This is a genomic window from Hansschlegelia quercus (genome assembly GCF_004310425.1).
In the GTDB taxonomy this organism is placed as follows: Bacteria; Pseudomonadota; Alphaproteobacteria; order Rhizobiales; family Methylopilaceae; genus Methylopila; species Methylopila quercus.
Map to the genome: position 1 here is coordinate 1 of NZ_SIUB01000011.1, position 56,253 is coordinate 56,253.

The 56,253-nt window shown below is 66.3% G+C and carries 53 protein-coding genes and 1 riboswitch (1 of these 54 only partly in view); of the genes, 29 read left to right on the forward strand and 24 right to left on the reverse strand.

The annotated features are described in order from the left end of the window. Positions 1-411 precede the first annotated feature (411 nt). Entirely contained in the window at positions 412-1,212 is an 801-nt protein-coding gene (locus tag EYR15_RS16115) for a class I SAM-dependent methyltransferase (protein WP_131004604.1), read from the forward strand. Between the two features lie 250 nt (positions 1,213-1,462). Beyond that, a complete protein-coding gene (gene pqqA, locus EYR15_RS16120; RefSeq protein WP_205741668.1) occupies positions 1,463-1,555 on the forward strand; it encodes a pyrroloquinoline quinone precursor peptide PqqA in 93 nt (30 codons plus the stop codon). An 84-nt stretch (positions 1,556-1,639) separates the two neighbouring features. On the opposite strand, the gene metC is transcribed toward pqqA, so the two are convergent. After that, positions 1,640-2,818, reverse strand: coding sequence for a cystathionine beta-lyase (metC, locus tag EYR15_RS16125; RefSeq protein ID WP_131004605.1), 1,179 nt, complete (start codon positions 2,816-2,818; stop codon positions 1,640-1,642). Between the two features lie 125 nt (positions 2,819-2,943). Here metC and EYR15_RS16130 point away from each other — a divergent pair, with 125 nt between their 5' ends. Continuing rightward, positions 2,944-3,195 (forward strand): hypothetical protein, encoded by a 252-nt coding sequence (locus EYR15_RS16130; RefSeq protein WP_131004606.1) that lies wholly within the window; start codon positions 2,944-2,946, stop codon positions 3,193-3,195. A 21-nt stretch (positions 3,196-3,216) separates the two neighbouring features. Here the strand turns inward: EYR15_RS16130 and EYR15_RS16135 are convergent, their stop codons facing one another. The 5 genes from EYR15_RS16135 to EYR15_RS16155 form a co-directional block, all read right to left on the reverse strand. Then, the gene (locus EYR15_RS16135) at positions 3,217-3,834 is read right to left on the reverse strand and encodes a thiamine phosphate synthase (protein WP_131004607.1); all 618 of its coding nucleotides are present in this window, start codon (positions 3,832-3,834) and stop codon (positions 3,217-3,219) included. Next, positions 3,831-4,625, reverse strand: a complete 795-nt coding sequence (locus tag EYR15_RS16140) for a thiazole synthase (protein ID WP_131004608.1) — start codon at positions 4,623-4,625, stop codon at positions 3,831-3,833. The genes EYR15_RS16135 and EYR15_RS16140 overlap by 4 nt, the downstream gene beginning before the upstream one ends. Positions 4,626-4,627: 2 nt before the next feature. Continuing rightward, on the reverse strand, positions 4,628-4,825 hold the full coding sequence (gene thiS, locus EYR15_RS16145) for a sulfur carrier protein ThiS (protein WP_131004609.1): 198 nt from the start codon (positions 4,823-4,825) through the stop codon (positions 4,628-4,630). Then, entirely contained in the window at positions 4,794-5,795 is a 1,002-nt protein-coding gene (gene thiO / locus EYR15_RS16150) for a glycine oxidase ThiO (protein ID WP_131004610.1), read from the reverse strand. The genes thiS and thiO overlap by 32 nt, the downstream gene beginning before the upstream one ends. Positions 5,796-5,878: 83 nt before the next feature. After that, positions 5,879-5,981: riboswitch (TPP riboswitch) on the reverse strand. Between the two features lie 48 nt (positions 5,982-6,029). Continuing rightward, positions 6,030-6,524 (reverse strand): hypothetical protein, encoded by a 495-nt coding sequence (locus tag EYR15_RS16155; RefSeq protein WP_131004611.1) that lies wholly within the window; start codon positions 6,522-6,524, stop codon positions 6,030-6,032. Positions 6,525-6,720: 196 nt separating this feature from the next. On the opposite strand from EYR15_RS16155, the gene EYR15_RS16160 reads away from it, so the two are divergent. The 3 genes from EYR15_RS16160 to EYR15_RS16170 all read left to right on the forward strand — a co-directional run bounded on the left by EYR15_RS16160 (position 6,721) and on the right by EYR15_RS16170 (position 9,530). Further along, positions 6,721-7,788 (forward strand): siderophore-interacting protein, encoded by a 1,068-nt coding sequence (locus tag EYR15_RS16160; RefSeq protein WP_165455529.1) that lies wholly within the window; start codon positions 6,721-6,723, stop codon positions 7,786-7,788. A gap of 84 nt (positions 7,789-7,872) precedes the next feature. Continuing rightward, positions 7,873-8,517 (forward strand): DUF47 domain-containing protein, encoded by a 645-nt coding sequence (locus EYR15_RS16165; protein WP_131004613.1) that lies wholly within the window; start codon positions 7,873-7,875, stop codon positions 8,515-8,517. A 2-nt stretch (positions 8,518-8,519) separates the two neighbouring features. Next, the gene (locus tag EYR15_RS16170; RefSeq protein ID WP_131004614.1) at positions 8,520-9,530 is read left to right on the forward strand and encodes an inorganic phosphate transporter; all 1,011 of its coding nucleotides are present in this window, start codon (positions 8,520-8,522) and stop codon (positions 9,528-9,530) included. Positions 9,531-9,663: 133 nt separating this feature from the next. Here the strand turns inward: EYR15_RS16170 and EYR15_RS16175 are convergent, their stop codons facing one another. The 5 genes from EYR15_RS16175 to EYR15_RS16200 all read right to left on the reverse strand — a co-directional run bounded on the left by EYR15_RS16175 (position 9,664) and on the right by EYR15_RS16200 (position 14,709). Further along, positions 9,664-10,566, reverse strand: coding sequence for a proline iminopeptidase-family hydrolase (locus tag EYR15_RS16175; RefSeq protein WP_131004615.1), 903 nt, complete (start codon positions 10,564-10,566; stop codon positions 9,664-9,666). Between the two features lie 9 nt (positions 10,567-10,575). Continuing rightward, positions 10,576-11,385, reverse strand: a complete 810-nt coding sequence (locus EYR15_RS16180; protein ID WP_131004616.1) for an ABC transporter permease — start codon at positions 11,383-11,385, stop codon at positions 10,576-10,578. 4 nt (positions 11,386-11,389) lie between these two features. Further along, positions 11,390-12,316 (reverse strand): ABC transporter permease, encoded by a 927-nt coding sequence (locus tag EYR15_RS16185; protein ID WP_131004617.1) that lies wholly within the window; start codon positions 12,314-12,316, stop codon positions 11,390-11,392. Between the two features lie 4 nt (positions 12,317-12,320). After that, complete coding sequence (locus EYR15_RS16190; protein ID WP_131004618.1) at positions 12,321-13,409, reverse strand: ABC transporter ATP-binding protein; 1,089 nt, start codon at positions 13,407-13,409, stop codon at positions 12,321-12,323. Positions 13,410-13,572: 163 nt separating this feature from the next. Next, entirely contained in the window at positions 13,573-14,709 is a 1,137-nt protein-coding gene (locus EYR15_RS16200) for an ABC transporter substrate-binding protein (protein WP_131004620.1), read from the reverse strand. 145 nt (positions 14,710-14,854) lie between these two features. Here EYR15_RS16200 and fabG point away from each other — a divergent pair, with 145 nt between their 5' ends. Both fabG and EYR15_RS16210 read left to right on the forward strand, forming a co-directional pair. Further along, the gene (fabG, locus tag EYR15_RS16205) at positions 14,855-15,631 is read left to right on the forward strand and encodes a 3-oxoacyl-ACP reductase FabG (protein ID WP_131004621.1); all 777 of its coding nucleotides are present in this window, start codon (positions 14,855-14,857) and stop codon (positions 15,629-15,631) included. A 159-nt stretch (positions 15,632-15,790) separates the two neighbouring features. Continuing rightward, complete coding sequence (locus tag EYR15_RS16210; RefSeq protein WP_165455530.1) at positions 15,791-16,426, forward strand: class I SAM-dependent methyltransferase; 636 nt, start codon at positions 15,791-15,793, stop codon at positions 16,424-16,426. A 42-nt stretch (positions 16,427-16,468) separates the two neighbouring features. Here the strand turns inward: EYR15_RS16210 and EYR15_RS16215 are convergent, their stop codons facing one another. Genes EYR15_RS16215 through EYR15_RS16225 form a run of 3 tightly spaced genes read right to left on the reverse strand, consistent with a single transcriptional unit; the run spans position 16,469 to position 19,630 of the window. Then, positions 16,469-17,785, reverse strand: coding sequence for an aspartate aminotransferase family protein (locus EYR15_RS16215; protein ID WP_131004623.1), 1,317 nt, complete (start codon positions 17,783-17,785; stop codon positions 16,469-16,471). Positions 17,786-17,795: 10 nt separating this feature from the next. Continuing rightward, positions 17,796-18,779, reverse strand: a complete 984-nt coding sequence (locus EYR15_RS16220) for a phosphotransferase enzyme family protein (RefSeq protein WP_131004624.1) — start codon at positions 18,777-18,779, stop codon at positions 17,796-17,798. A 59-nt stretch (positions 18,780-18,838) separates the two neighbouring features. After that, positions 18,839-19,630 carry a DeoR/GlpR family DNA-binding transcription regulator gene (locus EYR15_RS16225; RefSeq protein WP_131004625.1) on the reverse strand — a complete coding sequence of 264 codons (792 nt, stop codon included), beginning with the start codon at positions 19,628-19,630 and terminating at the stop codon, positions 18,839-18,841. A gap of 38 nt (positions 19,631-19,668) precedes the next feature. Between EYR15_RS16225 and EYR15_RS16230 the strand changes: the two genes are divergently transcribed. Together EYR15_RS16230 and EYR15_RS16235 are read left to right on the forward strand one after the other, a co-directional pair. Beyond that, entirely contained in the window at positions 19,669-20,367 is a 699-nt protein-coding gene (locus EYR15_RS16230; protein WP_131004626.1) for an adenosylcobinamide amidohydrolase, read from the forward strand. 151 nt (positions 20,368-20,518) lie between these two features. Then, positions 20,519-21,727: a glycosyltransferase family 4 protein gene (locus tag EYR15_RS16235; protein WP_131004627.1), complete on the forward strand. Its 1,209-nt coding sequence runs from the start codon at positions 20,519-20,521 to the stop codon at positions 21,725-21,727. 169 nt (positions 21,728-21,896) lie between these two features. Here EYR15_RS16235 and EYR15_RS16240 read toward each other — a convergent pair whose 3' ends face one another. Beyond that, the gene (locus tag EYR15_RS16240) at positions 21,897-22,901 is read right to left on the reverse strand and encodes a glycosyltransferase family 2 protein (RefSeq protein ID WP_131004628.1); all 1,005 of its coding nucleotides are present in this window, start codon (positions 22,899-22,901) and stop codon (positions 21,897-21,899) included. A 260-nt stretch (positions 22,902-23,161) separates the two neighbouring features. Here EYR15_RS16240 and EYR15_RS16245 point away from each other — a divergent pair, with 260 nt between their 5' ends. The 19 genes from EYR15_RS16245 to EYR15_RS16335 all read left to right on the forward strand — a co-directional run bounded on the left by EYR15_RS16245 (position 23,162) and on the right by EYR15_RS16335 (position 44,014). Further along, positions 23,162-24,709: a lipopolysaccharide biosynthesis protein gene (locus EYR15_RS16245; protein ID WP_131004629.1), complete on the forward strand. Its 1,548-nt coding sequence runs from the start codon at positions 23,162-23,164 to the stop codon at positions 24,707-24,709. 73 nt (positions 24,710-24,782) lie between these two features. Next, the gene (locus EYR15_RS16250; RefSeq protein ID WP_131004630.1) at positions 24,783-25,841 is read left to right on the forward strand and encodes a class I SAM-dependent methyltransferase; all 1,059 of its coding nucleotides are present in this window, start codon (positions 24,783-24,785) and stop codon (positions 25,839-25,841) included. Further along, on the forward strand, positions 25,814-26,638 hold the full coding sequence (locus EYR15_RS16255; RefSeq protein WP_245498369.1) for a polysaccharide deacetylase family protein: 825 nt from the start codon (positions 25,814-25,816) through the stop codon (positions 26,636-26,638). The genes EYR15_RS16250 and EYR15_RS16255 overlap by 28 nt, the downstream gene beginning before the upstream one ends. Positions 26,639-26,909: 271 nt before the next feature. Next, on the forward strand, positions 26,910-28,577 hold the full coding sequence (locus EYR15_RS16260) for a lipopolysaccharide biosynthesis protein (protein ID WP_131004631.1): 1,668 nt from the start codon (positions 26,910-26,912) through the stop codon (positions 28,575-28,577). Positions 28,578-28,705: 128 nt separating this feature from the next. Further along, positions 28,706-29,845 carry an MraY family glycosyltransferase gene (locus tag EYR15_RS16265; protein ID WP_165455531.1) on the forward strand — a complete coding sequence of 380 codons (1,140 nt, stop codon included), beginning with the start codon at positions 28,706-28,708 and terminating at the stop codon, positions 29,843-29,845. Beyond that, positions 29,842-30,750, forward strand: a complete 909-nt coding sequence (locus EYR15_RS16270; protein WP_131004633.1) for a glycosyltransferase family 2 protein — start codon at positions 29,842-29,844, stop codon at positions 30,748-30,750. Before EYR15_RS16265 ends, EYR15_RS16270 begins: the two co-directional genes overlap by 4 nt. 93 nt (positions 30,751-30,843) lie before the next feature. Beyond that, on the forward strand, positions 30,844-31,377 hold the full coding sequence (locus EYR15_RS16275; RefSeq protein WP_165455532.1) for a YdcF family protein: 534 nt from the start codon (positions 30,844-30,846) through the stop codon (positions 31,375-31,377). After that, positions 31,374-32,630, forward strand: coding sequence for a hypothetical protein (locus EYR15_RS16280; protein ID WP_131004635.1), 1,257 nt, complete (start codon positions 31,374-31,376; stop codon positions 32,628-32,630). Before EYR15_RS16275 ends, EYR15_RS16280 begins: the two co-directional genes overlap by 4 nt. Continuing rightward, entirely contained in the window at positions 32,627-33,202 is a 576-nt protein-coding gene (locus EYR15_RS16285; protein WP_131004636.1) for an LbetaH domain-containing protein, read from the forward strand. Before EYR15_RS16280 ends, EYR15_RS16285 begins: the two co-directional genes overlap by 4 nt. Before the next feature lie 147 nt (positions 33,203-33,349). After that, positions 33,350-34,543: an acyltransferase family protein gene (locus tag EYR15_RS16290; protein ID WP_131004637.1), complete on the forward strand. Its 1,194-nt coding sequence runs from the start codon at positions 33,350-33,352 to the stop codon at positions 34,541-34,543. Between the two features lie 237 nt (positions 34,544-34,780). Further along, positions 34,781-35,308 (forward strand): acyltransferase, encoded by a 528-nt coding sequence (locus EYR15_RS16295; RefSeq protein WP_131004638.1) that lies wholly within the window; start codon positions 34,781-34,783, stop codon positions 35,306-35,308. After that, the gene (locus EYR15_RS16300; RefSeq protein WP_131004639.1) at positions 35,305-36,333 is read left to right on the forward strand and encodes a Gfo/Idh/MocA family protein; all 1,029 of its coding nucleotides are present in this window, start codon (positions 35,305-35,307) and stop codon (positions 36,331-36,333) included. The genes EYR15_RS16295 and EYR15_RS16300 overlap by 4 nt, the downstream gene beginning before the upstream one ends. Continuing rightward, positions 36,330-37,478: a DegT/DnrJ/EryC1/StrS family aminotransferase gene (locus tag EYR15_RS16305; protein WP_131004640.1), complete on the forward strand. Its 1,149-nt coding sequence runs from the start codon at positions 36,330-36,332 to the stop codon at positions 37,476-37,478. Before EYR15_RS16300 ends, EYR15_RS16305 begins: the two co-directional genes overlap by 4 nt. Beyond that, entirely contained in the window at positions 37,475-38,482 is a 1,008-nt protein-coding gene (locus EYR15_RS16310) for an NAD-dependent epimerase/dehydratase family protein (RefSeq protein WP_131004641.1), read from the forward strand. Before EYR15_RS16305 ends, EYR15_RS16310 begins: the two co-directional genes overlap by 4 nt. Then, entirely contained in the window at positions 38,479-39,705 is a 1,227-nt protein-coding gene (locus tag EYR15_RS16315; protein WP_131004642.1) for a DegT/DnrJ/EryC1/StrS family aminotransferase, read from the forward strand. The genes EYR15_RS16310 and EYR15_RS16315 overlap by 4 nt, the downstream gene beginning before the upstream one ends. A 19-nt stretch (positions 39,706-39,724) precedes the next feature. Continuing rightward, a complete protein-coding gene (locus EYR15_RS16320; protein ID WP_131004643.1) occupies positions 39,725-40,771 on the forward strand; it encodes a hypothetical protein in 1,047 nt (348 codons plus the stop codon). Positions 40,772-41,008: 237 nt separating this feature from the next. Next, complete coding sequence (locus EYR15_RS16325) at positions 41,009-41,749, forward strand: Crp/Fnr family transcriptional regulator (protein ID WP_131004644.1); 741 nt, start codon at positions 41,009-41,011, stop codon at positions 41,747-41,749. Positions 41,750-41,961: 212 nt separating this feature from the next. Then, on the forward strand, positions 41,962-43,032 hold the full coding sequence (gene gmd, locus EYR15_RS16330; protein WP_131004645.1) for a GDP-mannose 4,6-dehydratase: 1,071 nt from the start codon (positions 41,962-41,964) through the stop codon (positions 43,030-43,032). Continuing rightward, complete coding sequence (locus EYR15_RS16335) at positions 43,016-44,014, forward strand: GDP-L-fucose synthase family protein (protein ID WP_131004646.1); 999 nt, start codon at positions 43,016-43,018, stop codon at positions 44,012-44,014. Before gmd ends, EYR15_RS16335 begins: the two co-directional genes overlap by 17 nt. On the opposite strand, the gene EYR15_RS16340 is transcribed toward EYR15_RS16335, so the two are convergent. The 9 genes from EYR15_RS16340 to uca all read right to left on the reverse strand — a co-directional run. After that, positions 43,941-45,239: a polysaccharide biosynthesis/export family protein gene (locus tag EYR15_RS16340; protein WP_131004647.1), complete on the reverse strand. Its 1,299-nt coding sequence runs from the start codon at positions 45,237-45,239 to the stop codon at positions 43,941-43,943. The two genes, EYR15_RS16335 and EYR15_RS16340, sit on opposite strands and share 74 nt — an antisense overlap. Further along, a complete protein-coding gene (locus EYR15_RS16345) occupies positions 45,239-46,678 on the reverse strand; it encodes a GumC family protein (RefSeq protein ID WP_131004648.1) in 1,440 nt (479 codons plus the stop codon). The genes EYR15_RS16340 and EYR15_RS16345 overlap by 1 nt, the downstream gene beginning before the upstream one ends. Before the next feature lie 18 nt (positions 46,679-46,696). Next, positions 46,697-47,416 carry a LuxR C-terminal-related transcriptional regulator gene (locus EYR15_RS16350; RefSeq protein WP_131004649.1) on the reverse strand — a complete coding sequence of 240 codons (720 nt, stop codon included), beginning with the start codon at positions 47,414-47,416 and terminating at the stop codon, positions 46,697-46,699. 359 nt (positions 47,417-47,775) lie between these two features. Next, positions 47,776-48,423, reverse strand: a complete 648-nt coding sequence (locus tag EYR15_RS16355; protein WP_131004650.1) for a class I SAM-dependent methyltransferase — start codon at positions 48,421-48,423, stop codon at positions 47,776-47,778. Positions 48,424-48,478: 55 nt separating this feature from the next. After that, complete coding sequence (locus EYR15_RS16360) at positions 48,479-49,630, reverse strand: glycosyltransferase (protein WP_165455533.1); 1,152 nt, start codon at positions 49,628-49,630, stop codon at positions 48,479-48,481. 64 nt (positions 49,631-49,694) lie between these two features. After that, a complete protein-coding gene (locus EYR15_RS16365) occupies positions 49,695-50,963 on the reverse strand; it encodes a glycosyltransferase family 4 protein (protein WP_131004652.1) in 1,269 nt (422 codons plus the stop codon). Further along, on the reverse strand, positions 50,960-52,231 hold the full coding sequence (locus EYR15_RS16370; RefSeq protein ID WP_131004653.1) for a glycosyltransferase family 4 protein: 1,272 nt from the start codon (positions 52,229-52,231) through the stop codon (positions 50,960-50,962). The genes EYR15_RS16365 and EYR15_RS16370 overlap by 4 nt, the downstream gene beginning before the upstream one ends. A 98-nt stretch (positions 52,232-52,329) precedes the next feature. Then, positions 52,330-54,753 (reverse strand): glycosyl hydrolase family 28-related protein, encoded by a 2,424-nt coding sequence (locus EYR15_RS17090; RefSeq protein WP_280987356.1) that lies wholly within the window; start codon positions 54,751-54,753, stop codon positions 52,330-52,332. A 171-nt stretch (positions 54,754-54,924) separates the two neighbouring features. Beyond that, positions 54,925-56,253, reverse strand: partial view of an urea carboxylase gene (gene uca, locus EYR15_RS16380; protein WP_131004654.1) — the 3' portion only. Its footprint extends 2,199 nt past the window's final position; the window shows 1,329 of its 3,528 coding nt (coding positions 2,200-3,528); its start codon lies off the right edge, out of view; it ends in the stop codon at positions 54,925-54,927.

The following is a 56,253-nucleotide window of genomic DNA, read 5'->3' on the forward strand; positions in this document are numbered from 1 at the left end:
CAGCCATCGACGAATGCGGGGCGTCGAGCAACATGACGGTCGATGACAAAGCAACGCGCAAGCGGCTGACCGCACGCCGCTGGAGCGGCCCGGCTGGCGGCTGAGGACGACCTGTCGGCCGTTCGGATCGTCCTGCCGCAAAACCACCGAGCCCGTGCCGCTGGTGGGAACGCGGCGGGGCGTTTGTCGGCTGACCCTATCAGTCAAATGACGTCTAACGGACGGAGGTCGTAACGAAGCGCTGCTTAAATCTCTGCATTCAAGCAAGGATGTTGCCTTGAACAGTGCAGCGCCGCCTCCTAAGATGCTCTAGCGCGGACCTTATAGGCCGCCAATAAAAACAGACTGAAAACACGCGCTTTAAATGATCCAGTTGCTCCTGCGTTATTGATTTTTGATCCGAGGCGGAAAATGAAAGATGAATTCTCGGAGCTGTACCTCCGTGGTGGTTGGAAGCGCGGAGGAGGGGAAACGGCTTCAGGTGCCGGATCGACGCTTGCTTATACGCAGCAGATCCGCGCAGAATTGCCGAAGTTATTCGAGAAGCTCGGAATAAAGACTATTCTAGACGCTCCCTGCGGAGACTTCAATTGGTTCGCGCATGTGAAGCTCGATGGAGTCAACTATATTGGCATGGACATCGTCAGCGAGATGGTCGCTGAGAACCAGCGTCGGTATGGATCGTCGGAAAAGCGCTTTGTTCAGGGCGATGCTTCCTCTACGCCGCTGCCCAAAGTGGATCTCATGTTTTGCCGCGATCTGATGCGGCACATTAAGTTCGAGGCGTCGCTCAACGTTCTGAGGAATTTTCTGCGATCCGGCATTCCGTATTTGCTTGCTACCTCCTACGTTGTGCGGCGCAACCGCGAGATCGAGGGTAACTTCGGCTCACGGCCTATCAACTTGAGGCTCGACCCCTTCTACCTGCCAGAGCCTCAGGAACGTATTTACGACTCCATCGAGGGCTTCAAAGAGCGATACCTCTGCCTCTGGACACGAGTTGATGTGGAGCGAGCTTTGCAGACAGGTGCCGTCGCGGTCGATGAACGCGCGGCTTCAGGCGAGCGGACTCTGGATGATCTGAAAATTGAGATCGAGGCTCTGCGGTCCAAGCGAGTTGCCGACCTTAATGGCAACCGTGACGAGACATCCGTTATCCTTGATACCGTAAGTGCTTTAGTGAAGGCGATCGAGGGCGAACTAAAGGCCTGAGGAAATAGATAAAATCTCATTAGATGCCGGCGGCCAAACGAGCCGCTGGTCGCTATTTGACCGCGATGGAGCGGTAAAGCTGCGGGTCTCCGCCTTCTAGGGCGATAATCCTTTGCCTTCTTAATGCGAACCGCTCGAACATGACAAAACATTAACTGGCGGCCGCCCGCCGCGTAGGCCATCTTGTTCACCGAAGGACGCATGAGGCGTTCAGACGTGAGCGCGGCGCTTCTACCGCGCATGAACAGTGATGGAGGCCAACATGGCTATCTGGACCGCTCCGATCGTGAACGAGACCCCCGTCGGCCTCGAGGTCACCTCGTACAGCCCGGCCGAGCTCTGAGCGTCAGCTCAGTCCTCTAAGCGCTAAGAATTAAAAACCCCGTTGGATCCGTCCGGCGGGGTTTTTATATTTGCAGCGGGGCGCTCAACGCGCGGCGGAATAGCGGGCGAGGCCGGCTTCTAGGTCGGCGATAAGATCCTCGACGTCCTCAAGCCCGATATGGACGCGCAGCATCTGGCCCTCCGGCGCCCAGTGGGTCGCGGTGCGGACCGGGCGGGCGTCAAAGGGGATGGCGAGGCTCTCGAAGCCGCCCCAGGAATACCCCATTCCGAACAGCTCCAGCCCGTCGAGAAACGCCGCCAGCGCGTCTTCTCCCGCAGGCTGAAGCTCGACTGCGAACAGTCCGGAGGCGCCGGAGAAATCGCGTTTCCAAAGCGCATGGTTCGGATCGCTCTCGAGACCCGGGTGGAGGACGCGCAAAACCTCCGGCCGGCCTTCCAGCCAGCGGGCGACGATCAGTCCGGAGGCCTGGTGCTGCGCCAGTCGTACGCCGAGCGTGCGCATTCCCCTCAGGGCCGCGAACATGTCGTCCGGCCCGACGCAGAGGCCGAGCGCGCCATGCGTATCCTTAAGCCTGGCCGCGTAAGCGGTATTTGCCGAGACATACCCGACCATCAGATCGGCATGGCCGCCGAGATATTTGGTGCCGGCCGAGATCGAGAGGTCGACGCCGTGACGGTGCGCGTCGAAGAACAGAGGGGTGGCCCAGGTGTTGTCCATCAGCACCGCCGCGCCCCCTGCATGCGCGGCCTTCGCGATCGCCGGGGTATCCTGCACCTCGAAGGTGAGCGAGCCGGGGCTCTCCAGATAGACGGCCTTGGTGTTCGGCCTGATGTGCTGCGCAATGCCGGCGCCGAGCGCCGGGTCGTAATAGGTCGTCTCGACGCCGAGCCCCTTCAGCATGCCATCGCAGAATTTGCGAGTGGGCTCATAGACGCTGTCGACCATCAGGAGGTGATCGCCGGCGGTGACGACGCTGAGGATCGCAAGTGAGCAGGCGGACGCGCCGGAGGGGGTGAGAGCGATGGCGGCGCCGCCTTCGAAGCTGGCGAGCGCCGAGCAGAGAGCGTCGGAGGTCGGCGTTCCCCGCCGCCCATAGGTGTAGCGACCGCTCAGCGCTCGGAAGTCCGCGAGCGTCGGCCACAGCACGGTGGAGCCTCGCACGATCGGCGGGTTCACGAAGCCGAACTGCATGTCCTGGTCGCGGCCGCCCAAGACGAGCTCCGTCAGCCGTCCGAATTTGCGCTCGCTCTTGCGCGCCATGAGCTTCAGTCTCCTCGTCAGCGCCCAGAGCTTTGAAAGAGCGGGCAAAGGCGCGTCAAGCGGTTCTGGAACTTCGGCGCTGCGTCGCGCGCTTGGCTTGAGCATTCAGCGCGAAGGAGAAAGCCATGCCCGGGTTCGACAAGCCGAAGAACACCTTGCCCGGAGCAGGCGAATCCGAGGCCGACGCCGCGCATGAGGTCCAGTTTGAGAAGAGCTCCGGCGCGGGTCCCGAGGGCGGCTCGTCTAAAGGCGATGCGCCGGACGCCGCGGAGGCGGGCGGGACCAAGCGCAAGAGCGGTGAGGAGAAGGAGAAGGCGCCGCCCGGCGCGACGTCGCCAGCCGATCTGACGACCGAGAACGATGACGGGGCGTCGTGATCGCGTCCTGCGCGGATCGTCTTATTGGTCGGGCCGCGGCCGGGTCGCCGAGATCCATTCTTTCGCGCGCGCCTCCGGATTGGGGGCGCCCAGCACGTCGTTGACGACAGCGGTTACGTCCGCGCCCGCGTCGAGGCAGGCGCGAGCGCGTTCGGGATTGAGCCCGCCGATCGCTATCAGCGGGCGGTCGCCGATCGAGCCCTTCCATTCGCCGATTCGCCCAAGGCCCTGGGGCGCGAACGGCATCTGCTTGAGGATGGTCGGCCAGATCGGCCCCAACGCGATGGCGTCCGGATTGATCGTGAGCGCGCGGTCGAGCTCGTCATAGCTGTGCGTACTGACATGGATGGCGAGGCCCGCAGCGCGGATCGCCTTCACGTCGGCGACGTCGAGATCCTCCTGGCCGAGATGAACGGCCGGCGCGCCTTCGTCGATCGCGATCTCCCAGTAATCGTTCAGCACGAGCGTCGCGTTTTCAGCCGCGCAGATCGCAAGCGCGGCGCGCGCCTGCTCGCGAACGTCTGCCGCGGACTGGTCCTTGATGCGGAGCTGGATGAGCTTCGCGCCAACGCCGACCAGACGGCGCACCCATTCCGCGCTGTCGACGACGGGATAGAACGGATCAAGGGGGCGGATCATGCGAGGCTCGCACGGCCAAAAACGGGCGTAGAGGGCGCCGCCATGTCGCGCGGCTCGATGGGGCCTGCGAGATATCCTGCGCGACCCGCCTCGATCGCCTGCGCGAAGGCTTTCGCCATCGCCACCGGGTCGCCGGCTTTCGAGACGGCGGTGTTCAGCAGCACGGCGTCATAGCCGAGCTCCATCGCGGCGGCGGCGTGGCTGGGCTTCCCAACGCCGGCGTCCACAACCAAAGGTACGTCGGGGAAATGCGCGCGCATCGACCGCAGCGCGTAAGTGTCATTGAGGCCAAGTCCCGTCCCGATCGGCGCGCCCCAGGGCATCAGCACCTTGCAGCCGGCGCCGAGAAGCCGTTCCGCCACGCCAAGGTCTGCGGTGGTGTAGGGAAAAACCTCGAAGCCGTCCGCGCTTAAGGTTCGCGCCGCCTCTACGAGGCCGAAGACCTCGGGATGCAGCGTGTCGGCGTCGCCGATCACCTCGAGCTTGATCCACGGCGTGCCGAACACTTCACGCGCCATCTGCGCGGTGGTCACCGCCTCTTTCACGGAGTGGCAGCCGGCGGTGTTCGGCAGCACGCGGACCCCCAAATCGCGGATCAGGCCCCAGAAATCCTGGCCCTCGCGGAGATGACCGGACTCGCGGCGGAGCGAGGCCGTTACGATGGCGCAGCCGGACGCCCGCACGGCGTCGGCGAGGACCGCGGGGGAGGGGTACTGCGCGGTGCCGAGCATCAGGCGCGACGCCACGCGCACGCCGTAGAATTCGACCTCTTCGCTAACGCCAAGTGTCATTGTCAACCTCCCTGCCGCGGCGAGACGATCTCGATGCGGTCGCCGTCGGCGAGGACGCGGGATGCGCGCGCGGCCGCAGGCACGAAGGCGCCGTTCACCGCCGTCGCGACCTTTGCGTCCCCATAATCGAGCGCCGCCAGCGCCGCGGCGAGATCGCCGGCGTCCACCTCAAGAGGCGAGCCGTTCACGACCAGCTTCATCGTCAGTCTCCGAAAGTCCGAAAGCTTCCTCGGCCGCCGCGCGGGCAAGCGAAGGGGAGAGAAGAAATCCGTGGCGGTAGAGCCCGTTCAGCCGCAGCACGCGGCCGTTCCGGGTCACGCGCGGAAGGTTGTCGGGCAGCGAGGGACGCACATCCGCTCGGGTCTCGACGATCTCCGCTTCGCCGAATGCGGGATGCAGCGCATAGGCGCCGTTGAGAAGCTCGACGGCGGAGCGGGCGGTGACGCCGCGGGCCGAGGAGCTCTCGACCATCGTCGCGCCCACCATGAACAGGCCGTCGGCCCGGGGGACGACATAAAGCGGGATGCGGGGATGCAGCAGGCGTACGGGCCGCGACAGCGACACCTCCGTCGTCCGCAGGACGAGCATTTCGCCGCGAACGCCGCGCAAGCTCGGCACCGCGTCGCGAGCGGAGAAGCCGCGGCAATCCAGCACGACATCGCCGTCGGCTTCTTCGGGCTCGATCTCGATGCCGAAGCGGATGCGAACGCCCAGTCTGTCGAGCGTCTCGCCCAAGGCGCGCAGCGTGGCGCGCGGGTCGAGATGGGCCTCTTCGGGAAAGAACAGACCCTCTTCGAAGCGGCCTTCGAGGTCGGGCTCGAGCGTGGCGATCCCGGCGCCGTCGATCCGCTCGAAGCGCTCGGTGCGGCGGGCGAAACGGCCAAGCTCCGAAAGGTCGCGACGTTGGGCCACGACAAGCGTGCCGTTGCGCACGACGCCGCCGACATGGGCGGGCCACCAGTCGAGCGCCATCGCGCCTTTCTCGACGACCTCGGGCTCGGCGCTTTCCCGCTCGCACCAGGGCGCGAGCATGCCGCCGGCGGCCCAGGAGCAAGCGCGATCGCCGATCGCCGAAGCGCGTTCGACGATCTCGACCTCGGCGCCGCGCTCGGCGAATTCCACTGCTGCGACGAGCCCGGCGACGCCGGCCCCGACGATGGTGACGCGCATGTCCAATCTCCCTCGGGCCAAAGGCGCCGCGAGCGACCCGGACGAACGCGCGGTCTCAGAAACAGGAGAGCGGCGGCCTGACGCCGCCGCAAAAGCCCCGTTCCTTCGCCGGCACGACCCGGATCAGGTTCAAAGGGTTCGGCGAAGCCGCCGTCTCAGCCCTTTCGGGCGCCCCTCGGACTGAACGGGACAGTGGTGACGAGGCCGGGCGCTGTCAATGAGAGCCAAGCCTGCTCAGGACTTCCAGCGGCAGATTTCGGCGATCTTCGCCCGCACCGCGCCGAAACCAGTGGTCGGAAAGATCGTCTCTCGCGTCTCGCCGGTGGCGTCGCTGACCGCGATGCGCATCTTCCCGTCATCGGGTATGGCGCGCATGAAGTCCTCGACTCCCTCGGGCAGGAACACGGCCTTGCCGTTCGATGAGACGTCCCAGGCGCCGGACCGCTCAAGCGCGCCATCCATCTGAGAGACGACCGTCAGCCTCCGACCGGACAGACCCCATCCGCCGTTCGAGCCGACCATGAGCTCCGCGCGCCCGGTGATGCAGCGGGCGATGAGGTAGCTCGGATCGTTGTAGCCCGCGCCTTGCGCGGGCGAGAGCGCGGTGACAAGGCCGCCGCCGTCCTTCGATGGCGGCTCGATCGACATCGTCCAGACGCCGTGCCGTTCACTGTCGGCCACGGCGGGGCCGACGATCATCACGAGTGCGAGAACAAGCGTGCGTCTCATCGGAGGTCTCCGTGATCTAAACTCAAGCGGCATACGCGCTTCTCGAAAAGCGGATGTCGGCTGCGGCTCGAAATTGGAAAAGATCTAAGCTTGCAAGGACTTGTTGCCGACAGGGCGTCGACTGTCTTAGACCTCGAGCGCCACGGCGCTTCATTCCGCCGGGACTTGAAGCGCAACCTGGATGAGGATCTCGGCCATGGCGCAAATGCTGGTCTCCGAAGCGGACTTCACGTTGCCCGATCCGGCGCTGGTCGCGTCTCGGCTCATCGAGCACATGGCCGAGCACGATGTCGTCTGCGAGACGTCGGGCGCGTCTACGACGGCGCATCTCGGCATCGGCTCGGGGGTGCTGGAGGCGACCCAGTCCTGCCTCAAGGTCCGCGTCGAGGCGCCCGATCTCGGCGCGCTCGAGCTGCTGCGCGAATTCGTGGTGTCCCACGTCGCGGAATTCGCCGATGGCGTGAAACCCGCCTTCGCCTGGCGCGGGAACGTCTCCAAAGGGGCGCGGCTCGCGAATTTCCGGGAGGTCCGGCTGAAATCGGCCGTCGACCTTACGCCGCGCATGCGCCGTCTCACCTTCACGGGCGATGTCGCGCGCTTCGCCGGCGACGAAGAGATCCACGTCCGCCTGTATTTCCCGCCTGAGGGCGTGTCTGAGCCCGAATGGCCGCGTCCGGGCGCCGATGGCGGCATCGTCTGGCCGTCGGACGAGAAGCGGCCGGAAGTCCGCTACTACACGGTCCGCCGGGCGGACGTCGAAGCGGGCGAGATCGAGATCGACGTCCTGCTGCACGACGATGCCGGGCCGGGCTCAGCTTTCGCCTCGGCTGCCCGGCCGGGCGCGATCTGTGGAATGGCGGGTCCCGTCGGCCGCATCGCTCCGGTTTCGGACTGGACGCTGCTCGCGGGCGACGAGACCGCGCTGCCCGCCATCGCCCGCATGCTGGAGCTGATGCCGGATGAGGCGAGGGGGCTCGCCTTGATCGAAGTCGACGGCCCCGCGGACGAACTGCCGATCCGCACGCCGGAAGGCGTGGCGCTCCGTTGGATTCACCGAACCACGGAGCCGTCGGAACGGCCGCTCGTCGACGCGATCCGAACAGCCGAGATCCCTTCAAACTCCAGCGACGCTTATATCTGGGTCGCATGCGAGCACGGGGACGCGAAGGCTATCCGCAGCCACCTTCGGACCGACCGCGGATTGCAGCGCGACCGCCATCAGGTGGTCGGCTACTGGGAGCGATCCACAGAAGCCCACGCCTGATCCTCGGGTTGAGGCTGGACTTCCGCTGTCTTCCGCGCCAACTCGCTGCACGTGACGATTTTGTGACGTGGAGCGCGCGCCCGGATGCTCGGTCTGTTTCGACGATTGATGCCGCGCGAGGACAGCTTCTTCGAGCTGTTCGAGCGGCATTCGCGAACGCTCGTCGCCGGCGCCAAGGCGATGCAGGGGCTGCTTGAGGGGGGCGACCGCACCCAAGAGTTCTGCGAGGCGATTTTTCGACACGAGAACGAGGCGGACGAGATCGCCCGCGAGGTGCTGCTGCTGGTCCGCCGCAGCTTCATCACCCCTTTCGACCGTAGCGACATCACCGGCCTCATCCAGTCGATGGACGACGCCATAGACCAGATGAACAAGACGGCAAAGGCCGTCGCTCTCTATGAGCTGCGCAGCTTCGACCCGCTGATGCGCGACCTGGGCGGCACCATCATGGAGGCTGCGACGCTGACCGCCCGAGCCGTCCCTATGCTGGGCTCGCTCGCCAAGCACGCAACCGAGATCGGCGAGATCGCCGAGCAGATCACCAAGGTGGAGGGCCGCTCCGACGACCTCCACGACGAGGGCCTGCGCAAGCTCTACAAGGAGTGCGGCCACGACCGGGCGATGGACTACTTCATCGGGTCGAAGATCTACGGCGCGCTCGAGGACGTGGTCGACCGCTTCGAGGACGTCGCGAACGAGATCAGCGCCATCGTGATCGAGAACGTTTGAGCGTGGGGGACGTCGCGGTTCTCGCTCTGCCCTGGCTGATCGCGCTGATCGCGGTCGCTCTGGCCTTCGATTTCCTGAACGGGCTGCACGACGCCGCGAACTCGATCGCGACCATCGTCTCCACGCGCGTGCTCTCGCCGCGCTACGCCGTGATGTGGGCCGCGTTCTTCAACTTCATCGCCTTCCTGTTCTTCGGCCTGCACGTCGCCCAGACGATCGGCACCGGCATCGTTCAGGCGAGCGTGATCGATCCGACCGTGATCTTCGCCGCCCTTGTCGGCGCGATCTTCTGGAACGTCGCGACCTGGGCGCTCGGCATCCCTTCCAGCAGCTCGCACGCCCTGATCGGCGGGCTGGTGGGCGCCGCCTCCGCCAAGGCAGGCCTCGGCGTCGTGCTCTGGAGCGGGCTTGGCAAGACGGCCGCCGCCATCGTGCTGTCGCCGCTCGTCGGCTTTATCCTCGCGCTGCTGCTGGTGCTCGCCGTCTCCTGGATAATGGTGAGGCGCACGCCGCTCGCGGTCGACAACATCTTCCGCTACCTGCAATTCGTCTCGGCCTCGATGTACTCGCTCGGGCACGGCGGCAACGACGCCCAGAAGACGATGGGGATCATCGCCGTGCTGCTCTACAGCCAGGGGTATCTCGGGGGCGAGTTCCACGTGCCGCTCTGGGTGGTGCTGTTTTGCCAGGCCGCGATGGCGCTGGGTACGCTCTCCGGCGGCTGGAGGATCGTCCACACGATGGGCTCGCGCATCACGCGGCTTAACCCGATGCAGGGGTTCTGCGCCGAGACCGGCGGAGCGATCACGCTGTTCACCGCGACCTGGCTTGGCGTGCCGGTTTCGACGACCCACACGATCACCGGCGCGATCGTCGGCGTCGGTTCGGCGAGGCGCACCTCCGCCGTTCGCTGGGCGGTGGCGAGCAATATCGTGGTGGCCTGGGTGCTGACCCTGCCGGCGGCCGCCGCCGTGTCGGCCGCCGCCTATTGGGTGACGGCGGCGTTGCAGTGAGGCCTCGCTTCGGAAGGCCAACACGTCATCCCGGACGGCGCGAAGCGCCGAGCCGGGATCGTCATCCGGATAAGACGCTCGATACTTCGCACGATCCCGGCTCTCGCTTATGCTCGGCCGGGATGACGCTTGGTCACGACGGCAGCTTGCCCGTCACCCGGTGCAGAAATCCCAGAAGCTTCGGGTAATACCCGTCCGGGTTCTCGTAAAACGGCATGTGGCTGGCGTTCGGGATGACGTGCAGCTCGGCGTTCTTCAGCGCGAGCTTCATCTTTAGCGCGCCGGCGGGCGTGAACTCGTCATGCGCGCCGCATGTGATGAGACAGGGCACGTCGATGTCGGCCAAATCGACGAGGCGAGACCAGTCCTTCAGATTGCCGGTGTAGTGAAACTCGTTCGGCCCCTGCATCACGCCATAGGGGCCCATGTTCCAGTCGTTTACGGAGCGCAGCACCGGCGCCGGCCATTCCTTGAGCCGGCAGACATGGCGGTAGTTCAGCAGGGTGATCGCCGCCTGATATTCCGGATGGTCGTAAGACCCTTCCGCCTCGTGCCGCTGCATCATCGCCACCGTCTCAGGCCCGAGCGCCGAGCGCAGCCGCTCGAGCTCGGCGATCGACGCCGGCATGTCGGCGACGGTGTCCTCGAGGATCAGGCTCTTCAGCGCGTCCGGGTGCGTGACCGCGTAGTCGAGCCCGAGCCAGCCGCCCCAGGAATGGCCGAGCAGATGAACCTTGCCGAGGTCGAGCGCCTGCCGGACGGTCTCGACCTCCGCGACGTAGCGGCCGATCTCCCACAGCGCGGGATCAGTCGGGCGATCCGACGCGCCGCAGCCGAGCTGGTCGAAGGCCACGACGCGATAGCCGTGATCGACCATCGGGATGTGCGCTTCGCGCAGGTAGTCGCAGGGCAGGCCGGGTCCGCCGTTCAGCAGCAGCAGCGTCTCGTCGCCGGAGCCATAGGAGTAGGCGACGACCTTGAAGCCGCCGTCGATGGTGATCTCGACGCGTTGGTCGGGTTCTGCTTCACGCCACATAGGAACTCCTCAGGCTGCGACTTTGCCCGCGCGCCAGCGCAGCAGCGCGAGGATCAATCCCCCGGTCAGCAGCAGCGTGGCGGCGGCGAGCGTCGACATCGTGCCGATCGCCGGCACCATCGGCGTATAGCCGGCGACCATCTTGGCGTAGAGCCATTCCGGCACGGTGGAATCCGCGCCTGTCGTGTAGAGCGACAGCGGGAAGTTGCCCCAGGAGAGCAGGAAGGCGAACAGCGCCCCGGACCACACGCCCGGCCACAGGATCGGCAGCGTGATCTCCCGCAGCACGAACAGCCGGCCTGCGCCGAGATCGGCCGCGGCCTCCTCCAGCGTCGGATCGAAGCCGTAGACTTGGATCGCGATGACGAGCGTCACCACCGGCACGATCCATACGAGATGCGCGAAGATCGCGGTCTGCCAGGTCGGCTGGATGCCGACCGCGTTCATCCAGAGCAGCAGAGCGAGGCCGAGCACCGGCTGCGGAAAGAAGATCGGCAGCAGCACGAGCTTCTGGTAGAGCCGCCGACCCTTCCAGTCGTAGCGCGCGAAGGCGAGCGCGCCGAAGAAGGCGACGATGACGGCGACGACAGTCACGATCAGCGCGATCGCGACGGAGGTCTTCACGATCTGCTGGACCTCGAAGCTGTCGATCGCGCGGCTCCACCAGTCGGTCGACCACGCGGCGACGGGGAAGCCGAAATAGCGGCTCTTCGACAGCCCCGCGAGCGCGCCGCAGGCGATCGGCAGGTAGACGAGAACGAGCACGAAGATCGTCCACGTCCAGATGAACGCGTTGGAGCGGCGGACGGACTGGTTCATGGCGTCACCTCCGGCCCAGGATGCGGTCGAGGTCGAGCTTGGTCAGCGCGATCAGCGACAGGGCGCCGACGATTATGGTGAGGATCAGCGCCAGCGCCGAGCCGAGCGGCCAGTTCTGGGCGTAGGTGAAGGCGATCTCGATGTCGTGGGTCGCGACGATCACGGACTGGCCGCCGAGGATCTTCGACTCCGCCACCGCGCCGACAGCCAGAACGAAGGTCAGCAGCATGCCGATCATGATGCCGGGCATGGCGAGCGGCAGCTCGACCTCGCGCCAGATCATCAGCCGCGAAGCGCCGAGGTCGCGCGCGGCCTCGACGAGCTCCTTCGGAACCATGGCGAGCCCGAGCACCATCGGGAACAGCATGAAGGGCAGGTAGACATAGACCATGCCGAACAGGGTGATGCCCGGCGTGTAGAGCACCTCCGGCCCAGCGCCGCCGAGGAGCTTCAGCGTGCCGTCCAGAACGCCGTTCTTGATGAAGAACAGGGTCCAACCGTAAAGCCGCACGTTCTCGGACACGAACAGCGGAAACACGAACAGCACGCTGACGAAACCCGCCCATCGCCCGAACACGCGCGCGAGGCCCCAGGCGATGGGGTAGGCGACGATCGCGAGAACCACCACGGTCGCCGCCGCGAAGCCGAGCGACCAGGCGAACGACATCCAAACCGTGTTGGCGGGATCGAAGATCGTCTCGAAATTAATCAGCGTGAAGGAGCGGAAGACGTCGAACGTCCGAGGCGTCGCGAAGGCGTAGGCCGCGACGGTCGCAAGGGGGGCGAGAAAGCCGAGCAACAGGACGACAAGGACGGGGAGGGAGCTCAGCAGACCGCGCGACACTTTCTTCCTGGCGGCCGGCGTGCTGCGCGCTTCGAGGCGCGTCCCTGTGGGCCGCTCCTCAGCATGAGGAAGGGTGAGCTCGGACATCAAGTTACGCCTCGACCACGATGGCGTCGCGGGCGTCCCAGCCGATCAGGGCCTCGTCGCCCTCCGCCTTGCGCGCATTGGCGCGGGAGAGCTCCAGCAGAAAGGTCTTTTCAGCGACCCGCACCTGATACTGGATGCGCGAGCCCAGCGAATACTGGTTGAACACCACGCCCTTCAGGCAATTGTCTGCGCCGCCGGGCGCGTCGACGAAGCGCATGAACTCGGGCCGCACCACCACGGCCGCCTTCTGCGCGGAGGTCATCGCGGTGGGCAGGGCGAGATTCGCAGGACCCTCCACGCCGTCGATCCGCCAGACGCCGTTCTCGTGCGCGGCGTCGAACACGTTCACCTCGCCCATGAACTCGGAGACGAACTTGGTCGAGGGCCTTGTGTAGATCTCCTCGGGCGTGCCGACCTGCACCAGCCGGCCGGACTGCATGACGCCGATCCGGTCCGACATCACCATCGCCTCTTCGAGGCTGTGGGTGATGTAGATGAAGGTCTTGCCGCTCTCGCGATGAAGGTCCTTGAGCTCCTTCTCCATCACCTTGCGGAGCTTGTAGTCGAGCGCCGACAGCGGCTCGTCGAAGAACAGAACCTCCGGGTCGTAGGCGAGAGCCCGGGCGAGCGCGACGCGCTGCCGCTCGCCGCCGGAGCATTTCATGACGTTCTTGCCGTAATGGGTTTCCGGCAGGCGCACGAGGCGCAACAGCTCCAACGCGCGCTGCTTGCGGGCAGCGGGCGCGACGCCCTTCACTTTCAATGGAAACTCGATGTTCTCGCCGACCGTCTTGTGCGGGAACAGCGCAAGCGACTGGAACACGAGGCAGGTCGGCCGCTGGCTCGGCGGCATGTCGTTGATGCGGATGCCCTTGAGCGAGATTTCGCCGTCGCTCGGCGCCTCCATGCCGGCGAGCATGCGCAGCAGCGTGGTCTTGCCCGAGCCGGAGGGCCCCACGATCGTCAGGAACTCGCCGTCTCGGATGTCGAGATCGATGCGCTCCACCGCCGCGAAATCCCCAAACGTCTTCCGGACGCCGACGAGCTGCAGGATGGGCTTTGGGGGGTTCTGGGCGAGGGCTGCCGCCGTCATCGCTTGAGCCTTATGCGTGGTCACGAAACATAGAACGTCATCCCGGCCGGAGCGGCGGAGCCGTGCAAAGCCGGGATCGCGCGCGGAACGAAGCGCCTTGTCCTGATGACGATCCCGGCTCGGCGGCCGCGCCGCCGTTCGGGATGACGGCTAATGGTCCCGCTTACTTCGCGCGCTTTGCGGCGGTGAGGATTTCGAGCGCCTTGTCGTAGTCCGGCACGATGTCGTACTCGGCGCAGCGGCTCATCTCCTCCTCCAGGCTGTCGTACTGGATGGCGTCCAGCTCTTCCTTGGTGAAGAGGTCGAAGCAAGCCTTCGTGCCCATCTGCGCCACCGGGTTGAAGGTGCCCTCGGCGAACGCGACGGTGTGGGCCACCTTCGGATCCTGCACATATTTCAGGAACTCGAGCGCGAGCGGCGAGAGATTCGGGTTGTTCACGGTCGAGGTGATCTCGATCCAGGCGGTGCCGCCCTTGCCGTCGATCGGACCTTTGAGCGGCGTAACCGCGCGGAGCTCAGGATGCCCGTCGGCGCGGGCGGGAGAGACCGAATAGGTGCCGCCGGTGAGATGCATGTCGATCTCGCCGGAGACGAGCGCCTGGTTCATCGCCGCGATATCGCCGACGAGCTTGGCGCCGCCGAAGATCCGCTTTGAGGTCTCGGTGAACTTCTCCATCTCCTTCTCGTCATGCGTCTTAAACGGGTTGATCCCCGCGATCAGGAACATGTCGAAGACGTTCCAGTCGTCGGATTCGAGGATGCCGTATTTGCCCTTGATGGAGGGGTCGTTGAACAGATCCCAGCCCTGCTCCTCGGCGGTCTTGCGGCTCACCTTGTTGGTGTTCACGACGAAGCTGTAGGGCCCGAAGCGCTGGGCCATGCCGAGCAGATCCTTGCCGTCATCGCTCATGGCCCACCGGTAGGGCGCCTTGAATTGCGGCAGCATCTTCGCGAAGAACGGCTCGAACTCGTCCTTCGGCAGAGGCTTGATCAGCCCCTCGGGGTGCATGATCTTGCGCGCCCACGGGTTGTTGACGTTGATCAGATCCCACACCTTGGTCTCGCCGGCGCGCAGGCGGTTGATCATGGTGGGATCGTTCGTCAGGCTCTCCGCCTTCACGTTCGCGGATTTCGACGAGCGGAAGGGATCAAGCACCTGGGCGGAGTTGTAGCCCTCCCAGCACAGGATGTTCAGCTCGCTCTCGCGGGCCGCGAAAGCGGACTGCATGTTGACGAGCGGGCCGGCGAGGGCGGCGCCACCCATGATCTTCAGGGCGTCGCGTTTGCTGAAAAGCGTCATGTCGTGTCCCCGTCAGAGGCCTGAGTTCACGGCCGAGTTGGCAAGTCGGTCAGAATTTGTGGCGCAGTATCGCCCGGCTTGTTGGGTTTACAACGCCCTTTTTATAAGCAAGCTCTGATCCTCATCATCCATCTCGGAGGCGCCGATGTCATCTGAAACCAAAAGCCGAGTCGCGGTCGTGACCGGCGGCACGAAGGGCATCGGCAAGGGCATCGCCCGCGGTTTCGCGAACGCCGGTTACGCCGTCCTCGTCGTCTCACGCAATGCCGCCGAGGCGGACGCGGTCGCGGCCGAAATCGGCAACGGGGCCAGCGGGTTCGCGGCCGACGTCTCGGATCAGGCCTCCTCAGAGGCGATGGCGGCGGCCGCGCTCGATCGCTATGGGCGCATCGACGCGCTGCTCGCCAACGCAGGCATCTTTCCGGCGGCGAAGCTCTCGGACATGACGGCCGAGGATTTCGATCACGTCATGGGCGTGAACGTCCGCGGCACGTTCCTTTCGGTGAAAGCGGTGCTGCCCGCGATGAAGGCTGCGAACAAAGGACGCATCATCCTGACCTCGTCGATCACGGGTCCGATCACCGGCTATCCCGGCTGGTCGCACTACGGCGCGAGCAAAGCCGCGCAGCTCGGCTTCATGCGCACCGCCGCGATCGAGCTCGCGCCCTTCAACATCACCATGAACGCGGTGATGCCGGGCAACATCATGACGGAAGGGCTCGACGGTCTCGGGCAGGAATACCTCGACAAGATGTCGGCCTCGATCCCGATGAAGCGGCTCGGAACCGTCGACGATATCGCCGGCGCGGCGCTCTATTTCGCGAGCGACGCGGCGGGTTACGTCACCGGCCAGCAGATCGTGGTCGACGGCGGCCAGGTGCTGCCGGAGAGCCTTGGCGCGCTGGAGGCGATGGAGGGGTAAGGAGCAGATGCGGCCATCCCACAGAGAGTCGGAGGCCGCAGCTCCCAAATTGCGATCCGTCGCCATCGAAATGAGTATCGCCGCGGCGAGACGTTCGCTGTCGTCTGTCGCATGCTCTCGTTCGGTCCATGCAGCGGGCTTGTAACGAGAGCGCGGGTTATGTCGGCCGACTCGGTTGAATTCCCATGGACCTCGGCCGCATCCGAGCCGTCTCACGCTTATCTTTTGCCGATGATCCTGGAATTGCTAAGGCGGCATCTGCCCAACGGGGGGCGCGTGCTTGACGTCGGCTCTGGCAACGGGTCCCTAACTGTTCGCATCGCGCAAGCCGGTTACGAGGTCCTCGGCGTCGAACCCTCGGCGACTGGCTTGGCGCTCGCCCGGGCGCGCTTTCCCGCTGTCCGGTTCGAGCAGGGTGACGGTTACGATGACCTGGTGGGCCGCTTTGGCGTCTTCGATATGGTCGTGAGCTGCGAAGTCATCGAACATCTCATGACTCCGGCTACGTTCCTTTGGCGCGCCCGCGAGGCGACCAAGCCCAGAGGCCACATCGTGGTCTCGACGCCGTACCATGGCTTTCTCAAGAACGTGGCGGTCGCCGCTTCGGGCAATTGGGACCATCATCATCATCCTGAGCGGGACTATGGGCACGTGAAGTTCTTCTCTCGGGCGACTTTGGCCCAAGTCGCCAGGGACAGCGGGCTGCGCGAGGTGTCGTTTCACCGCGTCGGCCGCATCCCGCCCTTTGCGAAATCAATGGTGGTCGCCTTCAAGGCCGCGCAGACCTCTCATTGAGCCCGTCGGCGCGAGCAGGGTGGGGCGCAGCGCCTTCAGGGGCTACATCGCCGCCAGCGCGCCGTCCAACGCATCGAGCAGTATGTCGGCATGCGCGCGCTCGAAGATCAACGGAGGGCGGATCTTCAGCACGTTGCCATAGCGGCCCGCCGCGCCGATCAGGATGTGGCGGTCGCGGAGCGCGTTGATCACGCGGGTCGCGATGTCCTGGGCGGGCGCGCCGTCCTTCACGAACTCCACGCCGATATAAAGGCCAGCGCCGCGCACGGCGCCGATCTGCTCGTGCCGGCCCATCACTCCGCGCAACCCTTCGGCCATGTAGCCGCCGACGTCCGCGGCGTTCGCGATTAATCCGCGCTCTTCGATCTCGTTCAGCACCGCGAGGCCGGCGGCGGAGGCGACCGGGTTGCCGCCAAAAGTGTTGAAGTAGCCGACGCCGCCCGCGAAGGCCTCCATCAGCTCCAGCCGCGAAACCACGCCGCCGATCGGGATGCCGTTACCCATCGGCTTGCCCATAGTGACGATGTCCGGCGTCACGCCATGGCGCTCGAAGCCCCACATGCCGGCGCCGGTTCGGCCGAATCCCGGCTGGACCTCGTCGGCGATGAACAGGCCGCCCGCGGCGTGCGTGACGTCGACCGCTTCGGCGAGGAAACCGGCCGGATCAGCCGCCACGCCGTCGCTCGAAAAGATGGTGTCGACCAGGAAGCCGGCGAAGCCGAAGCCGGACGCTTCGAGATCGTCGATCGCAGCCTTCAGGTCGGCCGCAAGTCGCGCGCCGACGTCGCCTTCGCCGATCGGGGCGGGCACGACGCGGACGTGTGGCGCGAGCGCTCCGCCGGGACGGGAGGAGGGAGAGACGTCGGTCACGGCGGAGGTGTTGCCGTGATAGGCGTTGTCAGTAACGACGAAGCCCCGCTTGCCCGTGAAGGCGGTAGCGATGCGCAGCGCGAGGTCGTTGCTCTCGCTGCCCGTGCAGGTGAAGGCGACCTTGTCGAGACCTTCCGGAAAGGTCGCGAGCAGGCGGTCGGCGTAATCGTGCACGATGTCGTAGAGGTAGCGCGTGTGGATGTTCAGCACGCCGACCTGGTGCGCCACCGCCGCCGCCACGCGCGTGTTGCAGTGCCCGACCGAGGGGACGTTGTTGTAAACGTCGAGATAGCGTGTGCCGTCCGCCTCGATCAGCCAGACGCCGTCGCCGCCGACCACGTGCAGCGGCTTCTCGTAGAACAGCACCGAGGTCGGCCCAAAGGCCTGGATCCGGCGTTCGACGAGCGACTGGGTCGCGGCCGGCAATGCGTTGGAGCGGTGCGAGGCGTCGAAGGCGTTCAGCGCGAGGATCTGCTGGCTGCGGCTCATCGGTTTTCCATCAGCCTTCGGCCACGAGGTATCGCTCGGCGAGCGCGACCGTGCCGTCGGTGTAGGCGGGTCCCATGGCCTGCGCGGTCGGCGTCTCCGAGCGGGTAGCGACCCAGGCGGTCAGTAGGATGCGGCGGAGCAGCAGCAGGCTCGGCATGATCGCCTCGTCCTCGGCCGAGATGGGAGCGACCGTGCGGTAGCCCTCCAGCCATGCGGCCTGAAGCTCAGGGATGAAGGGCTCGTGCTCCATGAAGCTGACGGCGGCGGCGAAGTCGTACATGAACCAGGACATGCCGCAGTCGTCGAAATCGATGACGCCGAGCCTGTCGCCGTCGACCAGAAGATTGGCGAGCCTGAGGTCGGCGTGGACTAGGCCGAAGCGCTCCGGAGCCTCGCCATAGGCTGCGGTCTTCACCTTCAGAACCTGCGTCGCGCGTTCGATGACGGCGCGGCCGTCCGGCTCCAGGCCCAGTCCGTCGCGCCAATCGCCCCAGAGCGGTCGCGAGCCGACCATGGCTTCGTAGTCCCAGAGTTTTCTGGCGAAGCGCTGCGGCCGTTTCCAGCGCCGGGAGTGTTCGTGAAGCCTTGCGGTGATCGCGCCCAGGATGCGGAACCAGCGCGGGAGGTTTTCGCCCGGCTGCGGCTCCGCGCCGGACATGAAGGAGAACGCGACGACGTTGCGCCACTGGCCGTCGTCATCGAAGCCGCCCAACAGTTCGCCGTTCGTCATCGGCAGCGGCTCGGGGGTGTCGGCGACGCCCTCGGCGCGCAGCGATCGGATCCAGGCGAGCTCGGAAAGCACCTCCTCCGAGGTGTGATAGTGCGGGCGGTTGACCCTGAAGATTAGGGGCGCGCCCGCAGAACCCTCGGCGAGGAAAGTCGCGTTTTCGGAGATCGTGAGCAGCCTGAGCGGCGCCTCGGACGCTAGGCCCCAGCGCGGGAGCGCCGCGCGCAGCTGCGTCTCCAGCCTCGTCAGGAATGCGTCGTCATACATGCGTTGTCCCGCCCGAACATCTCGAAAACATTCCATGCCGATGTGGCGAGCGCAACAAATTATGCGGGACCTGCCACATCGCGTTTCTCCGGGGCTACGATGACCCTGACCCCATGGCGCTGAAGCGCCTCCGCCAGTTCTCCGCGGGGCGCGGCGTCGGTGACCAGCGTGCCGATGAGCGGGAACGGCGCGTAGCGGACGGCGAACAGCTTATCGAACTTCGAGTGGTCGGCGACGCAGATGGCGTGGGCCGCCCGCGAAGCGATCGCGCCGTAAACAGCCGCGGGCTCGACCAGCGCGTCGCTGACCCCTTCGGGCGTCATGCCGCTCGCGCCGGTGATCGAGACGTCGGCCGCGAACTGTTCGAGAAACCGGATCGTGTGCGCGCCGACGGTCGCGCCTTCGCTGGGCAGGTAGGTCCCGGGCGCGATCAGGATGGTGATCGTCGGGTTGAGCGCGAGCACTGTCGCGACGCCGAAAGAATGGGTGACGACGGTCAGGTTCTTGTGGTCGAGCGCGATCCGGCGGGCGACGTGCGTGGTGGTCGCGCCGGCCCCGATCATCACCAGATTGCCCGGCCTGATGAGCGCCGACGCCGCGCGTGCGATCCGCGTGCGCTCGGCGACAAAGAAGGCGTGGCGCTCGCCGACCGAAGGTTCGGTGCTCGGCGTGCGCACCGCGCCACCATAGGTGCGGTTGACGAGACCCTGTTCGGTGAGTTCATCGAGATCGCGGCGGATGGTCTCCGTCGAGACGCCCATGCGCCCGGCGAGTTCGGCGACGCGCAGGCTTGGCGTCTGCGTGATCTGGGTGAGGATCTGCTCGTGCCGAGAGGATTTGCTGAGCTTCATCGCGCGTCCGGGCGGGGAATGATGCCGGCGACGATAGCATGACGCCCAACGCCGAAAGCGAGTCCCCGCTGTTTCAAGTGCGCATCGCGCGGCCTCTGCTGGTCGCGTCCTTCGCCGGGCCGCAGACGATGCTGAGCTGGGCGATGCGCCGCCCTGGGTTCGAGACCGCGGAGCGCGTCGTCTGGCGCGAGGTGGCGCGCGAGGATCTGACGCTCGACGTCGACCCGCAGGCGCTGCTCGACGCCAGCCTGAAGGAGGCGAGGCTCGATAACGCCGTCGCGATGATGACGTCGCGCGACGTGCGGTCTGCGCGGACGGCCGTCGCTACGAGCGGCGATGTGGCGGCGCAATGCCTTGCGACGGTCGGGCTGAACAATGCGGAGCGGGCAGGGACCTTGAGCCCGCCGGTCGTGCGGTCGGGTCACGGCACGATCAATCTGCTCGCGGCGGTCTCGGCGCCGCTCGCGCAGGCCGCCTTGGTCGAGGCGCTGTCGATCGCGACCGAGGCGCGCACGGCCGCCGTGATGGACCTCGACTGGCCAGTCCCTGGCGGCGTCGCGACGGGCACCGGCACCGATTGCATCGTGATGGCGGCGCCGGCGGGCGAAGCCGGGGCGCCGTTCGCAGGGCTGCACACCGATATCGGCCGCGCGATAGGAGCGGCCGTCTACCGAGCGGTGGCCGAAGCCGGCCGCGACCGGATCGCCGAGCGGGCCGGCCCGCTTCGCGAGCGCTAACCGCGGGCCTGGCTTCAGCTGACGCCTACCTCTTTCGGCGGACGAGTATCGACCGATGTGACCCATCGCGCCCGGCAGTGGCGGCCGTATCCTTGCGGTTCGCCGGCTGTGGAAGGGACATCATGAAGACGGCCCGCAGTCCCGGACGCCCATGAAGATCGCCTGCTTCGTCCGACCGCATATGGGCGGCACTTTCTCGGTCTTCCGGCAGTTGCGGGAAGGGCTCGCCCCTCATGGCTTCAACCTCGACTGGCTCGCCTCGGGCGCGGCCGATGTCCTTCGGCAGGACGTCTGGAGGGACGAGCGGAGCAGGGGAGAGGTCGTCGACCCGTCAGGAGAAATGTCCCCAAGACGTCGCGCCGAGGAACTCGCGCGTTTGATCTCGGAGCGTCGGTACGACGCCGTGATGTTGAACGTGCTGGGCGACGGCGTGGAGACCGAGGTCGCCCGCTATTTGCCACAGACGATCCTCCGCGTAGTTGTCGTCCACAACATCACGCCCGGAACTTACGCCGCCGCAAAATCGGTCCGGGACAATGTTCACGCAGCCGTCTGCGTCTCCCCACGCTGCCGTGACGACTTGGTGCGGAGCCACGGCTTCGATCCCGAGCGCACGATCCTCATCCCCAATGCCGTCGACGTGGAATGCTTCGCGGCGGCTGCAGAGGGCCGGGGGAGAGGCGACGGCCTGAGGCTGCTCTTTCTCGGCCGCATCGAGGACAATTCCAAAGGCGTGATGTGGCTGCCGAGGATCGTCGCGGAGAGGCTGCCCACCACTACGGTCACCATCGCCGGCGCCGGACCCGACGAGGCGCAGCTGAGGCGCGCCTTCGAGCGAGGCGGCGATCGGGTCGTATTTCTTGGAGCCGTACCCCCGGAGCGGGTCCCCGCTTTGCTCGCCGAGCATGACGTGCTGCTAATGCCGTCACGCTTCGAGGGCGCGCCCATGTCGTTGATCGAGGGGATGGCCGCGGGATGCGTGCCCGTAGCTTCCCGGATACGCGGCGTCACTGATGCGTTCGTCGAGCATGGCCAGGACGGGCTGCTTTTCCCGATGGGCGACTGGCGGGCCGCCTCGCTGCTGATCAGACAGCTGGAGAATGACGAGATCCGTCTCCAGACGCTCTCGGAGGCCGCGCGAGCCCGCGCGCTTCGCGGTTGCCGCCAGGACGACATGGCGACGGCTTACGCCTCGCTCTTTCATCAGCTGCAGGCGGATCCGCCTCCAGTCGCTGAGAGCCGGGAGTTCGATCGCTGGACGACGCCTGCGGGCCTCCGACGCCCGCTGCGCAGCCGCGCGCCGGAGCCGATCAAGAATCTTGTTCGGCTGGTCCGCGAGCGCCTGACGGCGGCGCGATGATGAGAACCCGCCTGGAGCGAGGACCTTCTCGTCGATAGCCCGCAGCCTCGCGTTGAAGAGGGCGCTTTGAGTGGGCAGGCGTTCAGCCCGTCGGAGAAGGGACCCTGGCCTTCTGAGGGCTGCTAGACACAGGAGACCGCCGACCGCCGCGGCGCGCCGAACCACGACGTCATGTGTTGGGAGCCTGCGCCGCTTCCATGACGACGCTTCTGAACTTCGACCGAGAGCTCTCCAGCTGCAGCAGATGCAGGAATGGCGGCAGCGCGCGCATTCGAGGGTTGAGCGCAAGGCTGAAGCGGAGGATCTCCGCGCTCGCCTCGCGATTGCCCCGGCGCCACTGCGATACGCCGGTCCAGAAGGCGGCGGCGGCAAGCCGGCGTTGGGCCAGGGCATGGAGTTTTTTCGAGCGCGGAAGCCGTTTGCCGTCATTGGCGAAGAAGACGTCAAAGGCCGCCAGCCGCTGCGTGTAATCGCGGATGATCGACTGGTAATAGGCCGTGGACATGTTGGCCCCGTGAACTCTGTAGACCGCCTGCTCCATCGGCGTCTCCGCGATGGAGCCGTGAGCCGCGAATCGAAGCCACATCTCCATATCGCAGGCGTGCGGAAGGGAGGCGCGGTAGCCGCCGATCATTTTTTGCGTCGCCGTGCGCACGATCGCGGTCGGAGTTGGGACAAGATTGCGGATGCGCCGGCAGTTCTGCTCCACGAAATCCTGTCCGGTCTGGATACGCCAATGCGCATCCTTCACCGTCGGATCGAATTGCGGCGCCGGGTCGCCGTCGAAGAAATTGATGGCGGCGCCGTACGTCATCACGACGTCGGGCTGCGATTTCATGAGCGTGACGGCGCGGGCCAGAGCCGACGGCGCCAGGTAATCGTCGGCGGAAAGCAACAGGAAGAACGGGGCCTTCGCCCAGGAGATTCCGTCGTTGTAGGTGGCGGTAGGACCGCGGTTTTCCGGATGGACCAGCGCCTCCACGCGTGGATCGGACGCCGCGATGGCCCTCGCGATCTCAGCCGAGTCGTCTGGCGAGGCGTCGTCAATGATCAGGATGCGGACATCGTCGATGGATTGCGAGAGAACGCTATCGACGCAATCCCGCAGGAAATTTCCGTAGCGATAGCAGGGTATCGCGATATCCACGGTAGCCATGATGGTCTCGTCGCTCACATCCCGAACGACGCTATCGTCGCGCCGCCTCTCCGGCGACGCCTCCGATCGGCCTGGGCCCTTCCTCAAAGGCGGTATGCGGCGCTCATTCGGGTCCCCGAGTGCTCCTTTCCGTGCTCGAGCCAGCACCTAAAGAGGACGTCTCTAAACCGTAAGGAGCGGCGGCAGGCGGGGCCCGTTCCGCCTCATCTGCCGCAAGTGACGCGGACATATTCCGGTCTGGCGGTTTTCGTCTTGAGCTTGGCCTCAAGGGGGCGGGCGTGATCAACGACGTGCGGAAGGCCGTTCTACTGTCTCTCGGCGAGCGCTACGTCACGGTGGCCATCGGTGTGGTCCAGATGGCCATCGTCTCTCGCATTCTCTCCGTTGAGGAAATCGGTCTTGCCGCGCTCGGCATGGCCGTAGTCCAGTTGGCGGACGCGTTGAGGGAGTTCGGCGTCGGCAATTATCTGATCCAGCGCAGGGAGGTCACCCAAGACAGCGGCCGGACGGCCTTCACCTTTCTGCTGGCGCTCTCCGGGCTGTTCTTCATAGGCTTAGTTGGCGCGGCTGGGGCGCTGGGGTCCGACAATCCGGACCTGCGGGCGTTTCTCGCGATTCTCGCCTTCGGCTTCCTGCTTGCCCCGGTGAGCGCGCCCATCATCGCCATGATGCGACGCAACCTCCAGTTCGGATCGCTCGCCGTAGTGAACGGAAGCGCCACGATTGTTCAGGCGACCGCCCTGATCAGCCTCGCCTGGCTCGGCTTTGGCGCGATGTCCTTCGCCTGGGCGGCGGTGACGAGCGCCGTGGCCATGGCCGTTACGGCCTTGGCCATGAGGCCGGACCTAATCTGGATTTTCCGGCCGAGCCTCGCGAATTGGCGGGAGGCGCTTTCGTTCGGCGGCGTCGCCAGCCTCACCGGGCTCGTGAACCGCGCTTACGAGATGTTGCCGATCTTCGTGCTCGGGCGTTGGTTCCCCCTGGAGGCCGTCGGGCTCTACAGCCGAGCCGTGATCGTCAGTCAGGCGCCGGAAAAGCTGCTGTTCGCTAGCCTCGCGGGAGTGGTCCTCCCGGTGCTTTCGCGTGAGGCGAGGGGCGGGCGGCCCCTGGCGTCAGCCTATCTGAGCGGCCTCGGCTATATCACGGTCCTCCAGTGGCCTGCCTATATCCTCGTCGCGCTCCTCGCTCATCCCCTCGTCCTTGTCCTGCTAGGGGAGCAATGGAGCGGCGCTGTCCCGATCGTTCAGATCATCGCGCTCGCCTCGCTTCTCTATTTTCCCGCGATGTTGACCTACCCCACCCTTGTGGCGAGCGGAGCCGCCCGCGATGCGCTCACGTCCAGCCTGATCCACTTGCCGATCGGCGCGCTGATCGTGATGGCGGGCGCATGGTGGTGGGGACCGACAGGGCTTGCGGCAAGCCAGTTCCTCGCGATGCCCTTGCTCGTGATCGTCGACCTCGTCTTTGTCCGCCGCCGCGCGCCCTTCCGTTGGATCGAGATCGCATGGGCGGTGAGGAAGAGCGCTGTCGTCGCGCTTGCCTCGGCGGCGGCGCCGACGGCGATTGTCCTGATCGGCCCCGAAGGTCTCGAGCCCGGGTTTCTCGCGGCGACCGCGGCGGTCGCCGGCGCCGGCCTCGGCTGGTTCGGCGCGGTGATGGCGACCAATCACCCGATCTATAATCACATCAAGGCGATCGCAGGCGCGGTAGCGCGCCGCCTACCTGTTGAAATAACTGATTTTTCCGTGCTGCGACGTAATCGATCCGCACATCAGGCTTACGCCGCCAAAAGTTTCGTACGTCGGAAGGCGGAGCCGACATCATAGGAAGCAATACCGCCGTCCAACCCGTCTCGTAAACTGTTGATCCGCCGGCTGGCCGGTAGCATGGAGACGCGTGATGGCCGCTGTCCTCTCTTCCGCATCGATTGTAGGCAGACTCGCCGAGGCGCTCGTCGCTCCCCGCTTGTCGGATCAGGGGCGTCATCCTGATCCGATCTACCTCCCTGAACCGAACGTACTTGAATGGGAGGGTCGGCACGGGATCGGTTGGCGCTCAGCGGAGATGGAGACCTTCCGCGCCTCCTTGAAGTTGGAGGGGGAGGACATACGGGACGGGATCCTCAACGATCTTTCCGCGTATCACGACCTTTCGCCGGAAACGTGCCGGGAAATCTGCATCGACTGGGAGCGGCGCAGCATCGAGGAGTGGAAGTCCGCGGATCGGAGCACCGCGCAGGGCATCATCGACTTCTATGACGTGGCGCACTCCTGGACCTTCGACCTGCTCTGGTACGCTTATTTGCAGTCCTTCGGTCACGGCCTGCCCGCATCGGCGATGGCGGCCGCGTTCGCCCGCGCCTGCGCGAGCGGCCGATCTCATCTCGACTTCGGCTCCGGGGTCGGCGTGACCTCCCAGCTTTTCGGCCGCCTCGGCTTCGAGTCGACCATGGCGGACATATCGCGGCCCATGCTGGATTTCGCCGTGTGGCGGAACAATCGGCGCGGCGAGGAGAAGAAGTCGATCAACCTTCGGAACCGCCAATTGCCGGCGGACGCCTACGACGTCATCACAGCCATCGATACGCTGGCTCACGTGCCGGATTTCGACGCGGCGGCCGCGAGGCTTCACCGGTCGCTTCGCCCCGGAGGATGGCTGATCGCGAACTTCGACGTGCGCTCCCAAAAGTCCGAAGGATCCGCGTGGCACCTCTACCAGCGCGCCACGGTCCTCGACTTCAAGGTGCAGCGGGCGGGCTTCGTCCGTGCGGACACGCTTGGGGGCGTCCTCCACTGCTACCGCAAGGTCGACCCCGATAGCGCGGGGCGCCGCGCGCGAATGCTGTTGCAGGCCGCCTGGCTGCCCGTGCGAAGCCTGAAGGAGCTGACGGACCGCGTGCGCTGGCCGACGCCGCGGCGGTTGAAGCGGCTGTGGCGCGCGGCGTCCGGTCGTCGATGAAGAAGGCGCTCAAAGTCGCGCTCCGCGGTCATCTCGGACGCAGCAAGGCCGCCGCAGTTCGCCTGCTCGCGGAACGTCATGCGCTGGCGCTGATCGCACCCCGCTCGAGCCGGCCGACGGGCCGCATCCTTTGCCACCACAGCATCGGTCAACCCTGTTTCGGGGTGAACGACGTATCGCCCCGGCGCTTCGCCCGGCAGATCGAATCCGCGCTCGCTGCCGGATACCGCTTCGTGCCCGCGCCGCAGATCGCCGCGGGCCTCGCCGGCCCGAAGGACCTCGCGCTGACGTTCGACGACGGCGCCCGCAGCCTGCTGACTGAGGTGGCGCCGATCCTGAGCGCTTTCGGCGGCCTTCCGTTCATGGTGTTCGTGGTGACAGGCTGGGCCGACGAGGCGCAGGCGGGACGGCGGCGGAACATCGCCTCGTGGACCGACGTCGAGGCTCTGGTGGCGCTGGGGGCCATGATCGGCAGCCACTCCGTAAGCCATCCGAATTTCGCGCGCCTGAACGACGCCGCGGTTGTGGAAGAGCTTGAGCAGTCACGTGAGACGCTGAGGAGGAGGATCGGCGAGTCGCCGGCGGACTTCGCGATTCCGTTCGGCCTGAACAGCACGTGGACGCCTTCGGCGACCGCCGCGGCGCGTGCCGCCGGCTACACGCGGATATACGCGCAAGCCGAGAACCGTCGGCCGCCTGATACGATCGGCCGGTCCCTTGTCACCGGATATGACGCCGATACCCTGTTCCGGGCGACGCTCGAAGGCGCGTTCGATCGCTGGGACGAGTGGTATTGAGCCGGGCGATCCATGCGCCCGACCCAGCGCCGGCGCCTCTGCGCGTGGGCCCCGCAAACCGGCTCCCGTAAGCAGATGGCGACGTTCGGTCTCCCGGCTGTAGCCGGGAGAGGTACGGCGCACGCGAAGACACCCGAAAGAGCGCGTTGACCCGCGCCTGGCCGATCCCGCTAGATCGAAGCCAAACGCAGGTAATGGACATGATGCGGGCTCGATCGACGACGCCGGCCAGGTTCGGTCGTCTGAGCCGTCCGTCAGGAGCGCGCCGCCCATGACCGGCGCGGAGCGGCTCTCGACGCCTCGTCGCATCACCGCAGCGGTGCTCGCGATATGGTTTTCGCGGATCGTCGCGATCGGCTGCGGGCTCGTCCTGATGCCGATCCTGTTCGGGCGGCTCGCCGAGCCGGAGCTTGGCGTTTGGCTGTTGCTGAACCAGAGCGCCTTGCTGATCCTGATGCTCGACTTCGGCCTGACCTCGACCCTGACGCGCCGCTTCGCGTTCCTGCAGGGGAGGGCGCGCGGAGAAGAGCCGGACGACGACCGCGTCCGGGATTTCGGGCGGCTGGCCGGCACCGGCCGACGTCTTTTCCGCTTCATGGGGGCGGGCGTCGGCGGTTCCGCCTGGCTTGCGGGGCTCGCTTTCGTCGGCGGCCTGAGCCTGGAGCATGAACTCCTCGCCCAGGCGCGCATCGCCTGGACGATCCTGTGCGCCGGTCAGGCGGTGGCTCTATCGAACGGTCTCTGGACCGCAGCGATCGCCGGCCTCGGCTATGTCGGGCCGGTCGCCCTGATCTCGGCCGGGTTCACCAGCCTCACCATCATGGCGCAATGCGGCGTGGCGCTTGGCGGCGGCGGCGTCGTGAGTCTCGCGGCAGTGGCTGGGGGCGGCAACCTTGCGGTGCGCTTCGTCATCGTGGCTTACCTCCGGCGCAGGGAGGCGGCGTTGTCGGGCGCGCCCCGGGTGTGGGACGCTGGCGAGGCCGCGGGCCTGATGAAGCCCGCCTTCAAGTACTTTCTGACCGAGATCGGCGCGGTGATGCTGCTGCGCACCGACCAGTATTTCATCGCCGCCTATCTCGACCCGAGGAGCATCCCCAACTACGTCGCCGCTTACACACTGGCCTTCAACGCGGCCCTGATCTCGATCGCGGTCGGGGAGCCCGGCGCGGTCTACGTCACCCAGCTATGGCGGAGCGCGGCGCAGAACGGCGTCCGCGGCATCGTGCTGCGCAGCATGCGTGTCGGCATGGGTCTGATGGCGTTGGGAGTGGCGCTTCTGCTGTTCGCCGGCCCGGCGATCATGACGGTCTGGATCGGCGAGGACCGCTTCGTCGGCTCGGCGGTGATGGCCATCTTCAGCGCCATGCTGCTGGTCCACACGCAGCAGAGCCTGCTGTTCGGCTTCTCGCGCGCGACCGAGAACGAGGTCTACGCGCTCTGGTATCTGCTCGCCGGGGCTTTGAACGTAGGCCTGAGCTTTGTCCTGACGCCGGCGCTCGGCCTGGTGGGCGTGGCGCTGTCGACCGTGCTTGCGCAAGTCGCGAGCACAGGGTGGCACATCCCGCTCTCGGCGTTGCGGCGGCTGGGAATTTCGCCGCGGGATTACGCCCGGTTCGTCGCGGCGCCGGTGGCGGCTTTGTTCGTCGGCGCGTGCTCCGCGATCTGGCTGGTGACCGATGGCCCGGCGGCGCCGACGAGCGCGTTTGGAAAGGTGGCGGCGGCGGCTGTCGCCGGCGGCGCGATGGGCGCCGTCGGCTTCTGGGGACTCGTGCTCGACGCGCCTCTTCGCCGGAGGGTCCTGGATAGCCTGCGGCCGGTGGGTCTGCACGGCGCCCCGGCCGCGCGGGCGATCGATTGGGGCCTCCCCCTACGCCGTTTGCGCGTGTTGGAGCCGTCCCGGCGGCGAGAAAGTGGGAGGGGCGATCGGCCGGAATCCTAGCTCCCGCCATGCGGCGCTCGCCTCCTAGGATCGCCTTCCATGTCTCGCCGGTCATCAGATGGACGGCTCCATTCGATGGAGCCGTTCGTTCGAGAGCGCCGACGATCCAGGACCGGGGGCGCGCGACCATGTCCTACACACCGCAGCTGATAAACGCGTTCCTCCTGACCGTCGTGCTCGTGACGGTGCTCCGCAGCGTCGCCGCTCACTTCGGATTCCTTGATCGTCCCGACGCTCGCAAGCTTCACCATGGGGCTGTGCCGCTGGTGGGCGGGGTGGCGATGTTTGTCGCCTTTCTAGTGGCGTCGATCTCGCTCGACCCATCACATCGCATGCCTCTGACGGCGGTGGCGGGGCTCGGCGTTCTCGTGGCGATGGGCGCCTGTGACGACCGCTTCGTCCTTCGCGCCGGGCTACGTCTCGCCGTGCAGATCCTCGCTGCGGCGCTGATGGTGTGGCCGATCGCCCTGTCGGTCGACTGGATCGGCGGCCTGCCGCTCGGTGGCGCGGCGTTCCCGCTGGCCGTGCTCTTCGTGGTGGGATTGGCGAACGCCTTCAACATGATGGACGGCCTCGACGGCCTCGCCGGCGGCGTCGCGGCCTGCGCGCTGTTCTGGCTCGCGCTGACCGCCATCGCCTTCGGACGCGAGGAGGCCATGGTGGCGGTGCTGCCGCTGTTCTTCGCGGTGCTCGGCTTTCTGGTCTTCAACATGCGCCATCGCTGGCGCAGCGCCGCATCAGTGTTCATGGGCGACGCCGGAAGCATGATGCTCGGCGCGGCGATCGCCTATCAGACGCTGTCGCTCGCGAGCGGCGACGAGCGCGTCGCCTCCGTCACGCCGCTGTTGTGGATCTGCGCGCTGCCGGCGGTCGAGACGCTGAGCCTGGTCGTGCGGCGTCTCCGCGCGGGGCGCAGCCCGATGGCGGGCGACCGAGGTCATCTTCATCATCTGCTCGTCGACGCGGGGATTTCGCCGGCGCGCGCCGCCGCCTGGCTGATCATCGTGTCCGCGGCGTTGGGCTCCGTCGGCTACGCCGCGGCCAGCCTCGGCGCGCCTGACTTCACAATCATCATCGGGCTACTCCTTGTTGCCGGCGCCCACTCCGTCGCCGTCGCGAAGCTCCCCCGCCTGCTCGCCTCTCGGGCAGCCGCCGCTTCCCCGCCGCGCCCGCTCCAGCAGCCTTTAGCGGTGGCGACTGCGGAAAGCCTTATGGCCAGTCTTCCGTCTTCCCACGCAAGCCTTCAAAGATCGGACGATCGACCATGATCCCCGTATCCGTCGTGATACCGACCCGCAACGAAGCCGCCAACCTCGGCTACTGCCTCGAGGCGTTACGAAGATTCGATCAGGTCATCGTTGTCGACAGCGGGAGCATTGACGCGACCGAGACGATCGCCAGGCAACATAATGCGGAGATCATCCCCTTCGCCTGGAACCGGCAATATCCGAAGAAAAAGGAGTGGTCCCTTCTTCACCCCGCGGTGCGGCACAACTGGGTCCTGATGTTGGACGCCGACGAGATCGTCTCGGACAAGCTGGTTGAGGAAATCGCTTCTACGATCGCCAGAGGTCCGCGGTTTGCGGCGTACTTCATCCTAGGACGCTTCGTGTTTCTGGGCGAGCCGCTCCGGTTCGGCCATTGCAACTGCAAGATCATGCTGGTCGACCGGCGCCGTACGCGGTTTCCGAGGCCTGACGATCTGGACATACCAGGCGGGTGGGAGGTCGAAGGACATTACCAGCCAATAATTGACGGCCCGATAGGTCGCATGCGCGCCTCGCTGCTGCACTGGGACCGCAAGCCTGCCGCCGCCTATTTCGGTCGGCACGACCTCTATGCGGACTGGGAGGCGCGGCTCGCCAAGCGTGGGACGCTGACGAAGCTGGCCTCCACGGAGAGCCTCGCCCGCCGCCTCATGAAGACCGCCTTCCGCAAGACGCCGGCGCGCTGGCTCGTCGCCTTCCTGCATTCCTACGTCCTGAAGCTCGGCTTCCTCGACGGCGCAGCGGGCTTCCACTTCGCCATGGCCCGGGCGTTCTACTACTGGCAGATCGCGTTGCGCGGCCGGACGCTGGCCGCCGATGCGCGCATGGCTGAAGAGGCGAAAGGCGAATCCGCGGTCGCCGTGCGCGGAACCGCCGCCTCGCCCGCCGCCGTGGGCCGCTCTTGAGGGTCGGCAATGAACATTGCGGGCGTATCTCGTAGGCTGGGACGCAGTGTCCTCATCATCGCGTGCAGCGCCGCAGTCACAGCAGCGCTGGCGTTGACGCTCGCCGGTTATGTGCTGCCCGTCTCGCGGAGCGCAGGCCGCGCCAACGCGATCGTCGCGCTAGGCGGGTTCGGCGTTCCTAGAGCGGAACTCGCGGCCCAGCTGTTTCTCGATGGCGTCGCGCCGCTGGTCGTGGTCACCGGAGCGGGCGATTGCGACGCGATGCGCGATATCCTGCTAGCGCGCGGGGTGCCGGCCAAGGCGATCCTGACAGAATGCGCCTCACGCTCGACGCAGGAGAACGCAGCCTTCGCTTCAGGCCTGCTCCGCCGCGCCCATGTTCGTTCTGCGGTTCTGGTGACGCACTGGTTTCACGCCCGCCGCGCTCTGGCGGCCTTCCGTGCCGCTCTTCCTGAGATGCAATTCACCGCCGAGGCGGTCCGCCCGTCCGAGCCGAGTTGGCGCGTAGGTTGGGTCAGCACGCCCGGCGCGACTCTCGCGGAGTTCACGAAGATTCTCTGGTACGCGCTTCGCTACGGGATCGTCGCCGGGCCGCAACCCGAACAATTTGCGGCGGTCGCGCAATGAACCACGTTCTCATTGGCCTTTTCGCGCTGCTTTGCCTCGGGATCTTGGTCGCAGGCCTCCGTCGCCGCGAAGGCGTCTACGAGTATCCATTCCTCGCCGGCGCGATCGCGATCGCGTTTCTGCTGCCGCAGTTGCCCGGTCTCGCGGACAACATGTTCCTGCCGGCCGACGGCTTCGCGAAGACGCTCATCTTTACGATTTTCTGCATCGCGGTGATCCCGATCGGGTGGCGCTCGGCGGCTCGGCCTCTGATCGCAGCGCCGATTCCATTGAGCGAGAGCCGGCTCTTTATCGCGTCCGCTATACTGTCTGCGGCCGGGGCGGGCTTCTATGTGGCCGTGGGCCGGCTGCCGCCCGAGACTATGGTCTCCACCACGATCAGCGGCGTGCCGGTTGTACTGTTGTTCTTCTCGAAGATGCTGGTCTTCGGCTTTGCGATCGCGGCGCTTTGCATGGTCCGACGGCCGTCATGGCCGTGGCTCGCGATCGTACTTGGAGATTCGATCCTCTACCTCGACCGGATCGTCGTGACCGGCAAACGCGGCGAGGCGCTGGAATATGTGCTCATAGTCGCGATGTCGTTCTGGTTCCTGCGCGGCTTGGTCTTGCCGCGGGCCTTGGTCGTTGCGGGCTTGTTCTTTGGGGTGCTCGGCATGACGAGCACCGAGGATTACCGTGCGATCACCCGTCGGGGCGAGACGCCGACCCTCGAAACTCTGTCCCAGATCGACGTGTCAGCGAATTTCGAGACGTTGCTTTCGTCCGGCGGAGCCGAGTTTCAGAACGCGATCATGCGGATCGACTTAGTCTCAAGTTCTCAGGGCTTTGACTATGGCCTATTTCATTGGAATGAACTCGTTATGGCGTTTGTACCGGCGCAATTAGTGGGAGAGACAACGAAACGCTCGTTGCTAATCGAGACGCCAGAAGCGATCGATCGCTTCTATCTACCAAGCACCGGCACAACCCAAACCGGCTTCGCCGACGCTTTCGGCTCGTTCGGCTATTTGGGCTTCCTGAAGTTCTTCGCCATCGCCTGGCTGATGCGTCGCCTTCACCGCGGCGCGTCGCTCGGCGACGCCAGCAGCCAGATCATCTACATGCTAAGCGTCGTGCCGGCGATGAATGTGCTGTCCCACCACACGAACTGGATCGTGACGGCCTGGGTGCAAATGGCGATCTTCCTCGGTCCGGCCTTGCTCTTCGCGCGCATCGCCCCGCGGCGGTTGCTCGCGCCGGTGGCGGCCTCATGAGTCCCGCGCAGGAGGCCGCTGCGCCTGACTTCCCGTCGCCGCTACGCGGCGCGGCGACTTTCAGCATCAGGCATCGCCTGCTGAGGATGAGTTGGCGACTTGTGTGGGCGGCGCTGGCCCATTGGACGCCGCCGCCGGCGCATCGGTGGCGGAACTTCCTGCTGAGGCTCTGCGGCGCGGACATCGCCCGCAGCGCCAGGATTTACGGCGACGTCGTCGTCTGGTGGCCGCCGCATCTGTCGATGGGCGAGCACGCGTCACTCGGCCCGGGCGTGACTTGCTACAACGTCGCGACCATCCGCCTCGAGCCGTTCGCCATTGTCTCGCAGCGGGCGCATCTCTGCTCGGCGACCCACGATTGCGACGATCCCGCCTTTCCCTTGCGGGCGCGCGCGATCAGCATCGGCGCGTATGCCTGGGTCGCCGCGGAGGCTTTTGTCGGCCCCGGGGTCAAAGTCGGGGAGGGGGCGGTGCTCGGGGCCCGCGGCCTCGCAGTACGCGATCTAACCGCCTGGACCATCTACGGCGGCAACCCGGCGACGCCGCTCCGGGCGCGCCGTCGCCCCGCTTGACGCTCGCGGTCGAAGCTGAACGGCCGAGATGAGGCGTCCGCTACTCCTATCGGAGAGGCTGCGCGGCGTCACTTTTACCCGCAGCGTGGCCGCACGCAAGACGTCGCTCGGAGCGGCGGGGAGGATTTATCCTAGAAGAGAACAGCTATGGTCGACACGGCAGCTGCGCGGGCTCTGAACGACGGACAGGAGAGGCTGGTCGCGTTGGACGGCTTGCGCGGGTTGGCGATCCTGCTCGTGATGGTCTTTCACCTTGTTCTTCAATATCCGTTCGCAGCGTCGGCCGGCAGCCTCTACTATCAGCTCGGCGGGATCGGGTGGATCGGCGTCGACCTGTTCTTCGTCCTGTCCGGCTTCCTCATCACCGGCATCCTGATCGACACGAAGGAGTCGCCCAACTTCTTCAGCGCCTTCTTCGTCCGGCGGGCGCTCAGGATCTTCCCGCTCTACTACGCAGCGCTCATCGTGATCTTCCTGATTGCGCCGCGTTTCGGCGTCTATGACACCCCTGAGCTACGCTTCGTCCTCGACCGCCAGATCTACTTCTGGACGTACATGACGAACTGGGGGTTCGTGGAGGCGCGCGGCGCGCGGTTCTTCAACGTCGACTGGCTCGCGCTCGTCCACTTCTGGTCGCTGGCCGTCGAGGAGCAGTTCTACGTGGCCTGGCCGTTTGTAGTTTACCTGTTCTCCCGCAGGGGATTGGTCAGGATCTGCGTACTGCTGGTCGTCGGCGCCCTTGCATTCAGGCTGACGATTGTCGGTCTGGGGTTGCCGCAGGGTGCCGCCTACACGCTCACGCCAGCGCGGATCGACACGCTGGCGGTCGGCGCTTTGCTGGCGATTGCATCCCGGACCGAAGGCGTGCTGTTCCATCTTCAGAAAGCGGCGACCTGGTGCGGCGCGGGCGCGCTCATCTTCCTGATCTTCGTCTTTTTCAATCACCAAGGCGTCTGGTTTGCTGATCGCTGGATGCACACGATCGGCTTTTCGGTGCTGGCGGTTGGGTGGGGCGCCATGCTCGCGACCTGCCTTTCGGGGGGGCCGTACCCGGCCGTCCGCCTCGTGTTCGAGGCGCGGTGGCTGCGCGCGTTCGGCAAGTACAGCTACGGCCTCTATGTGCTGCATCATCTGATGCTACCGTTCCTACCAGCGACGCCCTTTGTCCGGCTGTTTCCAGAGCCTCTCGGCGCGACGTTCTACATCATCTGCTCGATAGCGCTGTTTCTCGCGGCCGCTTGGCTGTCGTGGGTCTTCATCGAAAACCCGTTCCTTCGACTTAAATGCTTCTTTGGCTACCAGTCCGCGCCCGGCGTGCAGCCGAGCGGCGTGACGGCCTGATTTCTGAGTCCAAGCTGACCAGCTGCAAGCGCCGACTTGCGCATCGCAGTAAAGCGATGCTGGCCCAAATACCGGCAATACCTCTTCTAGGTAGCGGGTTCTCGAAAGACGTTACTCCTCTCCCAAAGTCGACGCTTTTGGCCAAGGGTGAGAAAACCTTTCATCAGGTTCCGGCGTCCAGGCCGTACCAATAGCCTCGTTGTCATCGCTTCACAGCGGCGTGACCGGGGAAAAGCAATGGGTATCCGCAATGTGACGTCGGGCGAGGGCGCGAAGTTTTCGCATCCCGAACTCGTCAACGCCTATGACTGCTCGATCGGACGGCAGACCCGCGTGGGCCCGTTCGTCGAGATCCAGAAGGGCGCGGTCATCGGCGCGCACTGCAAGATCTCCTCGCATTCCTTTATCTGCGAAGGCGTGACGATCGAAGACGAGGTGATGATCGCCCATGGGGTGATGTTCACCAACGATCTCTTTCCCAGGGCGACCGACGACGACGGCTATCTCCAGCGCGACGGGGACTGGACCCTAGTGACCACGCTTGTGCGTCGAGGCGCCTCGATCGGGTCCAACGCCACGATCGTCGGCGGCGTGACGATAGGGGAGGGGGCGCTGGTCGCCGCCGGCGCGGTAGTCACCCGAGACGTGCCCGACCATGCCCTCGTCATGGGCTCGCCGGCTCGCATAACAGGAGACGTGCGCGAGGCCCGGGAGCGCACAGCCCGCCTCACTTATGCGCCGGATCGGCTGGAGCCGGTGTCATGATCCGCGTCGGCATAGTCGGCTATGGCTATTGGGGTCCGAACCTCGCCCGCGTCGCCGCCGAAATCGACGACTGCGTCGTTGCGGCGATCGCCGATGGTTCGCGGCCCGCGCTGGCGCGCGCCGCCAAGCGGCACCCGGCGTCGCGGCTCTACGATGACTGGCGGGACCTCGTGAAGGCGCCGGACGTCGACGCGGTGATCATCGCAACGCCGGTCCATACGCACTACGGTATCGCGCTCTCTGCGCTTCAAGCGGGGAAGCACGTTCTGCTCGAGAAGCCGATGACGGAGACCGCCGAGCAGGCGGAGCGCCTCATCGCGGAGGCTGTCCGGCGAAACCTGACGCTCATGGTCGATCACACCTTCGTCTACACCGGCGAGGTCCGGAAAATTAAGGAGATCGTGTCGAGCGGGCAGGCTGGCGAGATTTTCTACTACGAGTCGACCCGCATCAACCTCGGCAAGTTCCAGCGGGACGTGAACGTGATCTGGGATCTCGCGGTCCACGATCTCGCGATCCTCGATTACATCCTGGGAGAGCCCGCGATCGCGGTCTCGGCGAGCGGGGCGGGTCATATCGTCGGATCGCCCGAGAACCTCGCCCACGTCACCGTCTTCTTCGCAGGCGGCACGATCGCGCACCTCAACGTCAACTGGCTGGCCCCGGTGAAGGTGCGCCAGACCTACATCGCCGGCAGCCGGCAGATGATCGTCTATGACGATCTGCAGACGTCGGAGAAGGTGAAGGTCTACGACCGCGGCGTTACGTCCGACGCCAGCCAGGAGGACATTTACCAGCGCCATGTCGGCTACCGGATCGGCGACATGTGGTCGCCGGCGATCCCAATCACCGAAGCGCTGGCGACCGAGCTCACGCATTTCGTCGAGTGTGTGACGGCGTCGAAGCGACCGATCACTTGCGGGGTCAACGGCCTCAGCGTCGTCAGGATGCTGGAATGCGCGTCGCTCTCCATGGGCCAACGCGGTCATCCGATCGATATCCAGCACCTGAGGGTGGCGTCGTGATCCCGCTGATGGACATGGGCGCGCAGTATCGACCAATCGCCGACGAGATCGAGGCAGCCGTCATCTCCGTGCTGCGCGGCGGGCGCTACGTGCTCGGACCCGAGGTGGAATCGTTCGAGAGCAAGTTCGCCGCCTATTGCGGGGCGAAGCACGCCGTCGCGGTCGATAGCGGAACGTCGGCGCTGCATCTCGCCCTGCTCGCCGCGGGCGTCGGGCCCGGCGACGAGGTGATAACGACCCCCGCGACCTTCGTCGCGACAGTGGCGGCGATCCTCTACGCTGGGGCGACGCCGGTCTTCGTCGACGTCGATCCCGAGACATGGACCATCGACCCGGCGAAGATCGAGCCGGCGATCACTTCGCGCACCGCGGCAATCCTTCCCGTGCACCTGCACGGACGTCTCGCTGATATGGCGGCGATCCGAGAGATCGCGCTCCAGCGCCGGTTGAAGGTGGTCGAGGACGCGGCTCAAGCGCACGGCGCGGTCCGCGGCGGAATCTCGGCCGGTTCCTTCGGCGAGGCCGGATGCTTCAGCTTCTATCCCGGCAAGAACCTCGGCGCCTGCGGCGAGGGCGGGGCGGTGACGACCAATGACGACGAGGTCGCCAACGCCGTGCGCCGCCTGCGGGATTGGGGCCAGGACGGGCGCTACAACCACGTTCGGCAAGGCTTCAACCACCGGATGGACGCGGTGCAGGGCGCGGCGCTGCGGGTGAAGCTTCAGCGGCTTCCCGCCTGGACTGATGGACGCCGCCGCGTCGCGGCGCGCTACGACGCGCAGCTTCGCGGCTCAGGCGTCGGGCTTCCCGCGCCGAGCGACGGAGCCGATCACGTCTATCACGTCTACGCCGTGCGGGTTTCGAACCGCGACCGCGTTCGGGCGCTCATGACGATGGCTGGGATCGAGACCGGGCTGCATTACCCGAGGCCCGTCCACCTGCAGCCTGCTTATTCCACGCTCGGCTACGACCGGGGCGACTTCCCTGAGGCCGAGGCGCTGTCGGCCGATACGATGTCGCTGCCGATCTATCCGGAACTCGGCGAGCTAGCGATCACGAAGGTCTGCGACAGCCTGAAGCGCGCTTTCGAGGTCAGCCAAGACGAGGCCGACGACCGTCCAACCTTGCGGAACGGATCGCTATGATCGACCCAGACGGACCACTCACAGGCCGGAAAATCGTCGTCACGGGCGGCGCCGGCTTCGTCGGCTCGCATATCGTCGGCCTGCTTGTGGAAGCGAGCGCCGGCGAAATCGTCGTCGTGGACAATCTGGTCCGCGGTCGCCGGAGCAATCTCGCGGCTTACAGGACCGACGGCAATGTCAGGCTCGTCGAAGGCGACGTCCGCGACCGGACGCTGATGGCGAGGCTGCTCGACGGCGCCGACACGGTGTTCCACCAGGCGGCGCTGCGCATCACGCAATGCGCGGTCGAGCCGCGCGCCGCGCTTCAGGTGATGGCGGACGCCACCTTCGATCTGCTCGAGCTCTCGGTTGCGGCTGATGTCCGCAAGGTGGTGATGGCGTCCTCGGCGTCGATCTACGGCCTCGCATCGACATTCCCGACGCCCGAGACGCAGCACCCCTACGACAATCGCACCTTGTACGGCGCCGCAAAGATGTTCGGCGAGGGACTGCTGCGCGCCTTCCACGACATGAACGGCCTCGATTACGTCGCGCTGCGCTACTTCAACGTCTACGGGCCGCGGATGGACATCCACGGCAAGTACACGGAAGTGCTGATCCGCTGGATGGAGCGCATCGAGGCCGGCGAGGCGCCGTTGATCTTCGGCGATGGGCTGCAGACGATGGATATGATCCACGTCGAAGACGTCGCGCGCGCCAACATACTGGCCGCCACGTCCGCCGCCTCTGACGTCGCGCTCAACGTGGGGAGCGGCGCCGAGACCTCGCTGCTCGATCTCGCGAAGCTGCTCGCGACGCGGATGGGCCGGCCTGGTCTCGTCCCCGAACACATGCCCGAGCGCGGTGTAAACCCGGTGCCGCGGCGGCTCGCCGACACGAGCCTCGCCCGCGATCTCATCGGGTTCGAGAGCGAGATCGAGCTGCTGACGGGGCTGGACGAGGTCATCGCGTGGTGGCGGTCCGAGCGGGACAGGCTGTCGGACGCAAGGATGGCGGCGGAATGATCCCGATCGCTCGTCCCCTCGTCGGCAATGCCGAGGCGCTTGCCGCTGCCCGGGTGATCCGCTCGGGCTGGCTCACGCAAGGCCCGCAGGTCGAGGCGTTCGAGAACGAGTTCGCGTCCGCCGTAGAGGCGCCTCACGCCTGCGCAGTCGCCAACGGCACAGTCGCGCTGCATCTCGCGCTGCTGGCCGTCGGAGTCGGGGCCGGCGACGAGGTGATCGTCCCGACCCACACCTACATCGCCTGCGCAAACGTCATCCGCCATTGCGGCGCGACGCCGGTTTTCGTCGATATCGAAGCCGGTTCCTTCAACCTCGATCCGGACTCGGTCGCCGCTGCGATCACGCGCCGGACGAAGGCGATCATGTGCGTTCATCAGATCGGGATGCCGTGCGACCTCGCCCGCATCCTGCCGATCGCGCGCGCCGCGGGCGTAGCTGTCGTCGAAGACGCCGCCTGCGCCATCGGCTCCAGCATCTTCATGAACGATCGCTGGGAGCCGATCGGCCGCCCGCACGGCGACATCGCCTGTTTCTCGCTCCACCCGCGCAAGATCCTGACGGTCGGCGACGGCGGCATGATCACCACCGCCAATCCGGAATACGACCGCATGTTCCGCCTGTGGCGGCAGCACGGCATGAGCATCTCCGACGCCGTTCGCCACGCGAGCGACCGGCCGGTGTTCGAGAGCTACCCCGTTGTCGGGTACAATTACCGGCTGACGGACATCCAGGCGGCGGTCGGTCGCGAGCAGCTGAAGCGCCTGTCGAAGATCGTCGCCGTTCGCCGCGCGCTCGCGGCGCGTTACCGCTTGCTGCTCGCGGGCGCGAACGTCGCCTGTCCGGAGGAGCCGTCCTGGGCGCTGTCGAACTGGCAGAGCTTCTGCGTGCGGCTGCCGCGTGGCGCGCGCCAAGACGAAGTGATGACCGCGATGCTCGCGGACGGCGTGGCGACCAGGCGCGGCATCATGTGCATCCACCTCGAGCCCGCTTACGCGGGCCATCCCGTTACCGCGTCGCTCAAGCTGTCGGAGGCGGCCAGGGACGAGTGCATCCTGCTGCCGCTCTTCCCGGGAATGACCGAGCGCATGCAGCGCCGCATCGCGCTCGCCCTCGTCGGCGCGGTTGCCGGGGCGGGCGCGGCGGCCTTGGTTGCTAGGCCCAGAGAACCTCCGGCCGGCCTTGTTCACATGGAAGCGCCCGACGCGCCGCCTTGCGCCGTCTGAGCCGGCCGGAGCCGACGCGATGCTCGCGAACAACTTTCCGATCATACCGGACGTTTCGCTGAGCGAGCTCGTCCACGACCGCCCCGGCTTCGAACCTGCTCGATTGGTCGCGCTCGCGCGCGAACGGATCGCCGAAACGGGCCTAGATCTCAATGGCCGCACGGTGCTGACGGAGGCGGCGACCGGCGTCTACGTCGTCACGCCGATCCTGGCGGCCCTCGCCGGCGCCCGGCGCGTATATGCGCTGGCCCGCGACAGCCGACATGGGCGCAAGAGCGCGGCGGTGGCCTGGCTCCATAGGGTCGCAGAGATCGCGGGGGTCGCCGACGTGATCTCGATCGTCGACAGTATTCCGGAGGCGATCCTGGAGCAGGTGGACCTCGTCACCAATAGCGGCCATCTCCGGCCGATCGACGCGCGCATCGTCGACGCGCTGCCGAGCCACGCGGTCATCGCCTTGATGTTCGAGGCGTGGGAGTGGCGAGAAGCTGACATCGATCTCGCCGCCTGCCGGCGGCGAGGCATTCCCGTCGTCGGGGTTAACGAGCGGCACCAGACCATCGACGTCTTCAGCTATCTGGGTCCGCTCGCCGTGCGGCTCCTGCAGGACGCCGGCGTCGCCGTCTACCGCAGCACGATCGCCCTGGTCTGCGACAACGAATTTGGACCGTCGCTTCTGGCGGGTCTCGGCGCGCAAGGGGCTCGCATCGTGCAGGCGACGAGCGTGAAAGAGCTCGCCCCGCAGGCCTTTGACGCGGTCCTGATCGCCCTTCGGCCGGCGGAGCAGGGCGATCGTGTCGTCGCGGAGGACGCACGGCTGCTGGCCGCCATGTCCCCGCAGGTCGTCGTCGCGCAGTTCTGGGGTGACGTGAACCGGTTGGCGCTTCTGGAATGCGGACTGGCAATCTGGCCGCCGAACGCCCCTGCGAAGGGGCATATGGGAATTTTGCTATCCGCAATCGGGCCCGAGCCAGTCGTGCGCCTGCAGGCGGGGGGATTGAAGGCGGCCGAAATCGCCCTCGGCGACGGCGAGGGCGACGAGACCTCGATCGCGCAGCTCCTTTGACGGCCGGAACGTGTCCTGAATTTTCGGCAAGAGAGCTTTTCGCGCGAGCGACGACGTCGGCCACTGCAATGCCGGCCGAGACGGGATCTCCTTTGATCTCCGCGACATCCAAACCCGCCCGCTGGTCCATCGATGGATAAATTCTGCAAAACACACTCAAAGATGTATTTTTTTGGCGGCCGTAATGCTAACCTATGGCTGTAATGGGTCGAAAATTTCCCGCGATGTACAACCGACATGAACGACGTCGGGTGCCACAGTCCGCTGGTGCGAAAATTCCAGGCTCTGGGTCCGTGGACGGATTCCGAACTTTTGGCGCTGGGCTCCTTCGGCTCAAGAAGAAGAAGGCTGGGCGCGCACCAGGCGATCTTTCACGAGCGTGACGCGTCGGACGAGGCCTATCTCGTCCAAAGCGGCTGGACCTGCGTCTACAAGCTGCTCCCCGACGGGGGCCGTCAGGTGATCTCTTTCCCACTTCCGGGAGACATCGTCGGAATCTCCGGCCTGTTCCTGGACGGCGCCCAATTCAGCTTTGAAAGCCTCACCCCAGTCGAGCTCTCGCCGATCTCGACCGCTACGCTGCTCAATGGCGCGATGGCGTCATCCAATGTCGCACGCGCGGTGCGCTGGTCCGTCGCCCGCGACAGCGCGATATTGGTCGAGCACCTCGTCAATGTGGGGCGGCGCAGCGCGCTGATGCGGACCGCGCATTTCATCCTCGAACTCGCGCATCGGCTTCGTCTGATCGGCGCTGAACGCGCCGGCGAGTTCGCTTGCCCGGTGAACCAGTACTGGATGGCGGACGCTCTCGGCCTGACCGCGATCCACCTGAACCGCGTTCTTCGCGAGCTTCGCGAGGCGCATCTTGTCACGCTGCGGGCGGGTCACGTCTCGATCCACGACTATGAGGGTCTGAAGGATCTTGCGGTGTTCGACGGCGATTACCTGTCGCCGCCAAAGCGCGTCGGCTGGCCTTAGGCCTGCCGGGGGGCACGCCGCGCCTCTTCAGTCGTTCCAGCCCCCGCCTAAAGGTCCGCAGGCCGCCCGTTCGGCGTAGTCCCGGCTGGCGTCCTCCACCGATTACGGCGTTTCGCGTCTCCCGTCGCCCTTCGAAGATCGGCCCGGCTGCGGGCGCCTGCTCCTTCCGCAGGACGCAGGCATCTGGCCGCGAAGCGCGGAGGGGGACCCATATGGCGGCGAAGACAGCTCTCATCCTAGGAGCCACGGGGCAGGACGGGGCCTATCTGGCGGAGCTCCTGCTCGACAAGGGCTACCTCGTCCACGGGCTGAAACGGCGCTCGTCGTCATTCAACACCGGCCGCATCGACCACCTCTATCATGATCGCCACGAGAGGGACGTTCGGTTCTTCCTGCACCACGGCGACATGACGGATGCGACCAGCCTCATCCGGATCATCCAGGAGACGCAGCCTGACGAGATCTACAATCTCGCGGCCCAGAGCCATGTGCAGGTCAGCTTCGAGACGCCGGAATACACCGCCAACACCGACGGTCTCGGCACGCTGCGCGTGCTCGAGGCGCTGCGCATCCTGAAGATGACGGAGAGCTGCCGCTTCTATCAGGCCTCGACGTCGGAGCTGTTCGGCCGCGCGGCCACCGTGCCGCAGGACGAGCGGACGGTGTTCCAGCCGCGCAGCCCTTACGCCGCCTCCAAGCTCTACGCCTACTGGATCACGGTGAACTACCGCGAGGCCTATGGCGTCCACGCGTCGAACGGCATCCTGTTCAACCATGAGAGCCCGATCCGCGGCGAGACCTTCGTCACCCGCAAGGTGTCGCGCGCGGTGGCGGCTATCCAGCAGGGGCTGCAGAGCCGGCTGTATCTCGGCAATATCGACGCCAAGCGGGACTGGGGGCATGCGCGCGACTACGTCGAGGGTATGTGGCGGATCCTGCAGCAGCCGATAGCCGACGACTACGTGCTCGCGACAGGCGAGACCCATACTGTTCGGGAATTCGTCGAGGCGGCCTTCGACTGCGTCGGGCGCCGGATCGAATGGCAGGGCGCAGGCGCGGACGAGAAGGGCTACGACGCCGAGAACGGCGCGACCCTGATCGAGATCGACCCCCGCTATTTCCGCCCGACGGAGGTCGACATCCTGCTGGGCGACGCGACGAAGGCGCGCCTTCAGCTCGGCTGGAAGCCGCGGACCAAGTTCCGGGAACTCGTGTCGGAAATGGTGACGTCGGATCTCGAGACGGTGCTCAAGGAGGCGGGCCGCAATGATCGCGACGACTGAACCTGCGCCCGACTTCGATCTCGCCGGCAAACGGATCTTCGTCGCAGGGCACAGAGGAATGGTGGGCTCGGCGCTCGTCCGCCGGCTCGCTCTTGAGGAGTGCGAGATCCTCACCGTCGAACGGGCGAAGCTTGACCTCACCCGCCAGGCCGAAGTCGAGGCGTGGATGGGCAGAAACCGGCCCGACGGCGTCATCATCGCCGCGGCGCGTGTCGGCGGCATCCAGGCCAACGCCGCGCAGCCGACCGAATTTCTCTACGAGAACCTGATGATCGCGACGAACCTGATCGCGTCGGCGGCCGAGACGGGGGTCGCCAAGCTGCTGTTCCTGGGGTCGAGCTGCATCTATCCGCGGCTTGCGGCGCAGCCGATCGACGAGGACCAACTGCTGCAGGGGGCGCTGGAGCCGACCAACGAGGCCTATGCAATCGCCAAGATCGCCGGCCTCACGCTCGCGCGCAGCCTGAACGTTCAGCACGGCCTGCCTTACGTCACCGCGATGCCGACGAACCTCTACGGGCCGAACGACAATTTCGACCTGGAGACCTCGCACGTGCTGCCCGCGCTGATGCGCAAGGTGTTCGAGGCGCAGGCGGAGGGGCGCGACACCGTATCGATCTGGGGCAGCGGCGCGCCGCTGCGCGAGTTCCTGCATGTCGACGACCTCGCCGACGCCTGCGTTTTCCTGATGCGCCGCTACGCCGATCCCCGGCAGATCAATGTCGGCTCGGGCGAGGAGGTCACCATCCGCGACCTTGCAACCAGGATCGCCGAGGCCGTCGGCTATGCGGGCGGCTTCGCGTTCGACGCCACCAAGCCCGATGGCGCGCCCCGCAAGCGGCTGAACTCCGAGCGCATTCTTGCGCTCGGCTGGCGCCCGACGATCACGTTGAGCGCGGGCCTGCGCTCTACCTTCCGGTGGTGGCGAGAGACTGAGCCGCTGCCGCAGCCTGAGCAGGCTCTTCGAGCAAGGTCTGCCTGACCATCGCCGCCTCGTCGGGGCGGCGCTCGATGCGGAGGATGTCGCGCGGCTGAAGTCGCGCATAATCGTCGATCGCCATGTCTTCATAAGCGCCGTTCACCAGCCGGGCGACCCTGTAGATCGGCTGCGCCGGCTTGACCGAGTCGCGGCCGATCTGCGCGCGCGTTTCGCCGAGCGCCGCGATGGAGCTCTGGAGCTTCCGCTGGGTCTGCGCCATCGTCAGGTCTAGCTCGCGCAGCGCGATCGCGTTCTCCTTGGTCCGCTGGTCGACGAGGTCCTGCGCCCGCTGGTCGACTTCGAGCTGGCGCTGCTGCGCGCGGGCGAGATAGGAGCCGATGTCGAGCGCGTCGCGGCGGGTGGCGGAGAGCTGCCGTTTCAGCGCGAGCAGCGCCGGAAGCAGGCCCAAGCCCTTGTCGACCATCTTCTGCGAGTTAGCGACCTCCTGCTCGAGCAGGGCGATCTCCTCATTGTGCAGCCTCGTGCTCTCGCGCAGCGTCTCGATCTCCTGGCCGATGCTCGCGCGCTGGTCGCGGAACGCGGCCTGCTGATCGCTCAGGACCTTCTTCCTGACGTCGTAGAGCGCTTTCTCGTTGCGGATCATGTTCCGCGCGTCGGCCCGGTCGATCGAGCCATCGCGCGGACCATCCTCGGAGGGCGCGTAATCGGCGTCGGCGATCTCGGCGTTCAGCCGGTCCTTCTGCGCTTGGTCGGCGAACAGGGTCAGCCGGCGGTCCGCGACCTCCTGCTCGATCGTGATCATCTGGAGCGCGCGCGTCTCCGCCGGTCCCTGCGGTCGCCGCAGACCGCCGGCCAGCGAGATCAGCTCGATCGCGACCATGCCGGGGCGGAAAGCGTATTGGCCGGGCTTCTCGACCTCGCCGGCGACGAACACGCCGGCGAACTCCGCGATTTCGACGGCGGGAGCGCTTCGGATCGGAATGCGCCGCGACAGCCGTTCGGCGAGGCTTGAGACCACCTCGTCCGTTGTAAGATTCACGATCTTGATCGCACCGACCAGTGGGAAGCTCAGCGCCCCCTCCGGACCGACGCGGAACTTGCCCGAGAGCTCCGGCTTGCCCACCACCGTGATCTGCAGAACGTCACCCGGGCCGAGCCGGTAAGGTTGCGGCTGCTCGTCGGCGCGGAGTCCTGCCGGTAGAGCAAGCGCTGCGATCAGGCTCGCCGTGAGGAGGCGGAAGCCGCTGGTCGTCGAGAACGTCGTCATCAGGCCAGCCTCTGCTTGAGCGGCTCGGCGCCCCAGGGCGGGTAAGCTTCGAGATTGTCTTGCGGGGTCGACCAGTCCGATGGCTCGGGGCGAGGACCTCCGCGGAGCTTGGCCAGTCCGGCGCCGACGAGCGCCCCGACAGCCATGCCAAGCGCGAGCAGAGGCAGCAGACGCGGGCTTGCCGGTCGGGTCGGAACTTCGGCGCTCGACAGCAACGTTGCGTCCGGGCTCGCGAGGCCCTGCTGCTCGATCGTCTGCTTGTAGCGATTCAGGAAGCTCTCGTAGATCGTGCGGTTCGCCACCGCCTCACGCTGCAGCTTGTTGAGCTGCACGCGGCCGGCGCTCTCACGCGCCACCGCAGCTTCGATCTTGGCGGTCTCCGTCTCGAGCGCCTTCTCCTTGCGCCTGGCGACCTCGACCTCATTGGCGAGGCTCGCGAGCACCAGAGCGATCTCGCCGTCGATCTGCGTGCGCACGGCCGCGAGCTGAATGCGCTGCGCAGGGAGATCGGCGCTCATGCTGGCGCCGGCGGCTTCGATCTCGCCGATGTCCCGCCCGATCTCCGCCGCGCGCGAACGCAGGGCCTGGATCGAAGGCGATCCGAGCGCCTCGGTGAACGACGCGTTCTGCAGACCTTCGGGCCCGAGGTCGCGCGCCGCCGACAGCCGCGCCTCGGCCCCGGCGCGCTGTGAGCGGGCCGCGGCGAGCTCGACATTGATGCCGGCGAGCCGCTGGCCCTCGGACGTCACGCCGTTCGCTTCCATGAGGTTCGCCTGACGGCGAAAGTCCTCGACCGCTCCTTCCGAGGCCTCCAGCTTCGTGCCGAGTTCGGCCACCTTCACGCCCAACCAGTCGCTCGCGCTTTGCGTCGCCTGGGTCTGAACGGCGATCTGATGCTCAAGATAGACCGCGGCGTAGGCGTTGACCGCCTTCGCCGCAAAGGCTGGATCGGCGGCGTCGAAATAGATGAAGATCGTGTAGGAGCGGCCGTCATTGTTGACGCGCAGCCGCGACACCAGGCCGTCGACGGCCTTCGCGCGAAACGACCGCGCTTCGCCGCCTGAGGGCGGAGGCGAGTCCCACCATGACGCCCAGCTCGTTTCGCTTTTGTCGGCCGGCGCCGCATCAGCGAGGCCAAGACGGTCGACCACCTTTTCCGCCATCGAGCGGGAGGCGATGAGATCGAGTTCGGTGCGCAGCACCGGGCTGTCCTGGGGCAGGCGCGAGACAACGGAGTCGAGCGTGATGACCTGCACCTTGCGTGCGTCGAGAGCGACGACCGCCTCAGCGACGTATCGGTTCGGCGTAGCGGCGAAGACGATCGCGCCGGTCGCTGCGCCGAGCGCGATCGTCGCTGCGAGGACCCGCCAATGCGCCTTTATGGCAGCGACGGGATCAACAGGCGCGGCGTCGTCGTTCCCAAACCGTGACACGATCATTGCGCCAATCCTCGATCGCTAGATCATTGAGTTCACATAGGAGTTCGTGATGTATGCGACTTCGGTGCGGTTCTTTGCGCGCAGCTTCTTCATAATGTTGCGGACATGAACCTTGACGGTGCTTTCGCGCATGTTCAGTTCATAGGCGATGATCTTGTTCGCCTTGCCCTGACGCAGCGCTTCGACTACGGCTGCCTGACGGGCAGTGAAGGTCTGCTCGATATCGAAGATGCGCCTGTCGGATCTGCCGAGGATCGATTTGCGCGACGACGTCAGGCTGCTTGCCGGGATGAACGTTCCGCCGACCTCGACAAGATTAATCGCCTCCAACGCCACGTTGAGGCTTGCGCTGGTCGGGATGTAACCTCGAACGCCGCAGTCGAGAGATTTCAGGATCTGAGTGGCGTCTTCGGAATCCGCGATAATGATAATCGGGGCCCCGGGAAACGCTTCCGAGAGATTGTCCAGCGCAGTTAGAAACGTCTCACTGCAAACCGCGCCTGAGCCGATGCTGAACAAGATCAAGGCTTCGTCGTTCTCGCCGCTTGCCGATGCGACGCAGTCGAGAATGCTCGTGTAATTGATGATCTGATTGTGCGGCCTCTGTGTTCGCACACAGTGCGCAATACATTCAGAGACCAGATTGCGCTCGTCGATGATGAGGATCGTCCCGTTATGCGAGACGTCTTCATGATAGACGTGGGCGCCAAGGGTCGTATGTAGGGTCGGGCTGCTCATGTCGCCACCTGCTTGAACCGACGGTATACAAGATTGAGTTAGTAGTAATGCGTATGTGACTGACGCATATTTCTGTTGATCGATTATCCAGAAGACAGAAAAACCATTCTTTTCAAACGGTTTATATTGATATGTCACCGGACTTGCCGCACTGCAGCGAGCCAGTACAATATCCAGCCGGATCGGTTATTAGATAATCTGGATTAGCGAATATCGTTCGAAAATTTGACGCAAAAGGATGGCCATGGGTGAGTCGCGTACGCCATCCTTGGTAGCGCTCCATAGTCGCCGACGTGTTGTGGCAGGCCGATGGACTACCGCGGAAGCGTTGAGGACTCGTCCTCTGGATGAAGAGAGCCTCAGGCGAGCGGTCGGCACGCTACGCAGAAGCCGTCCGCGAAGTAGCGCAATCGCGACATGCTCCGGAGAACTGAATTCGCGACGCGCGACTGCGCCGATTTCTCCGCCCAATAAACGCCCCAATCCGTCGGCTCGAGGCCGGCCATCGAGAACAGGCGGCTCAGGGTCGAATACGAGTAATATGCCACATGCTCCGGATGAACATTTTCGATCCTCTTGAACAGGCGCAGGTTCAACTTGATCGAGGCGTTATTCGGCGTGGTGATGATGATGCGGCCGTCGCGGCGGCACACGCTCTTGAGCGAGGCGAGGAAGTCGCCCGCGTTCATGACGTGCTCGAGCGTCTCGCCGGCGATCACGACGTCATAATTTCCGGGAGTGGAGGCCGACAGCGGCTTCTCGCAGTCCGCGACATAGAGGTTCTTGAATCCCGCCGCGCGCATGATGCCGATGCCCTCTTCCGAGAGGTCGACGCCGTCGAGCTGCCCCGCGCAGGCGTGCAGCCTCTGGTGAAGCAGTTCGCCGCGCGTCAAGCGATCCTGCGTGAACGGCACGTCGGCGCAGCCGATATGCAGGACGCGCTTGCCGCGCGCATAGCGTTCGATGAAGTCGACCCGGTTGGTCGAACGGACCTCTGGCAGCATCATCTCGAAGATCTCCTCTTGCGGCCCGGCATCGGCGGCTGCCGGCTTGGAACCGAATTCAGCCGCCGGCGGATACAGATCGTGGTCTCGATTGCGCTCCGAAGGTCCAGCGATAGACCTCGCCCCATTGCTGGGCGGATTGTGCCCAGGAGAATCGCTCTTCGACCAAACGGCGGCCCTGCCGGCCCATCTCGCGCAACTCGTCGGCCGGCTGGGCGAAGAGTTCGGCCAAGCCCTTCTCGATCTCCGCAACCGTACAGCCGATCGGCGTCGCCGCGCGCGCGAGGTAGCCTTCGTGAAGGTTGCATTGCGGGGTGATCAGCGCGGGGAGGCCATGGCTCCACGCTTCCAGCACGGCCAAAGGCTGGCCTTCGCTGATCGAGGGAAGGATAAAGGCGTCGGCGGTCGCGAAGGTCGCGGCTTTCGTCTCCCCCGCGACGTGGCCGAGAAACCTCACCGAACTCGCGACGTCGAGCCGCCGGACGAGCGCTTCGAGTTCGTCGACGTAGACATCGGAGCCGGACCCCGCGATCGCGAGATCCCAGCCGCCAGACTGCGTTCGCCGGCTCGTAAGCGCCCAGGCTTCGATCAGGGCGGTCAGCCCCTTCTTCGGCGTCAGGCGTCCGAGGAACAGCAGCGTCCGCCGAGACGGCAAAAGCGGGCGCGTGAGGACACGCGGGACCTCGCCAGCCGCGACGCCGTTCGGGATGACGCAGACCGGGTTTCCGAGACCGAAGGAGCGGATCGCCTGCCGCTCCGGCTCGCACAAAGCGTGAATGCAGGCGGCGCCTTGGAGATGGCGATGCTCATAGGCGTGCAGCGCGACCGTCTTCTTCCAGCGGCTGTTCGCTACCGCCCAAGCGTCGAGCATGCCGTGCGGGCTGACGACGTAGGGCCGGCCGGTCCGCGCCGACCACCGGCTTGCGGCGATCGAGATGTACATCCACAAGCCGTGGACGTGGAGCAGGTCCATGCCGGCCGCCTGCAGCGCGCGGTCGAGGCCGCGGGCGAAGCCGAAGGTGGAGGGTCCAAGCACAGGGAACGAGTGAAGCGGGACGGGAGCCCAGCTCTCCCGCACGCTCTCGCCCCCAGGCCCCTGTGACGCGAAGATCGTGACCTCGACGTCCGGCAGGCGTCGCACTGCGAGGGCCAAGTCGCGGACGCTCGCGGGAACGCCGCCGCCCTGTTCGCCGACCGAGCCGACGAGCATCCCCACTCGAAGCGGGCGAGGGGCGCAAATGATGGAAGCGGGCTCGCTCATCATCCATGACCTCTCAGGCGAAGGCTGCGACAGGCCGCAGGTCGACGAGACCGCGCGCAGGCCCGTCGAGCGCCTGCATCAGCCGCCGGGCATATTGCTCAAGGCTGTGCTCGCGGCCGCGACGACGCGCGTTCCGCGCCATGTGGAAGAACAGGTCGCGGTCGTGGGCGAGCGCCAGCAAGGCCGCCTCGATCGCGTCGATGTCGCGGATCGGCGTGACGTAGCCGTCGACCCCTTGGCGCACGACGCTGCCCGCGTTCGGCGTGGTGACGACGGGCAGGCCCGCCATCAGCGCCTCGTAGATGACCGTCGCCGACCCTTCGCAGACGGACGGCAGGAGGAACACGTCGGCCCAGGCGTAGTGCGCGGCGATCTCCGAGCGCGGCACCGCGCCGAGCAGCGTGACGGCCTCGGAAAGCCGGTTGCGGGCCGCGTCCGACACGTCGAGCGCGCCGGCCATACGGAACTCGGCCATGCCCTTCATCCGGCGGGCGGCTTCGAGCACATAGGGGCTGCCTTTTCTCAAGCCCACGCCGCCGATCGTCAGAACCCTGAGCGGCCGGGCGCCCCGCCTCGGCGGCTTAGGCGTCGTCTCCTGCACGCCATAGGGGACGACGACGCAGCGATCGGGGGAGCCGCCGCAGGCGATCACACCGGCGCGCACGAAATCGGATCCGCACAAAATGAGGTTGGCCGCGTCCCATTCGCCCCGCTCCCGCGCAGCGTAGTCCGCGGACAGTCCGTCTCGGGCGCTGATCGGGCTCCAGCCGGGGAAGCGCTCCTCCTCCTCCAGTACGAGGCGGTCGAGGATCGGCTTCGGGGCCACGATCTGCTCGACCACCGTCTTCATCCCGAGCGCCTTGGCGCCGGACACCAGCTCCAGGCATTCGCCGCTGAAGCCGTAGACCGCCGTCGCTTTCGAGCTTTTGTCGCGCATCAGGCTCCTCAGCACGCGCCGCGAGAGGCTTTGGCCGGCCCAGATATGGGCTTCGGTCAGCTTTGTCGGATCGTTCGTGCGGGCGCGGCGCAGGGCGAAGCCGAGTCCAAGGGCGGCGAGGCCCGTGATGCGGTTCTCCGGCACGCCGACCGGCACACGGCCCGTCAGTCGTCGGATCGACCGTGGCAGCAGGCCTTGGGGCAGGCTTTGCAGCGCGCGCGGCCATCCGTGAGCGGCGCAGATGTCGGTGTAGAGATGCTCGAGCCGGCCTTCGGCGTGAAGGATGCGCGGTACGCCGTAATGCATCCGGGCGCCGAGCTGCGAGACGACGAATGACCCGCTCATGGCGTCCTCGGCGAGGGCGAGGCGGCGATCACGGGGCGGTCGACGCTCCGCGGGGCCAGAGCGCAGGCTGTCACGATGTCGCCCCAAGCCGCGAGGCCCCGGCCGCGGGAGAACCTGGCGTCGAACAGCGCGCGTGCGTTCGCGCCCCAGCGCGCCACGACATCGGGGGACGCTGCAAGGAGCTCGATCTCAGCCGCCAGCGGGAGGCCGCCAGCGATCCCGAACGCCTTTCCGCAGTCGTTGTCGCGGATCAGCCGTGCGATCTCGCCGTCCGGCGCGCCGACGAACAAGGTCGGCCGGCCCGCTGCGGCGACGCCGTAGAACTTGCTCGGCACCACCGAGGTTTCGAAGGCCGGCAGCAGCGAGACGAAATGAACGTCGGGCGCAGCCAGACATTCGCGCAACAGGCTCTCCGGCTGGAGCGGCTCGAACATCATGTTGCTGAGCCCGAGACGCGAGGCTTCCTGCTTGACCGACTGAAGGCGGTAGCCGCCCCCGACGATCAGGAATGCGATGTCAGCGCGCGATTTCAGCATCGCCGCGGCGTCGAGCAGCGCTCCGAAATCGTGCGCACGGCCGAGATTGCCGCAATAGCCGATGACGAACTTGCCCTCGAGCCCCCACTCACGCCGCAGGCCGCTCTCTCGGCTCGGCATCGGCGTGAGAGCGTCGCCTTCCGACCAGTGGTGGACGACGGCGATCCGGTCGGCCGGCGCTCCGCGCAGGCGCAACGCCTGAGCCATCGCATCCATCGGCGTCACGTTCGCCGCGGCGGCGCGGACCGAGGCGTCGCGCAAGGCGAGCGAAAGATGCCCGGCTAGCCCGCGGGGCTTCATCACGCCCGCCTGGAAGGCCGCTTCGGGAAACAGGTCGTTCAGCCAGTTGACCAGCTTGGCGCGCTTCAGCGCGAGCGGCAGCATCGCCGAGATCGACATCAACGGAGGGTCGGTACAGACGACACACACGTCGCCCGCGGAGCTCGAACGCAGCAGCCGCCACGCGGCGCCGAGATGGAAAGAGGCGTAGTCCAGCGCCCGGCCGAGCAGCGTTCCGCGGCCGAACCGGGTCGTGCCGATCCGCGTCACCCGCACGCCGTCGACCATCTCCGATCGCGCCGCCTGCCGGGTCGCGTCGTCGTGCATGGCGGCGCTTGCGATCGCCTCGACCTCGAAGCCGTCCGCGGCAAGTCCGGTCGCGAGGCTCGTCGCCATCCGGCTCGTCGCGGACTGGTCGGGCGCGAAGAAGCGGTTGACGATGATCACCTTCATGCGGCTCGCGCTCCCCCCGGACTGGCTGCGAGATGGCGCCAGCGCGAGGGCGGATCTTCAAGGGCCGCTTGAGGATGATGAGGCGAACGCCCGACCGCTTAAGGGGTAGGACGGGCCCGTCGCAATCGTCGAGGCGCTACGACTTCCGATATCCCCGCGCCTCGACGGCCGGAAGAGGGGAGCGTGGCGGCGTCGAAGCCTGTCCATTCGCCGCCGATCTCGATCCAGTCCTGGAAGTCGTCGGTGCGAAACGCGACGCCCGGACCGCTTAAAGGCGGCCGATGGTCGATGCTGTTGTCGTGCAGGATCGTCTGCGTCAGCCGCGTGCCGTCCGGCGGCGTCGGCTGGATTGCGTCTTTCGACCAGATCAGCTTGAGCCCCGAGACGATCCCGTTGCGCACGCCCGTCAGGCGGTTTCGTTCGAACACGGTGGCGCGGAAACCGCCGCCCGCTGTGTCCCAGGTGTCGAAGGCGACGCCGATATGGCTCATCGCGCTGATGTCGTTTCGGCGGAAGACGTTGCCGATCCCTCCGACGATCGCGGGATCGGTCGGGTAGCCGAAGGTGAGCCCCGTATAGAGCCCGTTATTGCCGTCGCTGATCCGGTTGTCCTCGACGAGCGCGAAGTACGGCGCGGAGACGCTGTCCTGAGGCGTGCCCGAGGTCGCCGCCACCATGATCCCGTGGCGCATGCGGGCTATGTCGTTGTCGGCGACGACCATGTCGTAGCAGAGCCCCCAGACGAGGACCGCGGTGGAGTTGGAATCGTGCTCGGAATGGCTTGCGCGGCCCTGGAAGCGGTTTCGGTAGACCACAGCGCGCTCGGCGACTGCCGTGACGTAGAACAGGCTGGTGGCGAGATTCGGCCGCACATCCCAGGGGCGGTCGAGGGTCAGCGCCCCGTCAACTGCCGATACGACCCGGCGCCGCTGGCCGACCCCACGGCCTCCGGCGACCACCACGTCCAGTCCTTCCGCCGCAATGGCGCGCGGGAAGGTGACGCCGTTGGCGTCGACCGCGGTTGCGTGGCCTTCGAGCGCCACGCTGCCGAACTCGAACAGAATCTGCTCGCCCTTGTTGCAGTCGACCACGGCGCAGTCCCGCGGCGCTCCATTCACCGTCTCGTTTCCGCTGAAGTAGAGGTTGCGGACGCTGCCGCGATGCGGCTGCGCGACGAACAGCCGACCGATGCCGTTGCCGTCGGGCCGGCTTTCGTCTGCATTCAGCAGACGATTACCGATCATGGCGATATCCTGGCCGCCCCAGCTGGCGATTGCGGCTTCGCCGTCATTCGTCATCCGGAACAAATTGTCGGTGATCGAAACCTGGCTGCTGGAGGGCAGGAAGCTACCCGAGCCGATGATCTCCGAGCCTGCGACCGCAAGGCCGTCGATCGTCAGCCACATCGTCAGCGCGCCCCAGGAGGACAGCCTGGCCTCTATTACGCGGACGCGCTTTCCGGTTAGGGCGACGAGCGCGCGATCCTGCTTGGGGATCATGCCGTCGGCTTCGACCGCGATGCGTTCGATCGAGACGTCGGTAAGGTCTCCTTGCGCGTAGATGAAGGCCGGGGCGTCGAGCGGCGCCGTCAGTCTGAGGAGGCTGCGGTCTTGCCCGGCGCCGAGCCATCGCACGCCCGAGGGCGCCGCGAAAGCGCGACGCGAGGCGTATGTCCCGGGCGGAAAGTAGACCGTCGCCGGCGGTCGTTGGCCTGCGGCGGCGAGCGCATCCTCAATCGCCTGCCCGTCATCGTGGACTCCGTCGCCGACAGCGCCGTAGCGTCTGACATCGAAGGTCGCGGCGGAGAATGCGGGTTCCTCGACGCCGAGCGTCATGGCGAGGGGCCCGCTCCATCCGAGCCTGCCGCCGGCGCCGTTATGGAGCCAGAGCGCGTAGACGCCCGGCCGCCGTTCAGGGGCCTCGAAGGCAAGCCTGTACGGATTGGCGTCCGAGGGGCGAAGCCATTCGCCGCTGCCGTCGGGCGCGACGAGGTAAGCGAGCGTTTGGCCGCCGCCGATCGTCAGGTTCCGCCCATAAACGGCGAAACGGCCGCCGCGCGCGGCCTTTTTGGGGCCGATCCACCAGACTTCCGTCCGGTTGATCGCAAAGGGACGGCCATAGGCGCCGCCGGTCTTCGGCCAGATCAGATAGGCCGAGGCGGGCGGAAGCCCGGCCGGCAGCAGGAGCGTCGCCGCGCTCCTGTCCTGGCTCAACGGCGCGACGGTCATCCGGACGGCGCCGGCTTCCGGCGTCTGGCCGAAGATCTCGAAGCGCGTACGTCCGGGCGCGAAGGCGCCGGCGAGCGTCACGATCTCGCCGGGTGCTGCGGATCGCAACCCGTCGGCAATGACGCCGCCCTTGTCGCTCGGTCTCAGCAGCGGCGGCTGGTAGGCGCTGGAGGATGGCGCCGGAACCTCCGCGCCGCTCGCGTCAACCGGGTAGGCCTTTTGCGGCAGCTCCGCCCACTCGCCGCAGGCGATCGTGGGGAGCAGCAGCAGAAGGCAGGCGAGTCGCAGGCGCATGGATGGCGGGTCCGGCGGGCCGAGGCGACCTCGGACGTTGCGACGAGCACGGTAGGAACCTCAGCCCCGTTCGGTCAGCCCGACCAATGAGCGCCGCGTTGCGTCGGCTTCATCCGGAATGATGAGGAGGAGCCTCGAAAGAATGAACCGTGACCTCGCGTCGATGCCGGTTCAGTCCTCCGCGATCACCGCGACGATCTCCCCCGCCTTCACCGTGCGACCCGGCGTCGCCCGCATCGCGACGATCGTTCCCGCGACGGGCGACGCGATCTCCATCTCCATCTTCATCGCCTCAACGATCACGATCGGCTGACCGGCGTCGACCCGATCACCCTCGGCGACGAGCAGCTTCCAAACGTTGCCCGTCATGTGGCTCGGCGCGGCGGTGCAGCCTTCGGGGATCGCCTCCTCGTCCGCCATAGGGCCGCCGGCGTCGGAGACGAAGCTGTCGAGGCCGCGCGCTTTCCAGTCCGCGCGCTCGGCCTCGAACGCCGCCTGCCGGGACTTCTGAAACGCCGCGATACCGTCCGCCTCGGTCTCGAGAAGCTGGGCGTAGTCGCGATAGGAGAAGTCGATGTCCTCGATCCGGACGTCATAAGCGCCGTGCGGGAACGCTTCGCGCATCTCGACGAGCTCCTGCTCGTCCACGGGGAAGAAGCGGACGCGGTCGAAGAAGCGCAGGAGGTAGGGGTGCCCCGGCTTGAACGCGGGCGTGGTTCGCCACGAGTTCCACATCTGGATTGTCCGGCCGAACAGCTGATAGCCGCCAGGACCCTCCATCCCGTAGATGCACATATAGGCGCCGCCGATGCCGACCGCGTTCTCCGGCGTCCAGGTGCGCGCAGGATTGTATTTGGTGGTGACCAGCCGGTGGCGCGGGTCGACCGGCGTCGCGACGGGAGCGCCGAGATAGACGTCGCCGAGGCCCAGCACGAGATATTCCGCGTCGAACACGATGCGCTTGACGTCGTCGATCGAACTTAACCCGTTTATGCGCCGGATGAACTCGATGTTGTCCGGGCACCAGGGCGCGTCGGGGCGCACGAGCTCCTGATATTTACGCATCGCAAGCCGGATCTGAGGGTCGTTCCACGACAGCGGCAGCCAGACCGTGCTGCTCGGCACGGTGACGTCCTCCGGTGCCGGCAAACCCGCCTCGATCTCTTTCAGCGCGCCGAGAATGCGATCGGCCGGCGTCGTTGTGCTGTCGAAATGGACCTGCAGCGATCGGATGCCCGGCGTCAGGTCGATGATGCCCGGAAGCTTCGCCGTTCCAAGCGCTTCGGCGAGCACGTGCACGCGCATCCTGAGCGCGACGTCGAGGGTCATGTCGCCATATTCGACGAGGATGTTGTCGTCGCCCTGGCGGCGGTAGACCACGCGCGTCGGGCCGTCGTCGGACGCGCCCAGGATCGGGCTCGCGACGTCCGCCGCCCACTTCACCGCCGGCGCGCCGAGCGTATGGGCGGAGAAGCGGACCGTGTCGCCGGGCTTGAGCTG

Coding starts and splice junctions, on each gene's coding strand:
- EYR15_RS16130 (WP_131004606.1), top strand. CDS start 2,944: ATGCCCGGGTTCGACAAGCCGAAGAACACCTTGCCCGGAGCAGGCGAA.
- EYR15_RS16320 (WP_131004643.1), top strand. CDS start 39,725: ATGCTCGCGAACAACTTTCCGATCATACCGGACGTTTCGCTGAGCGAG.
- EYR15_RS16280 (WP_131004635.1), top strand. CDS start 31,374: ATGAACCACGTTCTCATTGGCCTTTTCGCGCTGCTTTGCCTCGGGATC.
- EYR15_RS16185 (WP_131004617.1), bottom strand. CDS start 12,316: ATGTCCGAGCTCACCCTTCCTCATGCTGAGGAGCGGCCCACAGGGACG.
- EYR15_RS16210 (WP_165455530.1), top strand. CDS start 15,791: ATGTCGGCCGACTCGGTTGAATTCCCATGGACCTCGGCCGCATCCGAG.
- EYR15_RS16325 (WP_131004644.1), top strand. CDS start 41,009: ATGAACGACGTCGGGTGCCACAGTCCGCTGGTGCGAAAATTCCAGGCT.
- EYR15_RS16190 (WP_131004618.1), bottom strand. CDS start 13,409: ATGACGGCGGCAGCCCTCGCCCAGAACCCCCCAAAGCCCATCCTGCAG.
- EYR15_RS16165 (WP_131004613.1), top strand. CDS start 7,873: ATGCTCGGTCTGTTTCGACGATTGATGCCGCGCGAGGACAGCTTCTTC.
- EYR15_RS16360 (WP_165455533.1), bottom strand. CDS start 49,630: ATGCTCGTCGGCTCGGTCGGCGAACAGGGCGGCGGCGTTCCCGCGAGC.
- EYR15_RS16365 (WP_131004652.1), bottom strand. CDS start 50,963: ATGAGCGGGTCATTCGTCGTCTCGCAGCTCGGCGCCCGGATGCATTAC.
- EYR15_RS16350 (WP_131004649.1), bottom strand. CDS start 47,416: ATGAGCAGCCCGACCCTACATACGACCCTTGGCGCCCACGTCTATCAT.
- EYR15_RS16290 (WP_131004637.1), top strand. CDS start 33,350: ATGGTCGACACGGCAGCTGCGCGGGCTCTGAACGACGGACAGGAGAGG.
- EYR15_RS16215 (WP_131004623.1), bottom strand. CDS start 17,785: ATGAGCCGCAGCCAGCAGATCCTCGCGCTGAACGCCTTCGACGCCTCG.
- EYR15_RS16355 (WP_131004650.1), bottom strand. CDS start 48,423: ATGATGCTGCCAGAGGTCCGTTCGACCAACCGGGTCGACTTCATCGAA.
- EYR15_RS16160 (WP_165455529.1), top strand. CDS start 6,721: ATGGCGCAAATGCTGGTCTCCGAAGCGGACTTCACGTTGCCCGATCCG.
- EYR15_RS16345 (WP_131004648.1), bottom strand. CDS start 46,678: ATGATCGTGTCACGGTTTGGGAACGACGACGCCGCGCCTGTTGATCCC.
- pqqA (WP_205741668.1), top strand. CDS start 1,463: ATGGAGGCCAACATGGCTATCTGGACCGCTCCGATCGTGAACGAGACC.
- thiO (WP_131004610.1), bottom strand. CDS start 5,795: ATGCGCGTCACCATCGTCGGGGCCGGCGTCGCCGGGCTCGTCGCAGCA.
- EYR15_RS16220 (WP_131004624.1), bottom strand. CDS start 18,779: ATGTATGACGACGCATTCCTGACGAGGCTGGAGACGCAGCTGCGCGCG.
- EYR15_RS16140 (WP_131004608.1), bottom strand. CDS start 4,625: ATGACACTTGGCGTTAGCGAAGAGGTCGAATTCTACGGCGTGCGCGTG.
- EYR15_RS16260 (WP_131004631.1), top strand. CDS start 26,910: ATGACCGGCGCGGAGCGGCTCTCGACGCCTCGTCGCATCACCGCAGCG.
- EYR15_RS16115 (WP_131004604.1), top strand. CDS start 412: ATGAAAGATGAATTCTCGGAGCTGTACCTCCGTGGTGGTTGGAAGCGC.
- EYR15_RS16175 (WP_131004615.1), bottom strand. CDS start 10,566: ATGTGGCGTGAAGCAGAACCCGACCAACGCGTCGAGATCACCATCGAC.
- EYR15_RS16285 (WP_131004636.1), top strand. CDS start 32,627: ATGAGTCCCGCGCAGGAGGCCGCTGCGCCTGACTTCCCGTCGCCGCTA.
- gmd (WP_131004645.1), top strand. CDS start 41,962: ATGGCGGCGAAGACAGCTCTCATCCTAGGAGCCACGGGGCAGGACGGG.
- EYR15_RS16310 (WP_131004641.1), top strand. CDS start 37,475: ATGATCGACCCAGACGGACCACTCACAGGCCGGAAAATCGTCGTCACG.
- EYR15_RS16300 (WP_131004639.1), top strand. CDS start 35,305: ATGATCCGCGTCGGCATAGTCGGCTATGGCTATTGGGGTCCGAACCTC.
- EYR15_RS16200 (WP_131004620.1), bottom strand. CDS start 14,709: ATGACGCTTTTCAGCAAACGCGACGCCCTGAAGATCATGGGTGGCGCC.
- EYR15_RS16180 (WP_131004616.1), bottom strand. CDS start 11,385: ATGAACCAGTCCGTCCGCCGCTCCAACGCGTTCATCTGGACGTGGACG.
- EYR15_RS16265 (WP_165455531.1), top strand. CDS start 28,706: ATGTCCTACACACCGCAGCTGATAAACGCGTTCCTCCTGACCGTCGTG.
- EYR15_RS16225 (WP_131004625.1), bottom strand. CDS start 19,630: ATGAAGCTCAGCAAATCCTCTCGGCACGAGCAGATCCTCACCCAGATC.
- EYR15_RS16370 (WP_131004653.1), bottom strand. CDS start 52,231: ATGAAGGTGATCATCGTCAACCGCTTCTTCGCGCCCGACCAGTCCGCG.
- EYR15_RS16235 (WP_131004627.1), top strand. CDS start 20,519: ATGAAGATCGCCTGCTTCGTCCGACCGCATATGGGCGGCACTTTCTCG.
- EYR15_RS16250 (WP_131004630.1), top strand. CDS start 24,783: ATGGCCGCTGTCCTCTCTTCCGCATCGATTGTAGGCAGACTCGCCGAG.
- EYR15_RS16135 (WP_131004607.1), bottom strand. CDS start 3,834: ATGATCCGCCCCCTTGATCCGTTCTATCCCGTCGTCGACAGCGCGGAA.
- EYR15_RS16230 (WP_131004626.1), top strand. CDS start 19,669: ATGACGCCCAACGCCGAAAGCGAGTCCCCGCTGTTTCAAGTGCGCATC.
- EYR15_RS16315 (WP_131004642.1), top strand. CDS start 38,479: ATGATCCCGATCGCTCGTCCCCTCGTCGGCAATGCCGAGGCGCTTGCC.
- EYR15_RS16335 (WP_131004646.1), top strand. CDS start 43,016: ATGATCGCGACGACTGAACCTGCGCCCGACTTCGATCTCGCCGGCAAA.
- EYR15_RS16340 (WP_131004647.1), bottom strand. CDS start 45,239: ATGACGACGTTCTCGACGACCAGCGGCTTCCGCCTCCTCACGGCGAGC.
- EYR15_RS16270 (WP_131004633.1), top strand. CDS start 29,842: ATGATCCCCGTATCCGTCGTGATACCGACCCGCAACGAAGCCGCCAAC.
- EYR15_RS16295 (WP_131004638.1), top strand. CDS start 34,781: ATGGGTATCCGCAATGTGACGTCGGGCGAGGGCGCGAAGTTTTCGCAT.
- fabG (WP_131004621.1), top strand. CDS start 14,855: ATGTCATCTGAAACCAAAAGCCGAGTCGCGGTCGTGACCGGCGGCACG.
- EYR15_RS16155 (WP_131004611.1), bottom strand. CDS start 6,524: ATGAGACGCACGCTTGTTCTCGCACTCGTGATGATCGTCGGCCCCGCC.
- EYR15_RS17090 (WP_280987356.1), bottom strand. CDS start 54,753: ATGCGCCTGCGACTCGCCTGCCTTCTGCTGCTGCTCCCCACGATCGCC.
- thiS (WP_131004609.1), bottom strand. CDS start 4,825: ATGAAGCTGGTCGTGAACGGCTCGCCTCTTGAGGTGGACGCCGGCGAT.
- metC (WP_131004605.1), bottom strand. CDS start 2,818: ATGGCGCGCAAGAGCGAGCGCAAATTCGGACGGCTGACGGAGCTCGTC.